The sequence below is a fragment of the Pseudomonadales bacterium genome, from assembly GCA_041395665.1.
In the GTDB taxonomy this organism is placed as follows: Bacteria; Pseudomonadota; Gammaproteobacteria; order Pseudomonadales; family UBA7239; genus UBA7239.
Genome location: JAWLAB010000008.1, coordinates 1 through 57,671, shown reverse-complemented (window position 1 = coordinate 57,671; position 57,671 = coordinate 1). Strand labels below are relative to the sequence as shown.

Sequence of the window (57,671 nt, the reverse complement as noted above, 5' to 3'; positions counted from 1 at the left end):
GATTTCCAAGATTTAGGCGATATTTTGGAAAGCATCCGTACGGATATCGATAAACAGTACGGCGGCAAGTACCGCGTTTATATCATCGGTGAACCTAAAATGATCGGTGATTTCATTACAGGTTCCAGTCAAATTGTATTCTTTGGTGCGATAGCCATCGTGCTAACCATTGTGCTTTTGTATTTATATGCTCGCTGCTGGCGCGCAGCATTGATGCCGTTGCTAACTTCGGTTATCGCAGTTGTTTGGATGTTGGGCATTTTGAGCGTGATGTCAGAATTTAGTGTCCCTTACGGCAATGTGCCTGTAAAAGTAAATGGCGTGCTTGAAAATGTGGAGGTCTTTTCTGGGATAGGGCTGTTCTCAATGCTGGTGCCGTTTTTGCTGGTGGCTATCGGTGTTAGCCACAGTGTGCAGTATGTGAACGCAATGGCTGTCGAGATGGCGAATGGACACAACAAGTTACAAGCCAGCCGTCGTGCTTTCCGAACCAACTACTTGCCTGGCATCACTGCGTTGCTGACTAACGCATTCAGCTTTTTAACGATGGTGTTGATTCCTATTTCAGCCATCAAAGAATTGGCCTATACAGCTTGTATCGGCACCGCAGTGCTGATCGTATTAAAATTAATGTTGTTGCCTATTCTCTTGTCTTACTCGGGCATTGCTCCATCCGGTGTAAAACATATGCAGTTGAGCCAAGAAAATGATTCTTTTATCTGGTTATTTTTGGCGAAGTTTACGGAATCAAAATGGGCCATTATTTCGCTAATTTTTGCGGGAACATTGGCTGTATATAGCGTTTACGAAAGACAATTTCTAAAAATTGGTGATATTGCGGAAGGTGCACCAGAGTTGCGACCTGACTCCACCTATAACAAAGATGTCAAATTTATCACTTCAAATTATGCAACCAGTTCTGATTTATTTGTCACTATGGTGACAACGGCGCCGAACGATTGCTTTAAGCAAAAAAACATGGAAGCCATGGATGATTTGGAGTGGGTGCTTAATAATACTGAAGGTGTGCAAGCTACCGCATCCGCTGCGTTTGTCGCCAAAAACTTTATTGCGGGTTTGACTGAAGGTCATATCAAATGGATGGCTTTGGGGCGCAACCAAGAAGCCATTGATGGCTCTTTTAGCATAACTTCGGATATGGGGCTGGTTAACGAAAAATGTAGCTTTGCTCCCGTTGTGGCTTTTTTGAAAGATCACAAAGCTGAAACATTGGATCGCGTTGCTAAAGTCGTTAAAGACTTTGCTGATCAACACAATACAGCAGAAGTACAGTTCAGATTGGCTACAGGCAATGCGGGTATTGCTGCTGCAGTTAACCAAGAAATTCATTCGGCACAAAATAAAATGCTGTGGTTGGTTTATGCCGTGGTCGCTGCGCTGGTGTTCTTCACCTTCCCATCCATTAAAGCGATGCTTTGTATCTTAGGCCCGTTGGCATTGACCTCAATTTTATGTGAAGCATTGATGGCAAAACTGGGTATCGGTGTAAAAGTTGCCACGCTGCCGGTTATCACTTTAGGCGTTGGTGTTGGTGTGGATTACGGTATTTATATCTACAGCCGTATGGAAGGCTATTTTAAAGAAGGCAAATCATTGCGTGATGCGTATTTGCTGACATTAAAAACGACTGGCAAAGCCGTCAGTTTTACCGGCTTAACTTTGGCGTTGGGTGTGGCCACTTGGTATTGGTCTGCAATTCAATTCCAAAAAGATATGGGTATTTTGTTGGTGTTCATGTTCCTTTGGAACATGGTGGGTGCACTGACGCTGCTTCCTGCCTTGGCGCATTTTTTGCTGCCTAAAGGCGGCAAAGCAGCGACCTGATGTTGTTTTAATGTTTTGATAAAAATGACTAAAGCCCGTGGTCTGCACGGGCTTTTTATTTGTAACGATTACCCAAATTGATTAAAGAAAAGGAGTCATCATGTTTGATTACATCGTCATTGGTGCAGGGTCGGCAGGTTGTGTATTAGCTGCGCGATTGTCTGAAAACACACAACATAAAGTGCTGCTGTTAGAGGCGGGTCCAAAAGACAATAATCCTATGGTGCATATGCCAGGCGGTGCTGCGGAAGTATTAAAAAGCAACAAAATGAATTGGCAGATGTACACCGTGCCACAGCCTGCATTGAATAATCGCAAAATTTATGTGCCGCGTGGAAAATTGTTGGGCGGGTCGAGCAGCTTGAATGGCATGGTTTACATTCGCGGCAATCAATGGGATTACGACCATTGGAGCGAGTTGGGCAATGCCGGTTGGTCTTATAACGAAGTGCTGCCGTACTTCAAGCGCTCCGAAGACAATGTGCGCGGCGAGTCGCGCTACCACGGTGTGGGTGGTGGCTTAAAAGTTTCTGACGCACCTTGCGATAATATTTTGTACGACAAATTTATTGCAGCGGGTTTAGAGTTGGGCTACTCAGCAACGGATGATTTTAATGGCGCGCAGCAAGAAGGCTTTGCACGCTATCAAGCCACTTTGCGTAACGGAAAACGCTCCAGTTCTGCAGTAGCTTTTCTTACGCCGGAAGTGCGTAAGCGTCCTAATTTGACGATTGTGACTGGCGCACATGTCACGCGAATTTTGTTGGACGGCAATCGCGCAACGGGCGTGGAGTATCAGCAGGGTCGCAAGTCCTGTTTAGTAGAAGCGAAACGCGAAGTGGTGTTGTCGGCAGGTGCTATCAAGTCGCCACATATTCTGCAAACTTCAGGTATTGGTCGTAAAGAAGATTTAGAACGCGCCGGTATCAAAGTACTAAAAGATCTGCCAGGTGTCGGTCATAATTTGCAAGAGCATTTGGATATTTTGGTCAACTACACTTGCACCAAGCCAATCACAATGAATGCTGCAGCAACGCAAATTCCACTGCAAATTAAAACAGCCTTTGAATATTTTGTGCTCGGCAAAGGCATTGCTGCTTGCAACATGATTGAAGCGGGCGGTTTTGTGAAATCATCGTCTGATTTAGCGATTCCTGATATTCAGCTGCACTTTATTCCGATTCTGATGCACGGTTTGATTGATCCAATCCCTAAGCAACACGGCATGTCAATTCACGCTTGTCAGCTGCGCCCGCAGAGTCGTGGCTCTGTCACACCGGCGAGTGCGGATCCGTTTGCATCACCCTTGGTGGATTTTAATTTTCTCGACAATGAGCACGATTGGAAAGTGATACAACGCAGCTATGAAATTGTGCGCGATATTGCACAAGCCAAAGCGTGGGATGGTTTGATGGGCGAGCCATCGCGCCCAGATAAACATTTAACGGATGAAGGTAGAATCCGTGAGTTTTTGCGCCAAGTGTGCGAAACGGTTTATCACCCTGTTGGCACCTGCAAAATGGGATCGGATGAACAAGCCGTTGTTGATAATGAATTGCGTGTACACGGGATTGAAGGATTGCGCGTTGCAGATGCTTCCATCATGCCAACATTAATTGGCGGCAATACCAACGCGCCTTGCATGATGATCGGTGAAAAATGTTCCGATCTCATTCTCGGTCGTAAGTTGCCTGCTGAGGCTTGATGCTAGGTATTGTTTGTGGATGCCCCTGAAGTCAAACCGCTGGTTTTACTCAAAGAGTTAATCGAGTTTGCTCAGGGGTTTATGCCGCCTGATGAAGCGACAATAAAATTTCAACAAGCTTACGCTGCACAAGGTAAAGCGTTTAGCGGAGAGTTAGTTGTTTCTACTTTTGATATTGATGTCGCTGAAGAGATTATTTGTCAGTCTGTCGGTAATACGGAATCTGTGGCTATTGGCAATATGGTGCGTGCGTTTGTTGTGCGCGGCGCCGTTCAAATTGCCGATGTGCTTAGTATCATCAGTGGTGCACGATTCTTTTTTGAATTCATGCAGGAGTTGGTTCAATCATCGATTGAACACATCTCACAAGGTATCAGTGTTGTTGATCAACAGATGCGCATGGTGGCATGGAATAAACGCTATTTAGAGTTTTTTGAGTATCCCGATGATTATGTAAGAACCGGTAGACCAGTTGCAGATTTGATTCGATTTAATCTCGAAAAAATTGGCTGCCAGCCAGAAGAATTGGATGCTGAGGTTGAAAAGCGTATTCGTTATTTGAAGGAAGGTAATCCGCATAACTTTGAACGCTATCGACCAGAAGGGCGTGTGTTGGAGGTGAGCGGTAATCCAATGCCTGGCGGTGGTTTTGTCACGAGCTATACCGATATTACCGCGCACAAAGAGTTAGAACGACAATTGCGTGCATCCAATGAAACATTGGAATTACGTGTACAGCAGCGTACGCAAGAATTGGAGTTGGCAAAGTCAGAAGCCGAACAGGCCAATTTATCGAAGACGCGATTTCTTGCTGCGGCGAGCCATGACTTGATGCAGCCACTGAATGCCGCCTCTTTGTTTGCATCCGCTTTGGCGCAAAAAACACACGAGAGCGAGTTGCAAACTTTTTCAGAAAATATTGTGTTATCGCTGCAAGCGGCAGATGCGTTGATCAACAGTATGCTTGAAGCGTCTCGCTTGGACGCTGGTGTAGTCGAACCAAAGCGAGAAGTTTTTTATTTAAAAGATTTATTTGATCGTTTAGGGCGAGATTTCACTGCCTTGGCACAGGCGCGCAATATCGACTTTCGTATGGTGCAAACGCACCAAGCTGTGTGGAGTGATCCGCATTTATTGCGCCGCATTTTGCAGAACTTTTTGTCGAACGCGGTTCGTTACACCAGTAGCGGTCGAGTGCTGTTGGGTTGTCGGCGTTTAGGAAATATGTTGCGTATAGAGGTGTGGGATACAGGGCCCGGCATTCCACAAGATAAATGCAGTGAAATTTTTCTAGAGTTTCACCGCCTAAAAACGCCTGAGCATGATAAAGGCGAGCGAGGTTTAGGTTTGGGGCTTGCAATTGCTGATCGCATCTCGCGGCTGCTTGATCATCCCATTAACTTACGCTCTTGGCCGCAACACGGTTCAGTGTTTTCAGTCGATGTTCCTATCGCTCATGCTCAGCCTTCTATGCTGATGCCTGCACAAACAACTGCCATCCATGCAGGAGGTAATCTTGCACTCACCGTTTTGTGCGTTGATAACGAACCTAGCGTGCTAGCAGGTATGAGGGCGTTGCTGGAAGGCTGGGGTTGCGCTGTGGCGACGGCACATGATGCTGCGTCATCCATGCAGGCATTGCAGCAAAACTTACCGGATCTTGTGATCGCCGATTATCAGTTAGATGACGGCGCGACAGGCTTGGATGTGGCGGGTCATTTGATCAGCGCGGCAAAACGCGATTTGTCTGTTTTAGTGATCACTGCCAACAACACGGAAGATATTCGGCGCTTGGTGGAAGATCGTGGCTATCTGTTTATGGCAAAACCCGTGAAGCCCGCCAAGTTGCGCGCGTTGATGTCGTCGCTGCAAAATCGATAGCAATTAGCTGGGTTCTTCGATATTTAAGTAGCCGGCCGCCAATACCGCTTGCGTGCGATTCCTTACGCCCAGCTTGCGGAAAATAGCGGTCATGTGCGTGCGAACAGTGGCTTCTGAAACATTCACTTCGCCAGCAATTTGTTTGTTGAGCAAGCCTTTCGTCAACATCATAAACACGCGCAGTTGTTGGGGTGTCAGCGTCTTGAGGCGCTGAGCAAACTCGCGCTCGGCGTTGTCAGCAGGTTGTGGTAGTTGGCTAGGCAGCCAAAGTGATCCATCCAAAATACTCTGCAGTGCAGCGGCAATTTGGCTGAGATCCGATGCCTTGGGAATAAAGCCAGAGATGCCGTACTCAATAGCACGCTGCACGATGACATGGTCATCGCTGGCTGAAATCACGACAACGGGAATGTCTGGGTATTGTCCGCGGATAAGCACTAAACCAGAAAAGCCATTCGCCCCTGGCATGCGTAAATCCAGCAAAATTAAATCGATTTCGCTTTGTTGAGACAGCAGGCTTTCAAGCGAGTCGATGCTGTCGCATTCCAGTATTTGAGCATCTTTTACTACTTGCTTTACCGCCTGACACAGTGCGTTGCGGAAAAGTGGATGGTCATCGGCAATAACGATTTTGGTGCTCATGGTGCGGAGTACTGATTTGCAAGGAGCTGCCATCATAACAAAAAAGCCGTGAACGCCCTTGCTCTAAAGGTATACAGACTCATCGCGCAGGGTAATTCCTACAATTCCCTAATCAATTTGTAACCATCGGTAACAGTTTTTCTTGTATTAACGCAAAAGGAGAGGAAAGTTGGCTGAGTTATTAAAAAATAAGGAAATTTTACTTTGCACTTTACAGTTTTTTCTGGCTTAATCCCGCACCGTGAGTCTTTCTATGTGCCATGGAATTTTTGTGGCGCGCGGTATAACAAAAAAACATCAACATGGGTGGAGAAAAGATGAAAATAAAAAATCGATTCAGCGGGTTGGCAAAAGCAATAGTTGTTGCTGGGTTGCTGCCTCTATCGGTGCAAACTCATGCACTTGAGTTTGAAGTATCAGACGAACTAAAAGTCAACTTGGATACAACCATTACTTACGGTCGTCAATGGCGAGTAGAGGGTCGCGATAAAAACCTGTTGGGTGGACACATTGATCGAAAGTTTGCCATGGCAAACCCTGACTCAAAGGCTTTTAAAGAATATGTACAACGCATGAACTCTGATGATGGCACGCGTAACTACGATAAATGGGACACTGTTTCTAATCGTGTAGGTATTCTTTCTGATATCAATATTTCTTATAAAAATGTAGGGCTCTTTTTGCGTCCGCAGATTTTTTATGATTCTGTACCGTTTGATCGCCCTAGCTGGTCCGACAAATATTTGGCACCCTATGTTGGAGCAGCTGGAAGCAACAACCAGCTTGCCGCAGATAAGATCAACAATGTCGATCATTGGTGGGATGAAGAATACAAGCACACCATGGGCTACAAAGCGCGTTTCTTAGATGCCTACCTCTATGGTTCATTTGATATTGCTGGCCGCAGCTTAGATGTTCGTGTTGGTCGCCAAGTAGTAACTTGGGGTGAGGCGCTGATGCTGCAGGGTGGCATTGCCTTTGCCCAAAACCGCGTGGATTCTGCCGCAGCAACCGTGCCTGGTGTTGAGTTAAAAGAAGTATTTTTGCCGACAGGCGCCGTTTACGGATCGTTTTCAGCAACGGATTCAACAACCATTGAGGCGTATTGGCAGTATGAATGGATTAAGTCGACCTTGTTTCCAACGGGTTCGTTCTTCTCTATGCAAGACTTTATTGACGGCGATAGATTTATTGCGCTACCACAAGTTGGAGGGGCAGGCTTTGAACGCGTCGAGCATCACCCTAATAACAATAAACAATTTGGTTTGGCGGTAAGACAGGCTCTTGCTGATGGCACGGAACTTGGTTTTTACATAGTCAATTATAGTGATAAATATCCAATGTTCTGGGCGGGGAACGGCTCTGCTTCCATACTTTCTCCTAAAGAGTTAGCTACTTTGCCTGAAAATAATTTACCGAGTGGTAACGCTCCTTACGGCATTAACTATTTTGACAACATTCGTATGTACGGCCTTTCTATGAACACGGTCATTGGTGGTGTGCAGGTTGGGGCTGAATATGCTTATCGCGCCAATGCGCCTCTCGTACCAGCGTGTGAGGCGAAAGATTTAATGCGCGCTCACTGTAAAGACCCAAGCTACTATGCCGCTAACGGCTTTGGTGTATGGCCCAAAGGTTATCCTGCTGCCAATGTTGTAGCAAATACGGCTGCATTTAGTTGGCCTCGCCGCGCTGAAATTCACAGTTTCAATATCGGTGGTACATATATGCTGCAGCCTAGTGCGCTGTGGGATACCGCAACGCTGGTAGGCGAATTGGGGGGCTGGGTTGTTGGTGGGTATGAGGATGACGATCTGCAGTTTGCGCATTTGGGTGCATTTACTAAATCTGGCTACGGCATGAGTATGCAGTTTATGCCTGAGTACAAGAATGTATTCGAAGGTGCTGATTTGGTTATCCCTTTCTTCGTAAACTACGGTATCGAAGGGAGCTTCTCTACATTTGCCTACAACGAACAGAATTTGTGGTGGAGCGTTGGTGCAGAGCTGACTTACTTAGAGAACTGGAAATTTTCTGCTTATTACAGTGACTACTCAGGTCCGAACAATTTGTGGGTAGATCGTGACTATATCTCACTCAATGTGAAATACACTTTCTAAGTGTGTTGCTTGAGTTGAATAAAAAGGAGGTTTAACCTCCTTTTTTATTGCCTTGAATTTACTCGCGAAGTTATTGTTGTAACCTCCTCAGTGCGGGCAGTTATTCCCACTCAATAGTGGCGGGGTTTGGAGGAAACATCATAAGTGACACGCGAAATGCCGCTGATTTCGTTGATGATTCTGCCTGAGACTTTTTCCAGTAATTCATAGGGCAGGTGTGCCCAACGCGCTGTCATAAAATCGATGGTTTCAACTGCGCGCAGTGCAATGACATATTCATAGCGACGGCCGTCACCAACCACGCCAACGGACTTAACTGGCAGGAAAACAGCAAAGGCTTGGCTGACTTTGTGATACCAATTTGCTTTATGTAGTTCTTCGATAAAAATAGCATCGGCATCTCGTAGGATATCGGCGTATTCTTTTTTAACTTCACCGAGTATGCGCACACCTAAGCCTGGGCCGGGGAAGGGATGGCGATACACCATGTCGTAAGGCAAGCCGAGTTCTAAGCCAATTTTGCGTACTTCGTCTTTGAACAATTCACGCAGTGGCTCAATCAAAGAAAATTGCATGTCTTCCGGCAGCCCGCCGACATTGTGGTGTGATTTGATGACATGCGCTTTGCCGTGTTTGCTGGCAGCAGATTCGATAACATCGGGATAGATAGTGCCTTGTGCCAACCACTTTACGCCGTCCAGTTTTGTGGCTTCAGCATCAAAAATTTCGATAAAGGTGTTGCCGATAATTTTTCGTTTTTGTTCTGGGTCATTAATACCAGACAGCTTACTGAGAAAAATATTTTCTGCGTTGGCGCGAATTACTTTGATGCCCATGTGTTGAGCAAACATCGCCATCACTTGATCGCCTTCGCTCTTGCGCAGCAAACCGTTGTCCACGAAAACGCAAGTTAATTGATCGCCAATGGCGCGATGCAGCAATGCCGCGACAACAGAAGAGTCAACGCCACCAGACAACCCCAATAAAACTTTGTCTTTGCCAACTTGTTGGCGAACAGTTTCAATGGCGTCGTTAACAATGTTGCTGGCGTTCCACAGTGGTTCGCACTGGCAAATTTCTAAAGCAAAATTTGAAAAAATATGTTGTCCTTGCTTTGTGTGCGTGACTTCTGGGTGAAATTGCAGCGCGTAAAAACGCTTTTCGTTGGAGTATATACCGGCGACAGGGCAGCTCGGCGTTGATGCCATGAGTTGAAATCCGTCTGGTATTGCTGTCACTTTGTCACCGTGACTCATCCAAACATCGAGAAAGCGGCCTTGTTCATTTTCGATATCAGCAATATTGCGCAGTAACAAAGAATCGCCATGTACTTGAACTTGCGCGTAACCGAACTCGCGCAATGAAGAGCTTTCCACTTTGCCGCCAAATTGCTCGGCCATGGTTTGCATGCCGTAACAGATACCGAGTACAGGAACACCTAATTCAAAAATAATCGACGCAGCTCTCGGGCCTTGATTGTCAGTAACCGATTCAGGGCCGCCAGACAAAATAATGCCGCGCGGTGTAAATTCTTTGATAGCGTCGGGAGGGCAATCCCATGCGTAGATTTCGCAGTAAACGCCAGCTTCACGAATGCGTCGCGCAATTAATTGTGTGTATTGCGAGCCAAAATCCAAAATTAGAATTTTATGGGCGTGAATGTTTTTCATGTGGCAAAAATCTGATTAGCGAACGGGATAGTTGGGCGCTTCTTTGGTGATGGATACGTCGTGCACATGTGATTCATTCATACCGGCACTCGTCACGCGCACAAAACGCGTTTTTGTGCGCATGGCTGGGATGTTGATGCTGCCGGTGTAACCCATGGCAGAGCGCAAGCCGCCCATCATTTGATGGATGATGGCTGAAACTGTGCCCTTATATGGCACGCGTCCCTCAATGCCTTCTGGCACGAGTTTTTCCGCGCCTTGACTGGCATCTTGGAAATAGCGATCAGAAGAGCCTTGTGACTGGGCCATCGCACCGAGTGAACCCATGCCGCGATAAGACTTGTAGGAGCGCCCTTGGTACAACTCAATTTCACCGGGTGCTTCTTCGGTGCCAGCAAACATGCTGCCCATCATGATGGAGTGCGCGCCCGCAGCGACAGCCTTGGCGACATCGCCTGAAAAACGAATACCGCCGTCAGCGATAAGAGGAACGTCAGTCTCTTTCAGCGCGGCAGCGACATTGGCGATAGCGCTAATTTGTGGCACGCCGATACCGGTGACGATGCGCGTGGTACAGATGGAGCCAGGGCCGATGCCAACTTTCACACCGTCTGCGCCTGCTTTCACCAGCGCTAGTGCCGCCTCGCCAGTGGCGATGTTGCCACCGATCACTTGCACCTGTGGGTAGTGCTGCTTGATCCACTGTACGCGACCCAGCACATTTTTGGAGTGGCCGTGCGCAGTGTCGACAACTAAAACATCTACACCTGCCGCAATTAGCGCATCAACGCGTTGATCGGTATCGCCGCCTACGCCGACAGATGCGCCTACGCGCAGGCGACCTTGGTCGTCTTTGCAGGCGTAGGGGAAGGTTTCCGATTTGTTGAAGTCTTTTACCGTGATCATGCCGCGTAGATCAAAGGCATCATTGACTACAAGAATTTTTTCAATGCGATGGCGGTGCAACAGTTCTTTCACCGTCTCAGCGGAAGCGCCTTCTTTGACAGTCACGAGGCGTTCTTTGGGCGTCATGATGCTGGAAACGGATGCATCTAACTGGGGTTCAAATCGCACATCGCGACTGGTGACGATGCCGACCAGTTTGCCATCCTGCATGACAGGCACGCCGGAGATACGGTTTTCTTTTGTTAGCGCGACCAATTCGCGCACACTTGCTGTTGACTCAATGGTGATAGGGTCTTTGACGACGCCGCTTTCAAAGCGCTTGACTTGCAACACTTGCGCAGCCTGTTCTGCTGCAGTCATGTTTTTGTGAATGATGCCTATGCCGCCTTGTTGCGCCATAGCGATGGCTAAACGAGCCTCGGTGACAGTGTCCATTGCGGCAGAGACTAGTGGAATGTTTAGGCTGATAGAGCGCGTTAGCGCCGTTTTGAGGCAGACATCCTTGGAGACGACTTCAGAGTAGTCTGGTATCAATAGCACATCGTCAAATGTCAAAGCTTCGTGATCAATTCGCAGCATAAAAACTCGGCATAAGAAGAAGTGGGAGGGCGCGAATTATAAGGCTGCCCCTCCGGTGGGTAAACCAAAGGGGCAAAGGAGTGAGAAAAGAGGGGGAGTTACTGTGGTTTGCTACAGTCGTTCTTGCACTGCTGGGCATCGTCTTCACAAGCTTGTTTGCTGTCGCGGTCTGCCACGGTTTTACATTCTTGGTATTCGCTGTCGCAGGTAGTGCTGCATTCATCGGCAAAAGCTTGCTGATGCAAAGAGTGAAAGAAGTGCAATAGCAATTAATTGATGGATTTTCACAATGGAGCCCTCGGTTATGGTGGGAAGACGATTATTGCATAGGGATCGCGTTACTCTGTGCACGATCTTGTTTTAGTTTGTTGAGGTCGCTGTTCACGCTACGCGGCGAAAACTATCGATGCTACGCAACGCTTCTTCTTGGTCAGCAATGCGCTTGTTCAGGCTATCCTAATTTCTTTTGTAACTGATCGTTTTGCTCCAGTGCCATCGTGGCTTGTCTTCCAGCATCGCGCGCAGCGGGATCGCCCTGTGCCACGCGTTGTTGTAAGGCTGTTACGGCGCTGTTTAATGCAGTGAGTGAGGCCGTGGCACGGTCAGCGGTTTGCTTGCTATCGCTCGCGAGTTTTGCAACTTCTCCATTCTGTTTATCGGTCTGCGCGAGGGATTTTTTCAGTTCTGCTAGATTGGCCTGTAAAGTGTTGAGCGATTTTTCTTGAGTATCTAATGCTTTCTTGGTTTTGTCGTTGAGCGTCGCTGTTAGTTGGTTGATCTCTTTGTTGGCAGAGTTCAAACGCGCATCTAATTTATTGATCTTATCTCCCATGGTGTCGCCAGTTTTCTTGTTATCGGTGATGCTGATACCGAGCTGTGATTCCAAGGTTTCAAGGCGTGTTTGTAGCTTATTGCTGGCATCTGTTTGTTGAGTGATGCGGTAGTGTAGAAAGCCACTGATCAGCAGCATAACTCCTAAAATAATCAGCAAAAGGAAATGCGTAAAACGGCTGTTCGGCGCAGTGTTTGCTGTGATTTTTTTCTTTTCTGCCGTGCGCATGGCAGCAGCTGGTTTGGCAGATGAATTTCTCGCTAAGCGATCTTCGGTATCAGGAATAATCGCGTGGCTATCAAAAATATCGTCTTCGTTTCTGGGCATGGGGAGTGGGAGCTGCTATATATGGGAGTAGAGGCTCCTGATTGTAAATGTCTAGCGTGAGCGATCAACCCATATGCCGATAGGAGTGGTAATTTTTTGTAGTAGCCAGCCAAGCCCAATAAATGCAGTAATGTAGGTGGTGGTGGTTTTATTCTAATAATTTTATTGAATTGTTAGAGCACAAACCCGATACCAACAGCAACGCCGATCATGATGACGGCAATCGCCACGATCATGCCGATAACTTTAGTGGCAGAGGATTTGTCATCAGCTTGCCAATATGAATTGGGGTTTTCCATGTTGTTCTCCTACCAATAAAAATACAGACGAGATGCTATACAACAAAGAGCAGGGAATTATTGATGGCGGTCAATGCTTTTGCGGTGGATGCTTCGCACCGTGGCTTGCAGCGCCCCTCCCTGCAATTGTAAATCAAAAGCCATATTGGCGTGTACTTGGTCGATATGTGTCAGCACTTGCCCGTCATTTGTAGTAGCAATGGTATAGCCGCGTTTAAGAGTGTTGAGTGGGCTGAGGTTGTCTAGTGCTGTGGCGCATCGTGCTAGTGCTTGTTGCTGTTGCATGAGGTGTGAGCGCGTAGCATTGAGCAAGCGCGTTTGCAAACGCTCTAATTGAAAATGAGAGGCTTGTACCTGTTGTGCAGGGTTATGTTGTTGTAGCGTTTGTGCAGCTTGGTGAAGTCGCTGTGTAAGTTTGATGTGTTGGGAAATAGGTGCTTGTAGCAACCGCCACTCTAAGTGATCCAGCTTTTGCTGCTGCTCGCGCAGAATTTGCCCCGGATGACGCAGGCGTTTAATGAGATGTAGCAGTTGTTGACGCTGTTGAGCAATCGTCTGCTGCAACTGTTTTTGAAACAGGGAAGTGTAGTGCGATAGCAGTGCAAAAAAATCGTTGATGTCGGGCGACAGCATTTCTGCCGCAGCAGAGGGTGTCGGTGCACGAGCATCGGCAACAAAATCACCAATCGTGAAATCGGTTTCGTGTCCTACAGCGCTGATGATAGGAATTTCACTGGAAAAAATAGCGCGCGCGACTATTTCTTCGTTGAATGCCCATAAATCTTCCAGTGAGCCACCACCTCTAGCGATAATAATTACGTCAATATCGTGCTGCGTGTTGGCGAGTTGTATTGCTTTCACAATTGCCGGCGCAGCATCAGCACCTTGCACAGGCACAGGAAAAATACTCAGCAGCGCAGCAGGAAAACGGCGCTTAAAAACAGAAACGATGTCTTGAATCGCTGCGCCCGTTGGTGAAGTGATGATGGCAATATGCTGCGGGATGTCAGGCAGTGCTTGTTTAAAATCTTCATCGAACAAGCCTTCTGCTTCTAACTTGCTTTTGAGTTGTTCAAACGCCAACTGCAAATTTCCTGCGCCTTCCAGCTGTAAACCTTCGACGACTAATTGGTAGTCGCCGCGGCCTTCGTACAACCCGACGCGTCCGCGCGCAATTACTTGCATGCCGTGTTCGGGTTTAAAGCGCAGTAAAGCGTTTTGACCGCGAAACATCGCGCAGCGCACTTGCGCTTTGTCATCTTTGAGCGTGAAGTACCAGTGACCGGAAGAAGGTATGGCGAGGTTGGAAATTTCACCGCGCACCCATACAGTGGCTAAATGTGTTTCCAATAATTGACGCGCGCGGCGGTTCAGCTCGGTGACGCTGAAAATGTGCTCAGTGCTCGTCATTTAAGCTTCGTGCACAAATGCAAAACGCGGCACAGATTTTCCATCGACCACAACTGCTTCGCAGAACATATTGAGTGGACGAACCCACACGCTGTAGTCGTCGTACAAACAACGGTAAACCACCAGTGCTTCGCGTGTTTCTGAATGGTGAGCAATTTCCATCACGAGATAGTCTTTGCCTTTGTAATGTCGATAGATACCGCGCTTAATCATGAGTGTTTGTAGTAGAAGTTGAATTGGGTAATTGCGGTGCTAATTTCTCATCGATTAATACAGCGGCTAATTGAAAGCCTCTGTAGCCCCAATGAGTGTCATTCGGCAAATAGATATCTTGGTCACCCGCTGCAATCAATGTGCGGATAGCCGGCAACATATCAACGCCATGCGTGGTTGCTGCATTCATATTAATGCTCTCAGCCAGTGATGTTTTCTGACGCAGTTTTTCATCAGCAAGATAGGGTTGGTATGCGGTAGTTTTATCGGGCAGTGTAAGAATCACAAAAGGAATCTGAGTGGCGGCCAAAGCTTGTGCTGTGGCTCGGATGGTGCAGTGCAGCATATTGAGGTCAACTTCGTTAATGTTGTTATACAGTAAAAAATCTCGGCTTAATGAAAGGAGTTGATCGCTGCGTGTATTGCTAAATAGATTGCTCGATGTCAATGCTAATATTTTCGCTTTGCGTTTGCGAGGTTTAAAAAAGGCTTCGCTGTTTAACTTAAATGTATGAAAACCTTCTGAAATATTATTGCCAGAAATGGGTTTTGTTATCCGACTTCTATCGGGAAAGAGGGGTAGCTCTGCGATGTGCGTATACAGTTTACTGGCATCGGGTGGTGCCTCTCTTTCAATCAGAGGTAGCTGACAATCGCTCAAGGGTTTTGTAAAAGTTGTTGCGCTACCGTACATGCTATACATAGAACGCTCTACGGTTTCTATAACTACGGCATCAATTTTTTCTTGTGCTATACGCGCTATAACGGCATTTAAATTTGTTTTTCCGCTGTGAATAAAAGAGAAAGTATATTTTTCTTTAAGAAAGGACTGCCAATAGCCGGCTTCAGAAAAAGAGTCGCCAACCACAAGAATATGAGAGGCGCCCTCTTTGCGGGGCGTATTGGTAGTAGGAGTGATGTTTTGTTGTGGTGTATTCCAGCCGAACCAGCGCTCAGGGTATCCGCTGATGCGTGTGAGATCCCCTGTAATAGGCTGCGACCAAAGCATAATGGCAGCACAGGAGCACACCACGAAAAAAACTAAAGATAAAAAAATAGTGTTATAAATTTTCATCATTAAAATTGAAAATAAAGAAACTCGCTGACTTGTCCGATATTGACAATGCTGATGGCTAGTGCGAGACCACCAGTGACGGCCAATAGCGGGCTAGGGCGCCACTGCCATCGTGTTTGGTGATTAACTTTGTCAGATGTCGGTCTAAAGTTATTCATAATTTCTTGTGTGTTGGGTGCAAACAAAGCCAAGCATGAAGTCCATACAACAAGATTCCATCCGTCATCCGCATGGCTCACGATGCTGGGCGATTGCTCTGGATCAAGCGTGAATATTCCTGCCATTGCTTTTAATAGCAAGAGGGCGTCGGAAATTGATTCGGCACGAAATATGACAAACGCAATGACGACACCCAGTATGGTGAGGAGCCATCCTGCGAGTGCGCGTGCACGCGCTGTGATTGTAGTTGTGTCAGTTGGTGCTGGAAAAAATTCACGAAATACGTGGTTAATTGTGAGGTAAATGCCGTGTAGAGCACCCCAAATTATAAAAGTCCAACCTGCCCCGTGCCAAAAACCACCCAGTAGCATGGTAATCATCAAGTTGAGGTAGCGGCGTGATTTTCCTAAACGATTACCGCCTAAAGCAATATAGAGATAGTCGCGTAAAAATTGAGACAAAGTCATATGCCATCGCCGCCAAAAATCGATGATGCTGGTTGCTTTGTAGGGCGAGTTAAAGTTGAGTGGTAGTTTGATGCCAAAAAGTCGCGATAAACCAATGGCCATGTCAGAGTAGCCAGAAAAATCAAAATACAGTTGCAGGCAGTAGGCTAACGCACCAAGCCACGCTTCACTTGTTGATAGGGTGGTTGTGTGGTGACTCACAGAAAAAATAGGATTGACATATTCTGGGAATGAATCAGCAATGATGACTTTCTTGAACATGCCGATAGCAAAAATAGTAAGCCCAACGGCGATATTTTCTTGGCTGATGCTGTAAGTATCTTTGCGAGCAAACTGCGGCATCATCTGTTTGTGATGCAAGATAGGCCCCGCAATTAAATGCGGGAAGTAAGTGATAAATAATAAATAGTGAATAGGATTGCGTTCTTTGACGATACCTTTGTGGCAGTCAGCTAAGTAAGCAATTTGTGTGAAGGTAAAGAAAGAAATGCCAAGAGGCAAAATAATATCTGGAAATGAAAGATTGGAGCCAGTTAGCGCAATCCAATTATCTAAAAAGAAATTGGTGTACTTATAATGAGCGAGTAGAACGAGGTCAAAAACTAAGCCAGCAATAAACCATAGTTTTGCGCGGTGTAAGGTCTGTTGTTCTATGGCGCTACTGATTTGCTTGCCAATCTGGTAATTGGCTGTGATTGATATCAACAGCAGTGGTACATAATTTATATCCCAGTAGCCATAAAAGAATAAAGAGGCCAACGCTAGCCAGAGTGCTGCCGCCTCATGACGAAAACGGGCAGCAATAAAAAAACCCGCAAAAACAATGGGTAAAAATAGAAAAATGAACGAATAAGAGTTAAACAACATCAGAGACGGTTCCTAGGCCATTGAGGTTGAAAGGCAGCCTCAATTTGTTGTGCGGCTAATTCAAAGCCGTGATACCCCCAATGCGTATCATTCGGTAGATAAAAATCTACAGTATTGTTCGCCAGTGCGTCTCTAATGTTAGGGAGCATATCAATAGTGTGAGGTATGCGGATTTGATGCAGCAGGCGTGTTATTACTGGTGGTTTGTCGCGTAGCGCTGACGAGTTGATGTACGGTTGGTAGGCAGTAGTTTTATCAGGAACAATCACAAAAACAAAAGGCTTGTTGAGCTGTGTCAGCGCGTGTGCCAGCGTGCGCATAGAGCACTGCATGGTAGATATGGCTGCATCATTGAACGAGGGTAATAGCAGCAGATCACTTTTTAGCGTGAGAATTTCTTTATTGCGTGCCGAGCTAAATAGTGTTGGCGTTGTGAGATCGAATATCCTAGCGAGTTGTTTCCTAGGTTTTATTGCAAAAAAGATATGCTGCTTAGCAAGATAGAAACCTTGAGAGATTTCTTTTGCAGTGCGAGGAAAAGTTTCTCTTGCATACGGAGGGTAGGAAACAGAAAGAAGAGCTTTTTCTACGCTGAGTGTTGAGGTTGATGGAGTAATTGGGTCGCAATTTTTTGGTGTGCTACCCATAAACTCAGATTCATCGCCAAACATGGCGTAAGTAAATCGCTCTACGCTTTCAATCACAACGCCGTCTGGGTTTTCTGTGCGGATCTTTTCGATGATTTTGTGAAAGCTGGTGTTTCTTGTTGGAACTAGCGTAAAGCTGTAACGATCATTGAGGTACGCCTGCCAGTGCCCTATTTCTGAGAACGAATCACCGAGCACTAAAATATGTTTTTTTGAGGTGGTTCGTTCTGTGTTTGTGTTGTCAGGAATTTTTTGCTGTGGGACATTCCATCCATACCAGCGTTCTGGATAGGCGCCAATACGCGTTAAATCGCCACTCAGGGGTTGCGCCCAGATAATTAAGCAGGCGCAAAAGCCTACCAAAATGCAGGTGAGAATAATCACGATGTTGTTATAAGTTTTCATCATCGTCAAAACTGAAAGTAAAGAAATTCACTGACTTGGCCGATGTTCACAATGCTATAACTCAGAACAAGAGCGGTGAGTAGAGCCAATAGTGGGTATGGTCGCCACTGCCAGCGAGTGTTGCTAGGTGTGGCGTCGGATGCGGGTTGAAAACGGCTCATAATTTCTTGTGTGTTGGGCGCAAACAGAGCGATTAAGCCGGCTAGCAAAACATAGTCACGCCCGTCATCTGCATGTTTCAAAATGGAGATAACTTGTTCTCCATCCGCCGCTGAAGACAGTCCAGCCATTGCTTGCAATATGGTGAGTGCATCATGCATTGATGCTGCACGGAAAATCACAAAAGCAACTACAACGCCCAGCATGGTAAGCGCCAGCCGATGGTGGCGCGTGCACGAGTAGAGAAGAGTGATGCGTTTTGTGACTCTGGGAAAAACTCACGGAACATATGGTTGATGGTGAGGTAAATGCCGTGCAATGCACCCCACACAATAAAAGTCCACCCCGCCCCGTGCCAAAAACCACCGAGCAACATGGTGATCATCAGATTGATGTAACGGCGCGATTTACCTAAGCGATTGCCGCCCAGTGTGATGTAGAGGTAGTCGCGCAAAAACTGCGACAGCGTCATGTGCCAACGCCGCCAAAAATCAATGATGTTGGTGGATTTATACGGCGAATTAAAATTGAGCGGTAATTTGATGCCGAACAGACGCGATAGACCAATCGCCATATCGGAGTAGCCGGAAAAATCAAAATACAGTTGCAAGCAGTAAGCCAATGCGCCGAGCCATGCTTCACTGGTGGCGAGCAGTCCTGGATGTTTGCTGACGGCAAAGACTGGCCCTGCAAAGTTAGCCAATGGATCAGCGATCGCCATTTTTTTGAACATGCCAATAGCGAAAATGGTGAGGCCAACGGCAATATTTTCTTGGCTAATTCGATAAGTATCAGCGCGCGCAAACTGCGGCATCATTTGTTTGTGATGCAGAATGGGGCCAGCGATTAAATGTGGGAAGTAGGTGATAAACAGCAAATAGTGCACGGGATTGCGCTCTTTCACGATGCCTTTGTGGCAGTCCGCCAAGTAGGCAATTTGTGTGAAGGTAAAAAATGAAATACCGAGAGGCAGAATGATATTGGGTAACGAAAGATTGGAGCCTGTGAGTGCAATCCAATTATCGAGAAAAAAATTGGTGTATTTGTAATGAGCCAGTAAGCCCAAATCAAACGCTAAGCCGAGAATTAACCAAGTTTTAGCGCGGCGTGCGGCTTGTTGTTCAATTGCGCCGCTGATTTGTTTGCCAATTTGGTAATTTGCTGCGATGGATATCAGTAGCAACGGCACATAAGAAATATCCCAATAGCCGTAAAAAAATAGCGAACTCAGCGCCAACCACAGTGCCGCAGCTTCTTGCCGGTACCTTGCGGTAATAAAAAAACCTGCTAGTACCACTGGCAGGAACAACCAAATAAATTGATACGAATTGAACAGCATGCAGCGTTAAACAACCTGCAGATGTTCAGTACGTATTTTTTGTTCCCAAATTTGTGGGCCGGTGGTGTGCACAGAAATGCCGTTGATATCGACAGCAACCGTCACGGGCATGTCTTTCACTTCAAATTCGTAAATCGCTTCCATACCTAATTCAGGAAACGCCAATACTTTGGCGGCCGTGATCGCTTTGGAAACGAGATACGCTGCACCGCCCACTGCCATCAAATACACGGCTTTGTTGTCTTTGATGGCTTCGATGGCGACAGGGCCGCGCTCGGATTTGCCAATCATGCCGATCAACCCCGTTTTCTCCAGCATGGTGCGTGTGAATTTATCCATGCGCGTTGCGGTGGTGGGGCCAGCGGGACCGACCACTTCGTCGCGCACTGGGTCAACGGGGCCTACATAGTAGATAAAGCGATTGGTGAGATCGACGGGCAGCTCTTCGCCTTTTGCCATCATGTCGATCATTTTTTTGTGTGCAGCATCGCGACCAGTGAGCATTTTTCCAGAAAGCAATAGTGTTTCACCGGATTTCCATTCAGCCAGATCAGCTTTGGTGAGATTGTCGAGATTGACGCGGCGCGAGTTGCCTGTCTCCCAAGTGATTTCTGGCCACTCTTCGAGCGAAGGCGGTGTTTGCAGCGATGGGCCGGAGCCATCCAGCACAAAATGCGCGTGGCGTGTGGCAGCGCAGTTGGGAATCATGCACACGGGCAGTGAGGCAGCGTGCGTGGGGTAGTCTTTAATTTTGACATCCAGCACGGTGGTCAAACCGCCGAGCCCCTGCGCGCCAATGCCGAGTTGATTCACTTTTTCAAACAATTCCAAACGCAATTCTTCGATGCGATTTTGCGGGCCGCGCGCCATCAAATCATAAATATCAATTTCATCCATCAGCACTTCTTTCGCCAGCACAGCAGCTTTTTCTGCAGTGCCACCGATGCCAATGCCGAGCATCCCTGGCGGACACCAACCCGCGCCCATGGTAGGCAGCGTTTTCAGCACCCAATCCACGATGGAGTCGGAGGGGTTCAGCATCGCCATTTTGGATTTGTTTTCTGAGCCGCCACCTTTGGCTGCCAAATCCACTTCAACTTTGTTACCGGGGACGATTTGGTAGTGAATCACAGCTGGCGTGTTGTCCTTGGTGTTTTGGCGTTTGCCTGCTGGGTCAACCAAGATAGAGGCGCGCAGGATGTTGTCAGGCTGCAAATAAGCGCGGCGCACGCCTTCGTTAATCATGTCGTCCACGCTCATGGTCGCGCCGTCCCAGCGCACATCCATGCCTACTTTGATGAATACGGTCACGATACCGGTGTCTTGGCAGATTGGGCGGTGCCCCATGGCACACATACGCGAGTTGATCAGAATTTGTGCGATAGCGTCTTTGGCTGCGGGATTTTGCTCGCGGTCGTAGGCTTTGTGCATCGCCTGAATGAAATCCACGGGGTGATAGTAGGAGATGAATTGCAGGGCATCGGCGACGCTGGCGATCAGGTCGTCTTGGCGAATAACAGTCATGGCAAACTCCGTGGATGGTGCTAAAACGAGGCACTTATTCTAGCAGTAGGCGCGTATATAATGCCGACCTTTCGTTTTCGATCGATAGAGAAGGCTGCATGATCATCCAACCAAAAGTTCGCGGTTTTATTTGTACCAATGCGCACCCCAAAGGCTGTGCCGCTAATGTGCGCCAGCAAATTGATTATGTGCGTCAGCAGGGCGCCATCGCCAATGGTCCTAAAAATGTTTTAGTGATTGGTGCGTCTACAGGTTACGGTTTGGCATCGCGCATCACCGCCGCATTCGGTTGCGGTGCAAAAACGCTGGGCGTTTTTTTCGAAAAAAAGCCGGATGAAAAACGCACCGGCACGGCGGGTTGGTACAACTCAGCGGCTTTTCATCAAGCGGCAAAAGAAGCAGGTTTGTACGCCAAACACATCAACGGTGATGCGTTTTCGGATGAAATAAAACAAAAAACTATCGACACCATTAAAGCCGATATGGGCAAAGTGGATTTGGTGATTTACAGCTTGGCTTCACCGCGTCGCCAACATCCTAAAACCGGTGTCGTGCACGGCTCAGTGTTGAAACCTATCGGTCAAGCTGTGACACAACGCGGTGTAAACACCGATAAACAAATCGTTGAAGAAGTCACGCTACCTGCGGCAAGCGAAGAAGAAATTGCCAACACAGTTGCGGTGATGGGTGGTGAAGATTGGCAGATGTGGATTGATGCGCTGCTCGCTGCCGGCGTGTTGGCTGATGGCGCACAAACCACGGCCTACACTTATCTCGGTGAAAAATTAACTTGGGATATTTATTGGAACGGTACTATCGGCGCGGCGAAAAAAGATTTGGATCGCACGCGCGTTGCCATTGATAGCCAATTGGTAAAAGTGCAGGGAAAATCCTATGTTTCCGTGCTGAAAGCGCTGGTGACGCAGGCGAGCGCCGCTATCCCCATCATGCCTTTGTATTTGTCATTGCTGTACAAAGTGATGAAAGAAAAAGGTGGGCATGAAGGTTGTATCGAACAAATTTATCGTTTGTTTCACGATTGTCTTTACAGCAGCGCGCGCAGCTTGGATGCAGAAGGGCGTTTGCGTGTGGATGACAAAGAATTACAGCCAAATATTCACGCTGCAGTGGCAGCGTTGTGGCCGACAGTGACGACAGAAAACCTGTATCAGTTGACTGATTTCCAAGGCTACAAAGACGAGTTTTTGAAGTTGTTTGGCTTTGGTTTTGCTGAAGTGAATTACGACGAAGACTTAAGCCCGATCGTGGAGTTGCCGCTGGTTTAATTGTTGTGGCGCGCGTGAATTCGGGCGAGTTGGTGCAGTTGTCGCCCTTGGTGAGGCGGCTGACTGCCAACAACCCCAGCATGCTCGCGGGCGCGGGCACCAATTGCTATTTGATTGGCGATAAGGAACTTGCCATTTTGGATCCAGGGCCAGCGGATTCGTCACATATCCAAGCAATTCTGAATGCCGTCGGCGATACAGCGGTGCGCTGGATTGTTGTCACGCACACGCACCCTGATCATTCTCCCGCAGCGAAAATTTTGGCGGAGCGCACCGGTGCTGCTTTGGTAGGTGCTGTGTTGCCCAATGATGAGCAGCAAGACGCCAGCTTTGTAGCTGATCGCGATATCCATCACGGTGATTTAATCGAAGGCGAGGGCTTCACATTAGAAGCGATGGCCACGCCAGGACATGTCTCCAACCATTTCTGCTATTTATTGCGAGAAGAGGGTGCGGTTTTTACTGGTGATCACATTATGGAAGGCTCCACCGTAGTGATCGTGCCACCTGCGGGTGATATGGCGGATTACCTGCAATCTTTGTCTATTCTTAAAAACTATTCCCTGCAATCTTTACTGCCTGGGCATGGTGATGCGATGTTGAATCCTATCGAGGTGATTGATGGCTTAATTGCTCATCGCTTGCAACGCGAAGGGAAAGTGGTGGATGCGCTGCGTTCGATGGGGGCGGCTTCTACTATTGATGCCTTGGTATCGGTGGTTTACAGCGATGTTGATCCGAGCCTGCACCCGATTGCTAAAGTGTCTTTGTGGGCGCACCTGCTCAAGCTGGAAAAAGACGGTAGAGCAAGGAAAGAGGGTGAGGTAGGCGGCTGGGATTTCAGTCGACAGTATTGGTTTTGGAAAGAATCTCTCTGAAATAAACACCTAAGAAAAGATAATTTATTGCTTGAAATGCGAAGGGGTGGTCACTACAATTCGCCCCCCAAATCCAGCCACTGACCAAGAGCAGGACAGAAATGAAGACGATCAGCGCCAATGCGCAGACAGCACAACACGACTGGTATGTAGTAGATGCCGATAATTTGGTTCTGGGCCGTTTGGCGGCAGAGCTAGCTCGTCGTCTGCGCGGCAAGCACAAGCCTGAATTTACCCCGCATTGCGATACCGGCGACTTTATTGTTGTGGTTAATGCAGAAAAAGTGCGTGTAACTGGCGCCAAGAACAAAGACAAGGTTTACTACAGCCACAGTAACTTCCCCGGCGGTTTGAAAGAAATCACTTTTGAAAAGTTGATTGATCGTGCGCCAGAGCGCGTCATTGAATTGGCAGTAAAAGGTATGTTGCCACGCGGCCCATTGGGTCGTGCAATGTTCAAAAAACTCAAAGTCTATGCTGGCCAAGAGCACCCACACAGTGCCCAACAGCCACAAGTTCTTTCACTGTAAGAGGCAGATATGGCTGTTCAGCAAGCAGTAAAGCAAAATTATGGAACAGGTCGCCGTAAAACTGCGACCGCTCGCGTCTTTATCAAAGCGGGCAACGGTAACATCACTATCAACGATCGCGCACTGGAAAATTATTTCGGTCGTGAAGTGGCGCGCATGATCGTGCGTCAGCCTTTGGTGCTGACGGGCTTGGATCAGAAGCTGGATCTGAAAATCACAGTCGCTGGCGGTGGCAGCTTTGGCCAAGCGGGTGCTATTCGTCACGGCATTACTCGTGCCTTGATGGAATACGACGAAAGCTTGCGCGGCGCATTGCGTGCGGCGGGTTATGTGACGCGCGATTCGCGTGAAGTGGAGCGTAAGAAAGTTGGCTTGCGCAAAGCGCGTAAGCGTCCACAGTACTCCAAGCGTTAATTTTTTTCTTGTTTTGTCATTGCGCCCGAATCTCGTCAGTGGTTCGGGCGTTTTTGTTTCCAAGCAATACAACGGGTTGCGATTGATTGGGCGATGCTTTCTTGCCTTGAGCGGTCAGTCTGGCATAATACCGCTCGAATTTTTCGGGTCATTTTTAAACCTCAGAGGCTCTGTGATTTACAGAGATGCGTCTAGCAGTGATGGGAGAAAAGCGTCATGAGTAATGACGGTGTAAACCACGCGCGGCGCCGCTTCCTTACCGTTGCCACCACTGGTGTCGGCGTTGCTGGAGCGGGTTTTGTCGCTACCCCTTTTGTCGGATCTTGGAATCCTAGTGCGAAAGCCAAATCGGCGGGCGCACCAGTTAAGGCCAATATCAGCAAATTAGAAGAAGGGCAGATGGCCTCTTTTGAGTGGCAAGGAAAGCCTGTCTATGTTGTGCGCCGAACGCAGACCATGGTGGCTGATTTGGCAAAGCTAAATAGCCAGTTGAAGGATCCTGAGTCCTTGAAGTCAGAGCAGCCGGCGTACTGCAAAAACGAACACCGCTCCATTAAAGACACCGTGTTTGTGGTGGTAGGCCTCTGCACGCACTTGGGTTGTGCACCAAAATTTCGCCCAGAGTTAGCTCCAGAAGATTTGGGTAAAGATTGGGTGGGTGGCTTTTTCTGCCCTTGCCACGGCTCTAAATTTGATTTGGCTGGTCGAGTGCTGGCCAATGTGCCTGCGCCAACCAATTTGTCCATCCCCGCCTATCGTTTCGATAGCGACAACATCATTGTGATTGGCGAAGACCAGAAGGAGGCCGCATGACTTCTTGGCTGATTGGTTTGCGAGATTGGGTAGATGCGCGTCTACCTATCATGCGTGCATGGAACACCCACATGGGTCAGTACTACGCGCCTAAGAATTTTAACTTTTGGTATTTCTTTGGTGTGCTGTCGCTGTTGGTGCTGGTCAACCAGTTGCTGACCGGTATTTGGTTGACGATGTCGTACACGCCTACTGCAGAAGGTGCATTTGCTTCTGTTGAATACATCATGCGCGATGTGGACTACGGTTGGATCATCCGTTACATGCACTCGACCGGCGCTTCTGCATTTTTTGCTGTGGTTTATCTGCATATGTTCCGTGGCTTGTTGTACGGATCGTACAAAAAACCGCGCGAATTGGTGTGGTTGTTCGGTATGTTGATCTACCTCTGCCTGATGGCTGAAGGCTTCATGGGCTATGTGTTGCCATGGGGTCAGATGTCTTATTGGGGCGCGCAGGTAATCGTTTCATTGTTCGGCGCGATTCCTGTGGTTGGTGACAGCATCGTGCAGTGGGTGCGCGGTGATTTCTTGATTTCCGGCATCACGCTCAACCGTTTCTTTGCGCTGCATGTTGTTGCGATTCCATTGATTTTGGTGATGTTGGTCGTGCTGCACTTATTGGCATTGCACGAAGTGGGTTCTAACAACCCAGACGGCATTGAAATCAAGAAAAAGAAAGGTGCAAACGGCAAGCCGCTGGATGGCATTCCTTTTCATCCGTACTACACCGTGCATGACTTGGTGGGCATTGCTGTATTTTTGTTTGTGTTCTGCTTCATTCTCTTTTTTATGCCGGAGATGGGTGGATATTTTCTCGAATACGCTAACTTTGAAATCGCCAACAATTTGAAAACTCCTGCGCATATCGCACCTGTGTGGTACTACACGCCGTTCTACGCCATGTTGCGTGCTACTACGCTAGAGTGGTTCGGTTTGTCGTCAAAATTCTGGGGTTTTGTGGTGATGGCTGCGGCGATTGCCATCATGTTTGTTCTGCCTTGGTTGGATCGCAGTAAAGTGAAATCTTGGCGTTACAAAGGTTGTTTGACCAAAATTGCCCTCTACTCATTGGCTATTTCATTTGTAACTTTGGGCTACTTGGGTGCTATTCCTGCAGGTGGCTATTTCTTGGGTAATTTGTTGCACCACAAAATTTCGTGGTTGGAAAACAATGATATGTCCCAGTATCTGACGGTGGTTTATTTTGCTTTCTTCGTATTGATGCCGATTTATACATCAATCGAGAAAACAAAACCTGAGCCAGACCGCGTTACGATGAAATAAGGAGTGATGCGATGAAAAAATTACTTATTTTGTTAACGCTGGGGGTGCTGCCATTGTTCGCTTTCGCGAGCGAAGGTGAAAAATCATGCGGTACGATTGAATGCGACAAATTTGAACCGGCATTGCACGACAAGGCGGCTTTGCAACGCGGCGCAAAAGATTTCGTGAACTATTGCATGGGCTGTCACTCGTTAACCTATATGCGTTACGAGCGTATGGCGGATGATTTAGGTATCCCGCATGAGATTGCCCAGCAAAATCTCAATTTTTCCGAAAGCAATATCGGTGATTTGATGGCCATTGCTGCGCCTGCTAAGGAGCAGAAAAAATGGTTTGGTGCCGCGCCGCCGGATTTAACACTCGTGGCTCGCGCTAGGGGTGTCGATTGGTTGTACACCTACCTGCGTAACTTTTATCAAGATGACAAGCGCCCTTACGGTGTGAATAACCGTGTATTCAAAGATGTCGGTATGCCCCACGCCATGTTGGAATTACAAGGTATGCCTAAGTGTGCGCCAGGCCCTGTACATGCAGAAAACGGTGGCATCAAGCGCGACCCGCTGACGCGTGCAGAAATCTTGGTCGACGCTAAAACAGGTGCTGCATTGAACCCTTGTGGCCGCCTAACTGTTGAGAAAGAAGGTAAACTGAAACCCGCTGAGTTTGATCAAGCGGTTGGCGATTTAGTGAGCTTTTTGGCTTATGCGGGCGAGCCTTCTGCGTTGAAGCGTCAACGCATGGGTGTTTATGCGTTGTTCTTCGTATCCTTATTCTTCGTATTCGCATGGCTGCTCAATAGAGAATACTGGAAGGATGTTCACTGAGTACTCAAAGTATTGAGTAGAGAAACTCAGTTTAGTAACACGGAAAGCCATAATCGAGGGGCGGCGCGAGTCGCCCTTGTTTATTTATCTCGGAGTGTTTTTTATGTCAGTCATTACTCGCCGTTCAACAATGGCTTTGTTTTCAGACGGTGCTAGCCATCTTAGCCACTGCGTACGCATTGTGTTGGCCGAAAAAGACATCACCGTAGAAATTATTGATACGCGTCCATCGGATATTCCAGAGGAAGTATCTGAGCATAACCCGTACAACAGCCTGCCCACATTGGTTGATCGCGAATTGGCGCTGTATGACGCTTGGGTGATGATGGAATATTTGGATGAGCGTTTTCCTCATCCACCGTTGTTGCCCGTTTATCCAGTAACGCGCGCTCAGACGCGTTTGCTGCATAAGCGCATGGATAAAGATTGGGGTGCGTTGATTGAAACCATTGAAAAAGGTGATAAGGCGTCCGCGACTAAAGCAGCAAAAGAGTTGAAAGACACTCTGGTTGCGATTGCGCCAATTTTTAACGAAAAACCTTATTTTATGAATGATGAATTGACGCTCGCGGATTGCTGTTTAGTGCCTATTTTGTGGCGCTTGCCTTCATTGGGAATAGACCTGCCCAATAATAAGCAAACAAAACCGATGCATGATTATATGGATCGTATGTTCAAGCGCCGCGCTTTCCGTGCCAGCTTGTCTGAACAGGAAAAGGAAATGCGTCCAGAGCGCGCTGTAGAGCAGAAATAAGAGCTCCCATGTTGTCCAGTAAACCGTATCTTTTACGGGCGCTCCATGAATGGATTCTGGATAATCATTGCACACCGCATCTTGTTGTGGATGCGTTGCTGCAGGGCGTGATGGTGCCGCAAGAACATATCAAGGATGGTCAAATTGTGTTGAATATTTCTCCTTCGGCCGTGGTGGGTTTGGCTATGGGGCAGGATGCCGTTACCTTTAGCGCTCGCTTTGGTGGTGTGGCAAGAAATATCCATGTGCCCATTTATGCCATTCAAGGCATTTACGCCCGTGAAAATGGTCAGGGCATGATGTTCCCTTCGGAAAGTATTCCTGATCCAGATCCATCAGACGGTGGCGGCCAAGATACACCTAAGCCAGTACCTAGCCGCCCTGCTCTTCGCGTAGTGAAGTGATTCATGACCAGCCCAGTGACGCGAGATACTGATGAGCAGTTGGTCGCTAGGGTGCAAAAAGGCGACAAACGCAGCTTCGATTTACTGGTACTCAAGTATCAACACAAGGTGTTGTCCTTGGTGCGGCGCTATGTCAAAGATCACGCAGAAGCGGAAGATGTGGCGCAAGAAGCTTTCGTTAAAGCTTATCGCGCTATTGGAAACTTTCGAGGTGATAGCGCGTTTTACACATGGCTGTATCGCATTGCGGTGAATACCGCTAAAAACTTTTTGGATGCACGCAAGCGTCGACCCGCTTCTGATGTAGATATCGACGAAGTAGGAGATTTTGCTTTCAGCGAATTTTTGCGTGTGGAAGAAACACCAGAAAGCCTGCTGGCTACACAGGATCTTCATCGTGTTGTCGAAGAAGCCCTAGCGGCATTGCCAGAAGAACTGCGCAAAGCGCTGCTGCTGCGAGAGTTTGATGGTTTGTCCTATGAGGAGATTGCAGAGACTATGGATTGCCCGATAGGAACGGTGCGCTCTCGTATTTTTCGTGCACGCGAAGCGGTGGATATTGCTATTCGGCCTTTGTTGGAAACTTAATCGCAAGAAAATTAAGCCTTCTATGGAACTAATGGCGGCAGCAAAAGTCCCAACAATAGTTGATATGACTAACTGCCTAAGAAGAAATTACGCTACTGATTGAGGTGCCGTATGCCTGCTGATCGCCAACCTCCTTTTGACACTCAAGAATCCTTGTCCGCTGCAATGGATGGCGAAAGCCATGAATTGGAATTGCGTCGTTTGCTGAGCGAATGTGCGGACAGTGCAGAGCTGCGTCAGCGTTGGGCGCGCTATCACTTGGCCTCGGCAGTGATTCAAAAACAACCAGTTTCTTTTGGTAGTTCTCTCGCCTTCGCGGATGCCGTGCGCCACGCAATTGATGAGGACAATACGCAGAAGAATCAGGGAAATAAAAAAATCTTTTCTCGTATCGCGGTGGCAGCATCAGTGGCCTTGGTTGTTGTCGTCGGCGCGCAGTGGCAACAGAATCATCAGGCCGGTGATGCGCAGCAATTGGCAAGGAATGTGCCAGTTATTGATCACCATGATTCATTTTCAGAGCAAAAGTTGTTGGCTAGTATGCCTAGCGCTTTGGGTGTTGATAACATTTTCACGCAGTCTGATGAAGCGCGAAATTCACATCTAGCGATAAAGGCACAATTCAAAAATGTGTCGATGAATGTGGAGTCTGCTAGAGCTCCACTGATCAAAGCATCTAGACAAAATTTTTCAAGTCAGTAATTTTCCCACTCTGTAGTTCTCTGTAGCCTAGTGTTGTATTGGAGGCTTTATGCTGAGTAAAAAAAGCAACCACTGTGTAAGTGTTTGCAATATGAGGTTGTTAATTTATTTTTGGATAATGTCTTTGTTTTCAGTGGTTAGCTTTGCAGTAGAGCTTCCTGATTTTACTGCGTTGGTTGAAAAAGCATCGCCGGCGGTTGTTAAAATTCAAATTGAAACTTCACAAAATAGACCGCAGGCGTTTATGGGAGCGCCTAGAGCAAAAGGTATCCCAGAACCGATGGCATTAGGCTCGGGTTTTATTGTGGAAGCAGATGGTTATATTCTCACTAACCATCATGTGATTAGAGATGCTGATAGAATTATTGTTCGTCTAAATGATCGTCGGGAGTTTGATGCAGAAGTAATAGGTAGCGATGAGCGTTCGGATATTGCGCTATTAAAAATTGATGCCAGTAATTTGCCGACATTGGATTTGGCTGCAAACGATACGCTAAAAGTTGGCGAGTGGGTGTTGGCGATTGGATCGCCATTTGGACTGGATTATTCCGTTTCGCAAGGCATAGTCAGCGCCATTGGGCGCAGTTTGCCGAATGGTGAAAATGAAAATTATGTGCCGTTTATTCAAACTGATGTGGCAATTAATCCTGGAAACTCAGGCGGCCCTTTGTTTAATTTGGCTGGCGATGTTGTGGGAATTAACTCACAAATTTTTACGCGCTCCGGCGGCTCGATGGGGCTGTCATTTGCTATTCCAGCCAGCGTTGTGCGCAGCGTAGTCAAACAATTAAAAGAGTCAGGTTATGTATCGAGAGGTTGGCTGGGTGTTGCAATTCAGGAGGTTGATCGACAGTTGGCTCAGTCTTTTGGTCTCAGTAAACCGGAGGGAGCGCTCGTTGCTCAAGTAAACCCCGCAGGGCCAGCGGCACAAGCAGGTGTTATGGAAGGTGATGTGATTACGCGGTTCGCTGGTAAGCCCATCTTGTACTCAGGAGATCTCCCCCATTTGGTGGGGCTGGTGACGCCTAATAGCAAGGTGGACATGACGGTAATGCGGCATGGGCACCCGCAGGTAATTAGCGTTGTTGTCGGTGAGCTGGCCGATAAGCAAGCCCGTGTGACGAATCGTTATGCACGCAAAGCGCAACGCAGTAGCGTTAAAGGAGTTTTAGGCATGCAGCTTGATACTCTGGATAGACTGCAGATAACACAGCTGCATATTGCGGGCGGTGTTCGGATTCGCGCTATTCAGCAGGGAGGGGCTGCAGAAAAAGCTGGGTTGCGTGTGGGCGATATTGTTGTACAGCTGGGGTTTACCGATGTCACAAGCCCAGAGAGCTTTCAGCAAATTGTTAAGGACATGGAGGTTGGGAGTATTCAACCTATTCGCTTTTTCCGTGATGGCCAACCAATCTTTCGTTCTATCGTGATTCAGCCATAGATCAACTAAGGCACGGGGCAGGGGTGAATCAGGTAGAATGCAGCACTTTTTTTCTGCGCCGGAAATACCTGTGTCCGACCTGAGTCATATTCGTAACTTCTCCATCATCGCCCACATTGATCACGGTAAATCCACGCTGGCAGATCGCTTTATTCAGGTGTGTGGTGGCCTGTCTGCACGCGAAATGGAAGCGCAAGTTTTGGATTCAATGGATATTGAGCGTGAGCGCGGTATTACTATCAAAGCGCAGAGTGTGACGCTTAATTATCAAGCGCAGGACGGAAAAACTTATCAGTTAAATTTTATTGATACGCCGGGGCATGTGGACTTCAGTTATGAAGTGTCTCGCTCGTTGGCGGCGTGTGAAGGCGCTCTGTTGGTGGTCGATGCCGCACAAGGTGTGGAAGCGCAATCGGTGGCGAATTGTTATACAGCGATTGAACAGGGATTAGAGGTTTTGCCCATCCTCAATAAAATGGATTTGCCACAGGTTGAGCCTGAACGCGTACAAAAAGAAATTGAAGAAATTATCGGTATTGATGCCAGTGAAGCCTGTCGTTGCAGCGCAAAATCCGGTTTGGGTATTGAAGATGTGTTGGAGCAATTGGTTGCCAAAATTCCATCACCAGAGGGCGATATTAATGCACCGCTGCAAGCACTGATTATCGATTCATGGTTTGATAATTATCTCGGTGTGGTTTCTTTGGTGCGTGTTAAACACGGTACGCTACGCAAGAAAGATAAAATTGTGGCGAAAAGTATCGGCAAGGCGCATCTGGTTGATGCAGTGGGTATTTTTACACCGAAGCGCAAAGAAACTGATGAATTAAAAGCAGGTGAAGTCGGTTTTGTTGTCGCCGGTATTAAAGATATTCACGGCGCGCCTGTGGGTGATACGCTGATTCATGCCGCATTTCCTGAAACAACTTCATTGCCAGGTTTTCAGAAAGTTAAACCGCAAGTGTATGCAGGTGTGTTTCCTGTTAATGCTGATGACTATGAAGATTTTCGTGAAGCATTGGCAAAGCTGACACTGAATGATGCCGCATTATTTTATGAACCTGAAACATCGGATGCATTGGGTTTTGGTTTTCGTTGTGGTTTTCTCGGTATGTTGCACATGGAAATTGTGCAGGAGCGCTTAGAGCGCGAATACGATCTCGATTTGATTACCACTGCCCCCACCGTTGTGTATGAAGTGGTGATAAATGGTGGTGAAGTCATCTCGGTCGATAACCCTTCAAAGCTACCCGATGCAGGAAAAATTCAGGAGATGCGCGAGCCCATCGCCGAGGCCAGTATTTTGGTGCCGCAGGCCTATTTGGGTAATGTCATCAGCTTGTGTGTAGAAAAACGCGGTGTACAGAAAGATATGCTGTTTATCGGCAATCAAGTGTCTTTGCGCTATGAATTGCCGATGAGTGAAGTGGTGATGGATTTCTTCGACCGCCTGAAATCAGTCAGTCGTGGTTTTGCTTCGCTGGACTACTCCTTTGTGCGTTTTGAAGCAGCACGCTTGGCAAAGCTGGATGTGATGATTAACGGTGATAAGGTTGATGCATTAGCAATTATTGTGCATCGTGATAATGCACAATCTCGTGGCCGTGTGTTGTGTGAAAAGATGCAAGAGTTGATTCCACGACAGATGTACGATGTGGCCATTCAAGCGGCTTTAGGTGGGCAAATCATTGCGCGCACTACAGTGAAAGCAATGAGAAAAAATGTGTTGGCAAAATGTTACGGCGGCGATGCGTCGCGTAAGAAAAAGTTGTTAGAAAAACAAAAAGCAGGCAAAAAACGCATGAAACAAATTGGTCATGTTGAGATTCCGCAGGAAGCATTCCTGGCGGTATTAAAGGCGGATTGAGAATGTTTGTTGTGATTTTGATAAGCGCCTTGGTGCTGAGTGTAGTGTTGTGGTTAGTGCAAGAGCATTTTGGTCGACCTCTTCGTATTGCAAAAATTGCGCAACAGCAAGGCTATAACACGCAATTATCAGCAACGGATGAGATGCCTGTATGGTTTCGCTTGCTGTCAGGCATGATTGTTTTGATTTGGCTTGGTGTGGCTATAGTGCTGGTTGGTGCTATGAACAAAGCAGGCGATGTTGGTGATTTTTCACTGATACTGGTATTGCTGGTAACGGCTGCCGGCATTGTTGTTGGAGCGGATCGATTTGTTTTTATGGTGCGTCGCGTTCGCTTGCTGGGAGCTGCGAATGTGCAGCGTGTACTGTCGCAAATGAAAGTGCCGGTTGATCGTCAGAAAACGGTTGACTGGGCTGAAAAAGATTTTGTTGTGGCGGAATACGCTAAATCATTTTTTCCCGTACTGGTTGTAGTGTTGGTATTGCGCTCTTTTTTGTTTGAACCGTTCAAAATTCCTTCAGCATCCATGGTGCCAACATTGTTGGTGCACGATTTTATTCTGGTGAATAAGTTTGCTTACGGTATTCGTTTGCCGGTTATTGGTACCAAAGTTTTCTCGGTGGGTGATCCAGAGAGGGGCGATGTCATGGTTTTCTATCCGCCCAATGACAAACGCTATTTTATTAAACGCGTTATTGGTCTTCCCGGTGACCACATTCAAGTGAAAGAAAATGTTGTCTTTATCAATGGTGTACGAATGCAGCAGGAGCAGCTGCGTATTGATGACTCGTCGTTCCCGTACATGATGGTTATGCAAGAGAACCTACAACCGAAAGAACACTTGATGCAGCGAGTGTCTTTGGTAACACCGCAAAGTAATTACGAAACAGTGGTGCCGGATGGTTCGTACTTCATGATGGGCGACAACCGTGACAACAGCAGTGATAGCCGTTTTTGGGGCGCTGTACCAGAGGCCAATATTGTCGGTAAAGCCGAGTATATTTGGATGCACTGGGAAGGCGTGACAGGCTTGCCCTCATTCTCACGCAGTGGTGTAATCCAATGACAAAAACAGCCAATAGAAGGAAACACAGATGAAGCAGCTTAAAGCACAGCGCGGTGCCACCATGTGGGAAATGTGTTTGTACCTCTTTGTTTTTTTGACGGTAGTAACAACGGCCTTAAAGCTGGGGCCGCTGTACATTCAAGATAGGAATATTCATTCAGCTTTGACTGCTTTAAATGACTCTTTGAAGGGTACTGACGCGACGAATGCGTTAATCAAAGATCGTTTATCAAAAACTTTTCAAGTTAGTATGATTGATGACAAAATTCTGAGTGACTTGGCTATTGATCGAACAGGTTCTGTGCCTGTTGTGACGCTGGATTATGATGTGCAGGCTCCCTTTGTTGGTAATGTTGAAGTACTGATTCATTTCAAACATTCCGTTGAACTGACATCTGTGCGCTAGTGAACGACGCTGTTATTTTTTTGCAGGAAAAGCTGTCGTATGTTTTTTCTAATCCTCAATTGTGCAGACAGGCACTAACACATAGAAGCTACGGTAGTCATCACAACGAGCGTTTAGAGTTTTTAGGTGACGCTATCCTTGATTTCATCGTCACTGAAATTATCTATCGCAAGCACCCTTCTGCAACAGAAGGAGAGCTATCCAATATGCGCGCCCACATTGTGCGTGGTGAGCAGTTAGCAAGAATTGGTGATGCTTTGTGCATAGGCGAATTGTTGCTGTTGGGAGCGGGAGAGCAGCAGGCGGGCGGGAGGCAGCGAGTATCACTCATTGCCAATGCGGTGGAAGCTATTATCGCAGCTGTCTATCTTGACGGTGGATTGCAGGTTTGTAGTGAGGTGGTGCAACAATTATTTGCGCCAATACTGGAAACACTAACACCAACTGTGGGTAAAGATGCTAAAACGACATTGCAAGAATATTTGCAGTCGAAACATTTATCGCTGCCGGTGTACGAGCTCGTTGATCGTAGCGGCAGCGATCATAATGCTACCTTTACCATGGCGTGTACCGTATCAGCATTGGACAAAAAGGAAACAGGTGTGGCATCGAGTCGAAAACAAGCGGAGCAACTGGCAGCTAAAAAAGTATTAGCGCATTTGGGCTTGTGAGCTGAGGTTATACGGTGGAAAAAGTAGAGCAATCGCCAACATCAATGAAACGCTGTGGCATGGTGGCCGTTGTTGGTAGACCCAATGTTGGGAAATCAACACTGCTTAACCACTTGGTTGGGCAGAAGTTGTGTATTACTTCGCGCAAGCCGCAGACTACGCGTCATTTAATTCTTGGTATTAAATCCACAGAAAACTGCCAGATGATTTTTGTGGATACGCCTGGTATGCACAAGCATGGCAAGCACGCTATGAATCAGCGCATGAATAAGGCGGCGAGTTCTGTGCTGCACGATGTGGACCTTGTGATTTGGGTTGTCGACCGCGCTGTGTGGACGGAAGAAGATGATCAGGTACTCAAACGCTTGGAGTCCACGGAAAGTCCTATCATCGTGGCAATCAACAAATCAGACAAAATTGAAGATAAGGCTGCTTTATTGCCGGTAATCGCGCGCTACTCGGCTTTGCGAAACTTCTTGGCTGTTGTGCCTGTTTCAGCATTGCACGGAGCTGGATTGTCTGTGTTAGAGGAAGTGATTTCTGAGCACCTGCCTGCTTCTGAATTTATTTATCCAGAAGATCAGTTGACAGATAAAAGTGAGCGTTTTTTTGCAGCGGAAATTGTGCGAGAAAAAATTATTCGCCAGTTGGGTGAGGAATTACCGTATCAAACAGCAGTTGAAATTGAACAGTTTGAAGATGACAACGGTTTGTTGCGTATTGCTGCTTTGATTCTTGTTGAGAAAGAAGGGCAAAAGAAAATCGTTATTGGCGATGGCGGTGAGCGACTCAAAAAAATTGGCCAGCAAGCGCGTTTGGATATGCAGCAAATGTTTGGTGCCAAAGTGATGCTGAAGTTGTGGGTCAAGGTGAGACGCGGTTGGGCCGATAATGAACGCGCACTCAATAGTTTAGGTATTGAATAAGTACGATGGCTGTGAAGAAATGACACACGCTTTTCTTCTACACAGTAAGCCATTTAAAGAATCCTCTGTTATTGCTTCTTTCGTGACAGATACCGATGGTCGTGTGGACTGCATTGCGCGTTCAGTGCGTGGCAAAGTCGGAAAAAAAAATAAGCCCATTATTCCTTTCTGTCTGTATGAGTTGTCATGGGCAGGCAAGGGTGAGCTGAAAACACTGCAGCATTTCGAATCAGTCAATTTCCCTATTTCCTTGTCTGGCACGCAGTTATTTTGTGGGTTGTATCTCAATGAGTTGCTGTATCACTTGTTACCCGTAATGGATGCGGATCATCAATGGATGTATTTGTATTCTGCCGCAGTGACACAGCTTGCGGAGCAAGAAAATCCAGAGCCAACCTTGAGAATGTTTGAGATGACTTTGTTAGAAATGCTGGGCTACGGCATTGATTTTTGTTGTGATGCATCGGGCGCGGCGCTGGAGCTGGATGCTTATTATCAATTCCTACCGGAACAAGGTTTGGTGCGAGTTGCGAACAGTACCGCTGCCTATGTAGGCAATGGGGAAGCTTTTATTGCAATGGGAAATCGAGATTTTTCGACAATGGAAGTGCGTAAGCTGGCAAAACTAACAATGCGCTCTGCGTTGTCTGTGTGTCTTGGCCGTAAAAAGCTGCATAGCCGAGAATTATTTCTTTAGTGTTAAAAAATTATTTAGTTATTAAGTGTTTGAGACGCTTTAATCGTGCGCGTGCGGATTTATCGCCACCTTCTGCTGCTCTTTCCAGCCAATACTGGTATTGATCCATGTTCTTGCTCACACCATTCCCCGCGTAGTACATGCGGGCAATCAACATTTGTGCGTGAGTGTCACCTGCATTTGCGCAGGGTAGCAATAGTGTAAAAGCCTGTGTGAAGTCGCTTTTGAAAAAGGCGCGCATTCCCGCATCGCGTGGGTCGGTGGTTTTATCGTCAGTCATCTGCTTCTGTGAAATGGATGGGAGAGCTGTTGTACCCACGAGTAATGTAGCAGGTTGCTGGTACTTTGGTCTGCGCAATCGCTACAATCCACGCATAACAGCACATTACCAGTGGCACGGGAGTTCATGCCTACACAATATGAGGAGTTTTTCCTGCGGCATCCTTCGCAGGACAATTATCGTCTACTGCGCGTCTACGCATGGTATCGCGCACTATTGTCGTGTGTGTTGTTGGCGCTGTTTGTGGTGGATGTCACATCCAATGTCTTAGGGCGTACCCACCCAGAACTTTACGGTTACGCCATTTCTATTTATTCATTGATCAGTGCGTTGATGTTGGGCGCTGTTTTGTTAATACGCAGAGAGCCGGTGTCAGGACAGATTTTTTCTATCTGTCTTGTGGATGTGATATTTCTAACCATCATCATGTATTGCAGTGGTGGGATTTCTACCGGTCTTGGTTCGCTTATTTTTATTACGGTCGCTGCCAGTAGTATTTTTTTACAAGGGCAGATTGCTACTTTACTTGCCGCGCTGGCGTGTATTGCTATCTTTATAGAAAGCCTTGCTTCTGGGTATTGGGGGCAAATTAAAATCAATCCCGTTGCTGTGGCTTTATTGGGTGGATTGTTGTTTGTTACTTCTATTCTTTTCCAATATTTAGCACGTCGCATACAGGCTTCACAGCAGTCAGCTATAGAGCAGGCGGAGCAGGCGGCAATTTTGCAACAGCTGAACGAGATGATTGTTCAGCGTATGAATACAGGAATTGTTGCCATAGATAAAGATGGATCTATTCTTTTATACAACGAATCTGCCGCGCGCTTATTAAACTTCCCTTTACGATTTGATCTCCGTGATCGAATGCATTTCAGTAGAAATCCTTCCGCACAAGTGTTGTTAGAGCAATGGGTGGAAAATCCATTAAAGCGCCCACCTGTATTAACCATGGAAGATGGTGGACTTGAAATTCAATTGAATTTTGCACGCATGGATAATGGTGATAATGACTTAGTGCTTGTGTTTGCGGAAGATACGAGAAAAGTCTCCCAGCAAGCACAGCAAATGAAATTGGCGTCATTGGGACATTTAACGGCCAGTATTGCGCATGAAGTGCGCAATCCCTTGGGGGCAATTAGTCATGCTGCGCAGTTATTGGCGGAATCAGAAAATTTATCAGATGCGGATAAAAGGCTTTCTACCATTATCCAAAATCACTCTCTGCGCGTTAATGGCATCATTGAAAATGTTCTTCGCCTCTCACGGCGTGAGGCATCCAACCCTGAAAAATGTGATCTATGTGAGTGGGTGAAATATTTTTCTAAACAGCATGTCCAAACTTATGATCAAGCTGTGGACATTATTTTGGAGCTTCCTAATCATCCTCTGCCAATTTACTTTGACCTCAGTCAGCTGGAACAAATATTGGCCAATCTCTGCTCCAATGGACTGCGCTATAGCAAAAAAAATACTGGCGAGATGAAAATTAGATTGCATGCTTATATGCATGAAGCGCTGGGAACGCCTTATTTAGAGGTCATTGATTTTGGTGTTGGTCTTTCCCAAGAGCAATATCAGCAAGTTTTTGAGCCGTTTTTCACAACAGAAACGAAAGGTACGGGGCTTGGTTTATATATCGCTAGAGAGTTGTGTTTAGCGAATCAAGCAAGCTTAGAATATCGTCGTACAAATGAAGGGTTAAGCTGTTTTCAAATTGGATTTTCACATTCCAACCGAGTGATTGCGTGAGTATGAGTACAAATATTACAGCGTTGATTGTTGATGATGAGCCAGATATTAGAGAGCTGTTGGAGATTACTTTAGGTAGGATGAATTTGCGCACAGTGAGCGCAGGTGATTTAACAACTGCCAAGCAATTACTGAGAGAAGAAAAAATATCCCTGTGCTTAACCGATATGCAGCTTCCTGATGGTAATGGGTTGCAACTGGTTCAACATATCCAAAACAGTTACCCGCATATACCCGTGGCGGTGATTACAGCATTTGGCAGTATGGATACTGCTATCAATGCGCTGAAAGCAGGTGCCTTTGATTTTGTTTCTAAACCCGTCAATTTGGAGCAATTGCGCGGTTTAGTGGATGCAGCATTAAAGCTGCAAAAACCAGAAGCAGCTGGCGAGACGAGTAATGAATTATTGTTGGGTGATAGTGAGGCGATGCAACGCCTTCGCACACAAATTATTAAACTCGCACGCAGCCAAGCGCCTATTTATATTCATGGCGAGTCGGGTAGTGGAAAAGAATTGGTGGCGCGTTCTATTCATGCAAAAGGCTCGCGCACGAGCCAAGCTTTTGTGGCGGTGAACTGCGGTGCTATCCCTTCTGAATTGATGGAAAGTGAATTTTTTGGCCACAAAAAAGGTAGCTTTACAGGTGCGACAGCCGATAAAGCGGGGCTTTTTCAAGCAGCGCACGGCGGTACATTGTTTTTGGATGAAGTGGCTGATTTGCCTTTGGATATGCAGGTGAAATTGCTGCGTGCGATTCAAGAAAAAAGTGTGCGCGCCGTCGGTGCAGAAAAAGAAGTAGCAGTGGATGTGCGCGTGTTGAGTGCCACGCATAAAAACTTGGCAGAAGAAGTGAAAGCTGGGCGGTTTCGCCAAGATTTGTTTTACCGTATCAATGTGATTGAGTTGGCCGTACCTCCGTTGCGTGATCGTGGTGGAGATATTGCACTGCTATCGCAGCGTTTTCTTGATCAATTTGCCAAAGAAATGCAGCTGCCACCGGCGCGTTTATCGGAAGATGCACAGCAGGCACTGCAGCACTACACCTTCCCTGGCAATGTGCGTGAGTTAGAAAATATTCTTGAGCGTGCATTTACTTTGTGTGAAGGCGATGTCATTCATGCCGCTGATTTGCATTTGGGTTCGGCGGTCAGTGAGAGCATGTTGTTGCCAGAAGTAGAACAGATGGAGATTCCAGAGGGTATTGCAGAGCTGGATACTTATTTGGAATCGATTGAGCGTGGTGTTATTACACGCGCATTAGAAGCCAATCGTTGGAATAAAACGGCGACAGCGCAAAAGCTCGGTATTTCATTCCGTCAGTTGCGCTATCGCCTTAAAAAATTAGGCATGGATGATTGATTGGTCACTATAAAACAAATGGAAAAATTGCTTTGCGTGCAGCTGGATAATCTGAAAACTTTTCGCGATACCAGCGGTGTGAGGAAATGGCTTTCGGCACCAAGTTGGCCGCTGTAAAACAGACAAAAGCAAAAGCGGGCAGGGACCATCCCGCCAACGCAAACCCTGTCCATTGCAGAATCTCTCCCAAATAGTTGGGGCAAGAAACCCAGCGATACGCACCACCTTGCGGAATTTTGTAGCCGGTTTCGCCTGGCTTACGCAAATTGCGCAAGATGGCATCCGATTGCTTAGCCAAGGCAAAACCTGCACAAAACAAAATAATGCCTGCAATAAAACGAGGATCGCTCAACCAAGCGTTGCTGTGTAAATGTTCCGCCAGTGTGGAGAGAAACCAACCGTTGAGTGCACCATTTACCGCATTAAAAGCCATGCCGAAAGAGAGCAAAATGATTTTGTAACGCGCATCTGGTTTTACACGCAGGGTAAAAGGATAGATAAAGGTGCGATGAAAATAGTGAATTTGAAAAAGTGCAAACAAAATGAGTGGCGCCGTACTGAATGCATGTTCACCAATCCAGTAGAAATACAGCATGCCGGCAAAGGCGGGCAATTCCAGCACAAACCATCCCAAGCGCATATTGAGCCCAGGTCCCCAGCCCTCGCGTTCCTGTTTGCCGTAGGGTGCAGAAATAAACATTAAGATAAGAAAGGTAACGGCTGATGCGGCAAACACACACAGCAGTAAAAAGTGGTAGGTACTGAGTTCCATTTCCTTGTCCTTGTTATGTCAGAATGCGCGAAATCATAGCGCAAGTATTAGAGGAATGCTGATGTCGGATAGTGTTGATTTTGCGTTGCATCCACAATTACAAAAGGATTGTCAAGTGGTCGGCAATTTGCCTTTGTGTGCGCTGCTTTTGATGCGTGATGCTAATTACCCTTGGTTGGTTTTAGTGCCGCGTCGCGCTGCTGTGCGAGAGTGGTATGAATTATCTGAGACGGATCAGCAGCAGTTGCTACAAGAAACCAATCGTTTAGCAAAGTTTTTACAGCAGCATACGCAAGCAAAAAAAATGAATATTGGTGCCTTGGGCAATATGGTGCCGCAGCTGCATGTACATGTGATTGCGCGTTTTGAACAAGATGCCGCGTGGCCAGCGCCGGTGTGGGGCAAAGTGGCTGCTCAGCCTTACGACGATGCAGCGTTGCAAAATCGATTGACGCTGGTACGGCAATTTCTTGCCGACTTTTAATCGGTCATGGTTTTGTGTTGGCGTAATGATTGACGACTAAACTTCCCGCCATATCCCCTTCGACATTTACTGAAGTGCGCACGGTATCCAACACGCGATCGATTGGCAGCAGAATGGCGATGGCTTCAACCGGTAAGCCAACCGATTGCAACACCATAATCATGGTAACCATGCCCGCACTAGGAATGCCGGGTGCACCGACGGACACTAGCATTGCTGTCAAACAGACAATAATTTGTTGCAACAAATCCAATTGAATACCGCACAACTGCGCGATGAATAAAGCAGCACCTGCTTCATACAAGGCTGTGCCATCCATATTCAAATGCGCGCCCAACGGTGCGACAAAGTTGGCGATTTCTTTTGGCACCTTCATCTCACGCTCTAGGCAATTTAGCGTGATTGGCAGGGTGGCGGCGCTGGAGCTAGTGGCAAAAGCGGTGAATAGGGCGGGGCGTGCTTGCCGTAAAAAAGTGAAGGGAGAGATGCGTGTGAGTAACCACAGCAGTAACGGTAAGACCACAATGCCGTGAAATAGCGTGGTGCCGGTAATCACCAACATAAATTTGCCCAAGCTGGCAAACATGGCGGCATTTTGTGTGGCAACCAATTTGGCGAGTAACGCACAAATACCAAAAGGTGCGAGCTGCACAATCCAATCGATCAAACGCATCATCAAATCAAACAGCTCTGACATCAGGTGCTTGGTATGTGTGTAGCGCTCACCACCAGCCACTAGTGCCACGCCCATGAGTAAGGCGAATAGTAAAACGCCCATCAGATTGCCTTCTGCCATGGCCTGCACGGGGTTCATAAATAGGCCGGCGACGAAGTGATTGAGAAATTCGGTGGGCGTGAGGCTGGCACTTGCGGGCCTTGCTGCGATGACCTCTTGAAACATATCCAGCTGTAGGCCGGCGCCAGGGGCAAACCCGTTGATGACTGTAATACCCAGCGTGACAGCTAGCGTCGTGGTGAGCGTGAAAAAGCACAGCGTGGTTAGCCAGACACGGCGCATACGCTGATGTACTTGCAGCTGTGCTACGCCAACCACAATAGAAGTGAACACCAGCGGAATCATCACCATCTTGAGCAGCCCGACAAACACAGTACTGATGATGCCAAGCACTGAAAGACCGTAGTGGCTCGTCGGTGAATCTAGCCCCAGTGAACTGAAAGACAGGCCGAGCAGGATGCCAACAATGGTGCCCAGCAGGATGCGGGTGTTCAGGGACATGAAAAGGGTATCCGTTGGTCTTGACTGTGTGCCAGAATAGCGCATTATGCCGCGCCTTAGAGGTCGCCCACTCCCCCGGAGGTTGCCATGGCACAGAAGATCAAGTTGCAAGGTTTCAATAACCTGACCAAATCACTGAGTTTCTGCATTTACGATATTTGCTATGCCGAAACGCCTGAGCAAAAGGCGGAGTACATCGACTACATCGATGAGAAGTACAACGCCGAGCGCTTCACCGAAATTCTCACCGAAGTGTGCCAAATCATCGGTGCGAATATTCTGAATATCGCACGACAGGATTACGATCCACAGGGCGCTTCAGTCACGATGTTGGTGGCAGAAGAGCCGGTGAAAGAAGCGGTGGATACATCGGAATCGCCGGGGCCGGTAGAAATTATCGCGGCGCACCTCGACAAGAGTCACATCTGCGTACACACCTACCCTGAAACGCATCCGAATGACGGTATTTGCACTTTCCGTGCGGATATCGAAGTATCTACTTGCGGCATTATTTCGCCGCTAAAAGCGCTGAATTATCTGATCCACCAATTGGATTCTGACATCGTGACGGTGGATTACCGCGTGCGTGGTTTTACACGCGATGTCAGTGGTAAGAAACACTTTATCGATCACGAAATCACTTCGATCCAAAACTACTTCACGGACGACACCGAGAAACTGTATAAGATGATTGATGTGAATGTGTATCAAGAACACATATTCCACACCAAAATGATGCTGAATGATTTTGATTTAAACCATTATTTATTTGGCACGACGACCGATAATTTAACGGGCAATGATATTCGCCGTATTACCGATATGCTCGATAGAGAAATGCACGAAATTTTCTACGGCAGAAACTTGCCGGATATGTGATTAACTGAGCATCAGTAGTGTGGGAATGGCGTCATTGCCACACCACACAATCGCATTTTGTTCAAAACGCTCGCCTAATTCGCGGGCGTTTTTTTTATCGATGCCTAATGCGAGCAGGCTTTCTTCTTGCCAAGTTTTTTCTGTGTTGCAGCCCATACCTTGTAGCCATGCAATGCCTAATGTGTCGAGCGCCTGTTGTAAGACTTGTTGGTGTTGTTGATTGGCTTGCAGAGATAAGAGTTGGCTGCGTGGATTCCATGCGGTGATAAATGCAGCGCTGTGAATTTGGTGTTGGTGATAAAGCGCTTGTAGCTCAGCGGAAACAGCATCAATGCGCAAAATGAATGATAGTGTATGGTTTACATAGTATTCCGCAGCTTTGTATTGCTGGATTAGATGATTGAGATTAGGTTCTAGCATAGCGCTCTCCTGATCGCAGCCAACGGCGAATCAGCGGTGCAACATGCGTGGGATATTCGCGCAACAGTATTTCCGCGCAATTTTTTACTTGTGGCAACCAATGTGCATCGCGTGCGAGATTGGCGATACGAAAGTTGATATCGCCGGTTTGTTTGGTGCCGAGTAATTCGCCAGGACCGCGCAGCTCTAAATCTTTTTCGGCAATCACAAAGCCGTCATCGCTGTCGCGCAACACAGCAAGGCGTTGTTTGGCGTGCTGTGACAACGGTGTGCCGTACAGCAAAACACAGTGGCTAGCGACGCTGCCGCGTCCCACACGACCGCGCAGCTGATGCAGTTGCGCCAGCCCCAAGCGTTCTGGATTTTCGATAATCATCAAGCTGGCGTTGGGTACATCAACCCCGACTTCTATCACCGTGGTGGCGACCAAAATATCGAATTCACCCACTTTGAATGCCGCCATCACCGCATTTTTTTCTGCTGGCTTTAGCCGCCCGTGTACTAAACCAATCTTTAACTCAGGTAGCGCTTCGCGCAGTGTTGTAGTCGTAGTTTCTGCCGCCTGGCATTGCAGTGCGTCCGATTCTTCTATCAGAGTACAAACCCAGTACGCTTGTTTTTTTTCAGCGCAGGCAGAGCGTAGTCGTTTGATGATGTCGTCACGGCGCTGTTGGTCTATCGCCACTGTTTGAATGGGTGTGCGCCCCGGTGGTCGCTCGTCAATGATGGAGTAATCTAAGTCGGCGTAAGCGCTCATCGCCAGCGTGCGCGGAATCGGTGTGGCTGTCATCACCAATTGATGCGGCAATGCGTGCTGTTGTCCTTTTTGTTGCAAAGCCAATCGTTCTCGTACACCAAAGCGATGTTGCTCATCGGTGATAACAACGGCCAATTCTTGAAAAACAACATCGTCCTGAAAAATCGCGTGTGTGCCGATGATGATGTGCGCTGTGCCGTCAGCGATTTGTGAAAGAATTTCACGGCGCGCTTTGGTTTTTGTGCTGCCGGTTAATAAAACACATTGAATGCCGAGTGCAGAAAACCAGTGCGATAAATGTGTGGCATGTTGCGTGGCAAGAATTTCTGTCGGTGCCATCAATGCAGCTTGTTTGCCATTGCTGGCAGCTTGTAAACAGGCGAGTGCGGCAATCACTGTTTTTCCCGATCCAACATCACCTTGCACCAAACGCAACATCGGTTCATTTTTTTGTAAATCATCACCAACTTCCTTTGCAACGCGCTGCTGCGCTTGCGTCAGCGTGAAGGGTAGTGCTGATAAAAAACGATTGGCTGCAGCCTCATCTTTTTTTAGTGCGACACCTTGTTCTTTTTTCTGTTGCTGGCGCAAACGCAATAAACTCAAATGGTGCGCAACCATTTCTTCAAATGCTAACCGTTGCTGTGCAGGATGTTTGCCTTCCAATAATTGTGCGACGGGCGCATCGGCAGGTGGTTGATGCAAATACTGTAATGCTGAAAACAGCGGCATGGATAAACGCGCAGGTAGCAAGGACGGCGGCAGCCAGTCCTGTAAAAGATTGTGTTGTGTGTTTTGCAAAACACGCTCAACCAATTTGCGAATACTGGTTTGTTGCACGCCTTCGGTGGTGGGATAAATCGGCGTGAGTTTGTCGGATAGCGGCAGTTGTTCGCTGTTGGTGAATAGGCGATATTCAGGGTGATAGATTTCAAAGCCGCTGGTGCCGCGCCGCACCTCGCCCCACGCACGAATTGTGCTGCCAATTTTCAGTTGCTCCTGCTGCGCTTTGGAAAAATGATAGAAGCGCAGAGCGAGTGTGCCAGTGCCGTCTTGTATCAAGCACAGTAGGCTGCGGCGCTTGCCAAACACTACGCTGCACGCGCGCACTGTGCCTTCTACCAATGCCTCGCCGTGTAGTGTCAGCGCGCCGATGGGCGTGATGCGCGTGAGATCGCGGTAGCGCAGTGGGAGATGCCACAGTACATCGTCTTGCTGCTGAATATCCAATCGCAGCAATTTTTCTGCCAGCTTAGTGCCGACGCCGTGAATATTGGTGATGGAAGTCGTTGTTGTCACGCGTTGAAAACAGGTTGCCAGCAAACGCGGTGAGAATAGCGCTGAATGTTGTGCTACAGCAAACAAAATACTTCATAAATTCTTGCTAAATAGCTGATGTCGTTGTATTTTTCCACTATGACTTCATGACGAAGGGGTGGTTCATGATGATCAAAAAAATCATGATAAAAATTGCAGCGTTAGCAGTGAGCATTAGTTTTGCTGGTTTCGCTGTGGCCGGTAAGCCGGTTACGCATACCGTAAAAAAAGGTGAAACGCTGTACCGCATTGCTGCAGATAACAATATGTCTGTGGAGCAGCTGCGTGCGATCAATAAGCTGAGTAGCACTTCACAAATCAAACAGGGGCAAGTGTTGCTGCTGTATACGCGTGTGACAGCAGCATCCGAGCAGAAAAGTAGCCGTTCTGAACAAAAAAACTCAAGCCCGAAAGTTATTGCAAAGGTTCGTAATAAACCAAGCACTCAAGCTCGTCGTGTAGTGTCGCGAGAAAAACCTTCCACAGTGAGCGGTGGCTACCCACAATTAGCGTCCGGCAGTGCGTTAGTGATGGACGCAGCAACAGGTCAAACACTGTTTGCTAAAAATGCTGAGCAAGTGCGCTCTATTGCTTCTATCACGAAACTGATGACGGCAATTGTGGTGTTGGATGCCAACCTCTCGATGCAAGAAGTGATTTCTATCGGCAGCGATGATGTGGATTATCTCAAGCACACCAATTCGCGCTTGCCTGTGGGCGCGCGTTTGTCGCGCTATGACATGCTGCGTTTGGCGTTGATGTCGTCTGAAAATCGCGCAGCAGCCAGTTTGTCGCGGCATTATCCTGGCGGTCGTCCAGCGTTTCTGCGCGCCATGAACAGCAAAGCGGCGAGCTTGGGTATGTCAAAAACGCGCTTTTATGACTCAACTGGTCTAACACCTAGCAATATCTCTACGGCAGAAGATTTGGCGAAAATGGTGCGTGCATCCAGCCAATACAGTTTGATTCATGAATTTACTACTACGCGGGAACGCGAAGTTTCTTTATCGTCGCGCGCCGCGCCGCTGCAATATCGCAATACCAATGCCTTGGTGCGCGACCCGTCCAGCAGTTGGAATATTCAAGTCAGCAAAACGGGCTACACCCGAGAAGCGGGGCGCTGCCTCGTGATGATGGCCTCCGTTGCCAACCGTAACGCAGTGATGGTGATGCTGGATTCTGACGGTAAGCTGTCACCGGTTGGCGATGCCAATCGCTTAAAAGATTGGCTGGAATCCGGTCACGCATCTGCGCGCTTGGCTACGCGTTGACGAACGATTGTTCTCCTTCCGTTCTACTCGTCGGCTGCGGCGATATTGCGCAGCGATTAGCCGCTCTGTTGCGCCGCGATTTCCGTTTAATCGGCTTGCGTCGCAACACTGCAAGCCTGCCCGATTTTATCGAATCTATCCCCACTGATATTTGCGATCCAGCTTCTTTGTTGGAGGCTTTGCATCTGCGCCGCTTTGATTATGTGGTGGTGACACTGACACCAGGTGAGCGCAGTGCCGCCCGCTACCAGCAGGTGTATGTGGAGGGGCTGCGTAATTTGCTTGCTGCGTTGCAGGGCGCTCCGCGCGTGCTACTTATCTCCAGCACTTCGGCCTATGAGCAGGACGGCGGCGAAGTGGTCGATGAAAGCACGCCAGCGCATGGCAGAGGTTTTTCAGGGCAGTGCCTGTTAGAAGCAGAGACATTGTTGGCGAACAGCGGCCTGCCGTCTACGGTGGTGCGCTTTTCCGGTATTTACGGCGCAGGGCGCAGGCGTTTGCTCACGCAAGTGCGAGAAGGACGCGTCGATACCGCTCAAGCTGCGCAGTGGACTAACCGCATTCATGCCGATGATTGCGCACGCGTCTTGGAGCATCTCATTCGCCGCTGGCGAAGTGAACAATTACCTGCGCCGTGCTATATCGCCAGTGATTGCTTGCCTGTGCAGGCCGGTGAAGTATGGCAGTGGTTAGCCGCGCAGATGGCCGTCACAAATCCGTTGCTTGGTGTGGATTGGCAAGCGCAAGCAACGACAGGCAAGCAGTGCAGTAATGTGCTATTACTGCAAACTGGATTTCAGTTTTTGTATTCGGATTTTCGAGTGGGTTATGCTGAGTGCTTTTCTAACACGGTGAAGCTGTAAGCGTACGGATTTTTCTCACACGGCGCATGTGTCTCGCGCGCCGTTTCTCGCCACTCGCCTTCTAAGTCAGGAAAAAATGCGTCTCCTACAATTTCAGCATCAATTTCTGTGATGTAGGCGCGCTGCACCAATGGCAGTGCTTCGCGATAGATTTGTGCGCCGCCAATAATCATTACTTCATCAATATTTTTTTCTTCAGCAATGTGGCAGGCGTACTGCAGTGCGCTGGAGAGATCGTGTGCAACATAAGCGCCATCAGCATGATAATCAGTGTTGCGCGTGATAACAATGTTGTCGCGACCAGGCAGCGGTTTGCCGAGAGATTCCCAAGTGTTGCGTCCCATGATGACAGGTTTGCCAAGCGTGACGCGTTTGAAATAGCGCAAGTCTTCTGGCAAATACCAAGGCATTTGGTTTTCGCGACCAATCACGCCATTGCGTGTGCGCGCGACGATGAGTGCAATAACTGGCATCACACGGCTACCGGTGCAGCGATGTGCGACTGCGCTTCGTAATCTAATAATTCAAAATCGTTGTATTTGAAATCGAAAATATTTTTGATGGCAGGATTGATGCGCATCGTGGGCAATTTACTCGGCTTGCGTTGCAATTGTTGCTCTACTTGTTCGAGGTGGTTGCTGTACAAATGCGCATCGCCAAAGGTGTGAACAAAATCGCCAACATCGAGTTCGCACACCTGCGCAATCATCATGGTGAGCAGTGCGTAGGAGGCGATATTGAACGGCACACCGAGAAAAATATCGGCGCTGCGTTGATACAACTGGCAAGATAATTTTCCATCAGCCACATAAAACTGAAACAGCGTGTGGCAGGGCGGCAGCGCCATATTGTTCACTTCGGCGACATTCCACGCGCTGACCAATAAACGGCGCGAGTCGGGATTTTTTTTGATCATATCAATCAACTGTGTGATTTGATCAATTGTGCCGCCGCTGCCATTCGGCCAAGAGCGCCATTGATGGCCGTACACGGGGCCGAGGTTGCCATTGGCATCAGCCCACTCGTCCCAAATTTTCACGCCGTTATCGTTCAAGTATTTGATATTGGTGTCGCCAGCGAGAAACCACAGCAATTCGTGAATGATGGATTTGGTGTGCAATTTTTTGGTGGTCAGCAGCGGAAAACCGTCAGCGAGATTGAAGCGCATTTGGTAACCAAAAACACTCACGGTGCCGGTGCCAGTGCGATCTGTTTTTACCGTGCCGTGGTCGCGCACATGGCGCATCAAATCGAGATATTGTTGCATCTGCATTTATCCTTTTTGATTGCGGCGGATACTCCACACGCAAATGATGATGCCAGCTATAAACATGGGGATGCACAATTCTTGTCCGCGCGTCATCCAACCGAGCGCATCAAGACCGAGGAAGGCATCCGGCTCGCGGAAAAATTCTACGGTGAAACGGAATAGCGCATACAGCGTCAAAAATAATCCTGAGATCAAACCTTGCGCGCGCGGTTTGCGTGAGAACCAATACAGCAACACAAACAGCAACACACCTTCCAGCGCGAATTGATAGAGCTGCGAAGGGTGACGCGGCAGTTGCAGTGGGTCAGCGGGAAAAACCATCGCCCATGGCACATCGGTGGCGCGTCCCCACAATTCTTGGTTGATGTAATTGCCGAGCCTGCCCAAACCTAAACCGATGGGCGTGAGTGGCGCGACGATATCCATTACCGCAAAAAATGGCTGCTGAATTTTTCGTGCAAATAATGCCAGCGCGACGAGTACGCCGATTAAACCGCCGTGAAAAGACATGCCGCCTTGTGTGATTTTGAACAAGAACAGTGGGTTGTGTAGAAACTCACCCAGTTGGTAAAACAATACATAGCCTATGCGCCCACCCAAGATCACACCGAGCGCGCCGTAGAAAATCATGTCTTCCGCTTCTTGGCGTGTTTTGATGGCGATTAAGCCGCTGCTAGAGCGTTTGACGGTGAGCCACCACACAGCCGCAAAACTGAGTAAATACATCACACCGTACCAGCGCACAGCTAAGGGGCCGAGGTGGACAATAACGGGGTCAATGGTGTGGTAAGTGAGCATTGAAACAGTGGCCGGTGTGAAAAAATGATCCGCAAGCTTAACGGTTGCAGACAAGCTAGACTAGTTCGCAGGAGCAATGAGAACGCACGGTATGAATATCGCGAAACTATTTGAGACAGATTGGGGTATCGCTTGGATGGGCGCGTCGCTGTTCGCGGCTTTTCTGCAGTTGTTGTTACTGCGTTTTGTGGAGCAGGATCGCTACAAACTATTGATGCAGCATGCTGTGTTATCGGCATTGATTGCTATCAGCGGCGGGCTGGGATTGTTGCTGCCGCGATGGGGCTTTCACGGTGGTGCAAGTTGGTGCACAGCGGTGGCAGAGCTATTGATGGGTGTGCTGCTGATTCGCCTGAGTGTTTTGACGCTATTTCGTGCGGTATTACCGCGTTTGGGTGGAGAGCCTCCTAGAATCGTTGAAGATGTTCTTGTTGTTTTATTGTATTGCGGTTGGGGGTTGGTGCGTTTGCGTGCGACAGGGATTGATCCTGCCAGCCTGTTTACAACATCGGCCATCATCACCGGCATCATCGCTTTTTCTATGCAAGATACGCTGGGCAATATTCTCGGCGGTATTGCGCTGCAACTTGATAATTCCGTACAAATTGGTGATTGGATTAAAGTCGACACCACGAAAGGAAAAGTAATAGAAGTACATTGGCGACATACAGCAATACGCACCAATGATGGCAATGTGGTGGTGATTCCCAATAGTATGTTGGTGAAATCCAAAGTGGATGTTTTCAGCGCACCAGCACACCCGAATTTTCGGCGTTGGGTGTATTTCCCCGTGCAATTTCAAATTCCGCCACAGTCTGTTATTCCGGTTATTGAAAAAACTATTCGTGAAGCTGATATCCCCTGTGTGGCATCGTGGCCAGCACCGCAATGTGTGGTGATGGATTACAGAGAAGGCATGGCGCAATACGCTTTGCGGTATTGGTTAACAGATCCGCTGCACGATGATTCAACGGACTCTACAGTACGAGTGCATATTTATTCGGCGTTATTGCGTAATAACATGCAATTGGCGCGACCTTATTTAGATACACATTTCACCGCCGAAAGCACAGAGCGCCAAACGGCATTGCATGAACAAGAAATACAACAACGCTTACAGTTACTGGCCAGTCTTGAAGCGTTTGCTAGTTTGAATCAAACAGAACTTCGTGAATTGGCGGAGTCTTTGCATGAAGCGCCTTTTATCAAAGGTGATGTCATTACGCGGCAAGGTGCAGTAGCGCATTGGCTGTACTTTTTAGTGCAAGGTGAAGCAGATGTTTGGCTTGAGGTTGGAACGACAAGGCATTTCTTAAATACGCTACAAGAAGGCGCGGTGTTTGGTGAAATGGGTTTGTTGACAGGTGAGCCGCGCAGAACAACCGTGACAGCGCGTACAGACGCGTTATGTTATCGACTGGATAAAATAGGTTTTCAAAAAATTATTAAAGCGCGCCCAGAAATTGCAGAAGAGTGCGCGCGCACGATTGCAGAAAGAGAACGCCAGATAGCATTGGCCAGTGAATTTAAAGCCGATGCCTCACCTGAGCATGAGGCGCATATTCTGGCCGGCATTAAACGGTTCTTTGGTTTGGGTTAATTGCGCAGAAATTGCGTGGCAATTTTTGTAGTACTTAGAGTTGTGTCGGCGGCGTGCTGCCCTCGGGCCAAGTGATGGTTGCTACGGCGCGTTCCACTTTTTTTTGTGGCCACACTTTGACTGCTAGCGGTGATTGGCTCGATTTCAGTGTCACGCCTTGGCCGGGTTTTTCTAACATGACTTTGCCGGTGGCGTTGGTCACTTCCACGGCGTGTTTGCCGTCAATCAGCAATACATCGACATTATTGCCGTCGAGATAACCACCCCAAAAATCGGTACCGCGAATACCGATTGTTCCCACGGGTGTATTAACGACAAAAGTTGAGCCGTGCGCGTCTAAAATTTTTCCTGTGACGGTGCGAAAAGCACCCGTGAGCAGTGTGAATGCCGCGTTGTTAGGTTTGTCGCCTTGTGCGTTGAATTGATATTGGCGAATCAGAAAAGAGGTATTGCCACCCAGCGTAGTGACTGTGCCATCGGCAAAGCGCAGTTGTGCGCGAGCGTCTTTGCCGATGGTGCGCACTTCATCTTGTGCTTGCAGTTCAGCTTTGCGCACGGCAGGAATAGCTTGGCCGTTGCGTAAAATATTTACTTGCCCTATCGCTGCGAGCACCACGCCCGCTGATTCAGCTGCGGCGGTCGTGCAGTAAATCATGGCAAAGAAAAAACTCAGCAGGCTGACAAAGAATTGTTTTTTCATAATGCACTTCCCTGTGTGATGTGGATTGACGAAACTAGTCGAAGGAATGCCGCAAAATAATCGTTTCCACACGGTCGGGACCGGTAGAAATAATGTCGATGGGCGCGCCGCTCAACACTTCCAAACGCTTGATGTAATTGCGCGCCGCTTGCGGCAATGCATCGATGGATTGAGCGCCAACAGTGGATTCTGTCCAGCCCGGCATTTCTTCATACACCGGCACGATGCCTTCGTAGTCATCGCTGTGATACGGAGAAACAGGGTTGCCGTTTTTATCTTGATACGCGGTGCAAATTTTTACTGTTTGCAAACCGTCGAGCACATCCAGTTTGGTTAAACATAAACCAGAAATACTGTTGATTTGCACGGCTTTGCGCACAGCAACCGCGTCAAACCAACCGCAGCGGCGTTGACGGCCCGTCGTAGCGCCGAACTCGTGGCCGACCGTGCCGAGGTGTTTGCCGATGGTGTCGCCTTTGTCGTTGGCAGCATCGTAAGCCAGCTCGGTGGGGAAAGGGCCGGATCCCACGCGCGTGGTGTAAGCCTTAGTAATGCCCAAGACATAGTTCAAATACAGAGGGCCAAAACCAGAGCCCGTGGCGGTACCGCCTGCGGTGGTGTTGGACGAAGTCACAAACGGATAAGTGCCGTGGTCGATGTCGAGCAGCGAGCCCTGCGCGCCTTCAAACAAAATGTTCGCACCGCGTTCACGCGCTTCGTGCAGCAGTGAGGTGACATCTGCCATCATCGGCAAAATTTGACGACCTTGCTCCAACACGGCGTCGAGTGTTTTTTGGAAGTCCACCGCAGCCACTTTGAAATAATTTTGCAAAATGAAGTTGTGATACTCCATCACTTCACGCAATTTTTCCGCGAATTGTTTTTCGTTGTGCAAATCGCCTAAACGCAAACCGCGTCGTGCAATTTTGTCTTCGTAAGCAGGGCCGATGCCACGACCAGTCGTACCAATTTTCGCGCTGCCTTTCGCTGCTTCACGCGCCTGATCCAGTGCGACATGGTGCGGCAGAATCAACGGACAAGCGGGCGACAAACGCAAACGCTCGCGCACAGGCACGCCGTTGGTTTCTAGGTTGTGCATTTCTTTCAGCAATGCATCGGGTGCGAGCACCACGCCGTTGCCGATCAAGCACAGTACGCCATCGCGCAACACGCCCGACGGCACTAAATGCAAAACAGTTTTTTTGCCGTCGATGACCAGTGTGTGACCAGCGTTGTGACCGCCTTGAAAGCGCACAACCAGTTCGGCTTGATCCGTTAGCAAATCGACGATTTTTCCTTTGCCTTCATCACCCCATTGGGTTCCCAACACGACAATACTTTTGCTGGCTTGCGAGTTGCTCACGGCTTTATTAACTCCAAAATCAAAAAATAAAGGTAACGGTTAGCGGTTTTTTACGGCGTACTGTGTACCGTTGTTTACTAATTCACGCGTGTACTGCTGGTCTTGCAATTCATTTGCACTGGTTGCAATCACGCATTCACCTTGCGCACGCAAATCGCAAATGGCTTGCCATTGTGCGGCTGAGCCATCGAGCACGGCGAGAATAGTGTTGGTTGCTGGCACAGAAACATTGCCTAACTGCATCAGGTATTTGAGATCAGCGCTGAAGCCGCTAGCAGGGCGTGCGCGGCCAAATGCCGCGCCAAAATTATCGTAGCGACCGCCGTTGGCAATGGCTTCGCCCGCACCGGCGACATAGAGCGCGAACACCACGCCAGTGTGATAGTGATAGCCGCGCAATTCGGACAAATCAAAATACAGCGCGGCATCGGGTGTGCGTTGGCGAATGCAGGCGGCGATCGCTTGCAGCTCGCTGATGGCGGCGCGCACGGCGGCAGGCGCATCAGCCGTGGCAGCGGCAGCTTGTGTCAGTACGCCTTCATCACCTTTCCAATCAGGCAGCGCTAACAGCAATTTGGCTGCATCAGCGTGCGTGACTTGCTCAGCGACAAACGCGCGCAATTCAGTGTTGGCTTTGCGCTGCAGAATATCGAACAGCGTTTGTTCTTGCTCGCTGTTTAAGTCGGCGAGTTCAGCGAGACCGCGAAAAATAGCGACATGACCGAGATCGAGCGTCACCGCGGAAACGCCCGCCACGCGCGCGGTTTCCAGCATCAAGCTAATCACTTCACAGTCGGCATCCACGCCGGTCACGCCGTACAGCTCGCAACCAATTTGAATGGGCGAGCGCGAAGCCAGCGCAGTTTTAGGGCGAGCGTGCAGGGTGCTGCCGGCGTAGCAGAGGCGCGTAGTGCCCGCTTGGGCGATGCCGTGGGCATCGATACGCGCTGTTTGCGGCGTGATATCAGCGCGCACGCCCATCAAGCGACCGGACAGTTGGTCGATGACTTTGCAGGTCTGCAATTCGAGATCGTGATTGCCGTTGATCAGCAGGGATTCGGTGAATTCCACCAAGGGCGGCACAACCAAGTCATAGCCCCAGCGTTGGTAGAGGTCTAAAAGTTGGCGGCGTAATAGTTCGGCGCGCGCTGCCTGTGTGGGCAGCAGCTCTTCGATGCCATCCGGCAGTAGCCAGCGATCAGCGGTGCTCATGTCAAACCTGCGTTGCTATTCGGTGGAGTGAGTAGGGTTGCCAAGCTGGCCGCAGCCAGACGCAAAAAAACCGGGTTGCCCCGGTTATTGGCGAGTAATGATACACCATCACTCGCCGTGGTTTGCAAAAACTCAGCTGGGATAAAGCGTCAAAAGCTGGCTTGTACCCTGCCCATTAACACGCGTTCGTTGTCGCGGTCATCCGGTGCTGTTGCTGTGCCGCCACCGCCCCACTTGAAGTTGGTGTCGCTGTAGTCCAGTGAAACGCGCAGGATGTTGTTGGGGTACCAGTTCAAGCCAACCGCATAGTTCTGGGCTTGCTTGGCAGCGCTGGTGGCTTGAGCAAAGTTGTCATTGCCTGCCAGTGTGCCGCTGCTGTCGAGGAAGATGTTCTTGTCGAGATCCATTTCCCCGACTCCTGCCACCACTTCCCACGCGCCCCAGTTGCCCTTCGCAGGATCAAACGGTTTGGCAGGTTTGATGCTTTTCCCGCCGGCCGCTTTTTCGCCAGTGAGGACATACGACGCGGTGATATCCCAGCCGCTGTTGTCCAAACCTGCGGTGCGTTGGTCGTTAGGTGCGGCACCGAAAACGCGCGTGACATCTTGCTCCTCGAACACATATTCACCCGTTAAACCAAATGGGCCGTTGTAGTAAGAGAACTGCGGCACGAGGCGTGTGCGTTCGCCATCGGCAAATACGGTATTGCTGCTGCTGGTGTCTTTGCGATAGCTGAAGAAGGTTTCCTGACCAAAAGTCTTGTAACCAGCCAGTGAAGTGGCGCCGGTTTTTCCGCTGGCATCGGTGGTGCTCATCCCTACACCAAAACCCAATCCTTGCAGTGCGCCTGATGTGTTGGCGAAAGGTGTGGCAAAAAGACGCGCGTTGATTTCTTTATCGGTGTTGCTGTCTTCGCTGCCATTCGCACTGTCGTTTGCGCCGTTAAACAAACCGATGCTGTAGTTGAGTCTTTTGTCAAAAAGATCGCCAGACAATTGCACGCCTTGATCGCGCGAAGGCAAGAAATTGCTGCTCAATCCCAATTCATTGAGTTTGGTGTCGCTACTGCTTTGCAAACGATACAAACTCAGCCCAGGGGTAAATTTACCCACGCGGACTTTGTAAGCAGGATCGTAGTTGGCATCAATGTAAGCATCCGTGAGATGGCTGGAACCGCTGATGCCGTTACCGAAGTCCGTAGTCAATTTGAAACCGTAGGTATCGTTAAATTTACCTTCAATCGTTGGGCGAACACGGCGCATCAGGAAGTTGTCATTAATGCTGTCAGTGCTGTCAAAGCTACGCGCGTCAGCTTGTATCAAACCGCGAAAGCGTAGCTCAAAATCACCATCGGCAGATTGCAGACCAAAACCTTTTTCACCGCCGGCTAGAATGACAGGCGCTTTCTTTTTCTCATACGCCATCATCTCTTGCTTGCGTTCCATAATGAGCAAACGCTGTTCCAGCGCCTGTGTGTCAGCGTTTTGCGCCACGGCAAGGTTGTGCTGTGCTGCGTTGTGCTGCAGCCAGTTGCTGGTCTTGTTCTACCACGCGTTTTTCCAACTGTTGTACGCGTTGGGCGAGTGTGGTTAGTTGCTGTAAGAGTTCTGGCGGAACCATTACCTGTTCTGCAAATGTGTGCGTGGAAAAAACCACAGCCAGAAGCGTAACGGATAGTCTTCTAATAAAAAGCGAGTTTTGCATGGATTTATATCTCTCCAATCAGATGGTTTGATAAGCGTAGGTGATATGTGTTACAGCTTTATGACAGTCGTCGCGCTGCTGAAATTAAAATAAGTTTTATGCCAATCTGCTGACAGGGAAGTGCGCGACAAAACAACTGCCTTTACCCAATTCGCTCTTGATATGTAGCTGTCCTTGGTGGCGAGTGATGGCGTGTTTGGCGATGGCCAAACCCAATCCTGTGCCACCTATGTCACGCGAGCGGCCTCGATCAGCGCGGTAAAAACGCTCAGTTAAACGCGGCAAATGTTCAGGGGCGATGCCGGCGCCTGTGTCGCACACAGAAAACTCTGCGCCTTGGCTGGAAGTTTTCCAGGCGAGCGTGATGGTGCCACCCGCCGGTGTGTAGCGCACGGCATTGGAGAGGAAGTTACCAAATGCGCTGCTCAATTCTTTCTCTGAGCCGCGTAAATTGTGTTGTGTAGTGTGATGTTCTTTGTGAAGAAGAATCGTATGCGATCCATTCGAAAGTAGTTCAGCATCGCGTTGTAGATGTTGAATTAACCGTTCCATATCGATGACATCATTTTCCGGCAGTGGCGCTGACTCCAGCGAGGACAGCGTCAATAAATCTTGCACAATATTTTGCATGCGTTGTGACTGCGTCAACATTAAAGCCAGTGCATTTTTCTGCTCATCGGCATTTAAATCCAGCTCTTGTAGTGTTTCTAAAAATCCAGTGATAACAGTCAGTGGTGTGCGCAACTCGTGCGAGACATTGGCGACAAAATCGCGCCGCGTTTGATCAATGCGTTCTGCTTGCGTCACATCCTTAATCTGCATCAGACGGCGACTGCCCGCGTAGGGAATGATGTGGATGGTGTAGATGCGATCGCGGTAACGCTCTGGGCGCAGTGTGAGTGGCTGTGCAAAATCAGCATGCTCTAAATAGTCAACAAATTCTGGCTGGCGCACCAAGTGCAAGATGGATTGCCCGCGATCTGCTGAGAGTTGCAAACCCAGTTGCATT

55 protein-coding genes and 1 pseudogene (1 of these 56 running past the window's edge) are annotated in these 57,671 nt (G+C 48.3%); 29 read left to right on the top strand and 27 right to left on the bottom strand.

Going from position 1 to position 57,671, the window contains the following annotated elements:
• The 3 genes from R3E63_10135 to R3E63_10125 all read left to right on the top strand — a co-directional run.
• Window positions 1-1,845, top strand: partial view of an MMPL family transporter gene (locus R3E63_10135; protein ID MEZ5540281.1) — the 3' portion only. The gene continues 618 nt to the left of window position 1, outside the view; 1,845 of the gene's 2,463 nt are visible here — the last part of the coding sequence; its start codon lies beyond the left edge, outside the window; its stop codon occupies window positions 1,843-1,845.
• 100 nt (window positions 1,846-1,945) lie between these two features.
• Complete coding sequence (locus R3E63_10130) at window positions 1,946-3,550, top strand: choline dehydrogenase (GenBank protein ID MEZ5540280.1); 1,605 nt, start codon at window positions 1,946-1,948, stop codon at window positions 3,548-3,550.
• A 15-nt stretch (window positions 3,551-3,565) separates the two neighbouring features.
• Complete coding sequence (locus R3E63_10125) at window positions 3,566-5,431, top strand: NahK/ErcS family hybrid sensor histidine kinase/response regulator (GenBank protein MEZ5540279.1); 1,866 nt, start codon at window positions 3,566-3,568, stop codon at window positions 5,429-5,431.
• 3 nt (window positions 5,432-5,434) lie between these two features.
• On the opposite strand, the gene R3E63_10120 is transcribed toward R3E63_10125, so the two are convergent.
• On the bottom strand, window positions 5,435-6,073 hold the full coding sequence (locus tag R3E63_10120) for a response regulator transcription factor (protein MEZ5540278.1): 639 nt from the start codon (window positions 6,071-6,073) through the stop codon (window positions 5,435-5,437).
• 317 nt (window positions 6,074-6,390) lie between these two features.
• On the opposite strand from R3E63_10120, the gene R3E63_10115 reads away from it, so the two are divergent.
• Window positions 6,391-8,193, top strand: a complete 1,803-nt coding sequence (locus tag R3E63_10115; protein ID MEZ5540277.1) for a DUF1302 family protein — start codon at window positions 6,391-6,393, stop codon at window positions 8,191-8,193.
• Window positions 8,194-8,293: 100 nt separating this feature from the next.
• On the opposite strand, the pseudogene guaA reads toward R3E63_10115, so the two are convergent.
• From guaA to R3E63_10055, 12 genes and pseudogenes are all read right to left on the bottom strand, one after another.
• Window positions 8,294-9,863 (bottom strand): annotated as a pseudogene (gene guaA, locus R3E63_10110) (glutamine-hydrolyzing GMP synthase).
• Window positions 9,864-9,878: 15 nt separating this feature from the next.
• Window positions 9,879-11,348 carry an IMP dehydrogenase gene (gene guaB, locus R3E63_10105; GenBank protein ID MEZ5540276.1) on the bottom strand — a complete coding sequence of 490 codons (1,470 nt, stop codon included), beginning with the start codon at window positions 11,346-11,348 and terminating at the stop codon, window positions 9,879-9,881.
• Between the two features lie 451 nt (window positions 11,349-11,799).
• Window positions 11,800-12,507 (bottom strand): hypothetical protein, encoded by a 708-nt coding sequence (locus R3E63_10100; GenBank protein ID MEZ5540275.1) that lies wholly within the window; start codon window positions 12,505-12,507, stop codon window positions 11,800-11,802.
• A 173-nt stretch (window positions 12,508-12,680) separates the two neighbouring features.
• Complete coding sequence (locus tag R3E63_10095) at window positions 12,681-12,806, bottom strand: hypothetical protein (GenBank protein MEZ5540274.1); 126 nt, start codon at window positions 12,804-12,806, stop codon at window positions 12,681-12,683.
• Between the two features lie 57 nt (window positions 12,807-12,863).
• Window positions 12,864-14,216 (bottom strand): exodeoxyribonuclease VII large subunit, encoded by a 1,353-nt coding sequence (gene xseA, locus R3E63_10090; protein ID MEZ5540273.1) that lies wholly within the window; start codon window positions 14,214-14,216, stop codon window positions 12,864-12,866.
• Entirely contained in the window at window positions 14,217-14,429 is a 213-nt protein-coding gene (locus tag R3E63_10085; protein ID MEZ5540272.1) for a DUF1653 domain-containing protein, read from the bottom strand.
• Complete coding sequence (locus R3E63_10080; protein ID MEZ5540271.1) at window positions 14,422-15,507, bottom strand: hypothetical protein; 1,086 nt, start codon at window positions 15,505-15,507, stop codon at window positions 14,422-14,424. Before R3E63_10080 ends, R3E63_10085 begins: the two co-directional genes overlap by 8 nt.
• Entirely contained in the window at window positions 15,507-16,997 is a 1,491-nt protein-coding gene (locus tag R3E63_10075; protein ID MEZ5540270.1) for an MBOAT family protein, read from the bottom strand. The genes R3E63_10080 and R3E63_10075 overlap by 1 nt, the downstream gene beginning before the upstream one ends.
• A complete protein-coding gene (locus R3E63_10070; GenBank protein MEZ5540269.1) occupies window positions 16,997-18,052 on the bottom strand; it encodes a hypothetical protein in 1,056 nt (351 codons plus the stop codon). Before R3E63_10070 ends, R3E63_10075 begins: the two co-directional genes overlap by 1 nt.
• 2 nt (window positions 18,053-18,054) lie before the next feature.
• A complete protein-coding gene (locus R3E63_10065; protein MEZ5540268.1) occupies window positions 18,055-18,414 on the bottom strand; it encodes a hypothetical protein in 360 nt (119 codons plus the stop codon).
• Window positions 18,399-19,547 carry an MBOAT family O-acyltransferase gene (locus tag R3E63_10060; protein ID MEZ5540267.1) on the bottom strand — a complete coding sequence of 383 codons (1,149 nt, stop codon included), beginning with the start codon at window positions 19,545-19,547 and terminating at the stop codon, window positions 18,399-18,401. Before R3E63_10060 ends, R3E63_10065 begins: the two co-directional genes overlap by 16 nt.
• A 6-nt stretch (window positions 19,548-19,553) precedes the next feature.
• Window positions 19,554-21,071: a fumarate hydratase gene (locus R3E63_10055; protein ID MEZ5540266.1), complete on the bottom strand. Its 1,518-nt coding sequence runs from the start codon at window positions 21,069-21,071 to the stop codon at window positions 19,554-19,556.
• Between the two features lie 98 nt (window positions 21,072-21,169).
• Between R3E63_10055 and R3E63_10050 the strand changes: the two genes are divergently transcribed.
• The 18 genes from R3E63_10050 (at window position 21,170) to recO (ending at window position 36,625) form a co-directional block, all read left to right on the top strand.
• The gene (locus R3E63_10050; GenBank protein ID MEZ5540265.1) at window positions 21,170-22,357 is read left to right on the top strand and encodes a trans-2-enoyl-CoA reductase family protein; all 1,188 of its coding nucleotides are present in this window, start codon (window positions 21,170-21,172) and stop codon (window positions 22,355-22,357) included.
• Between the two features lie 5 nt (window positions 22,358-22,362).
• Window positions 22,363-23,235 (top strand): MBL fold metallo-hydrolase, encoded by an 873-nt coding sequence (locus tag R3E63_10045; GenBank protein MEZ5540264.1) that lies wholly within the window; start codon window positions 22,363-22,365, stop codon window positions 23,233-23,235.
• Between the two features lie 101 nt (window positions 23,236-23,336).
• Window positions 23,337-23,765, top strand: coding sequence for a 50S ribosomal protein L13 (rplM, locus tag R3E63_10040; GenBank protein ID MEZ5540263.1), 429 nt, complete (start codon window positions 23,337-23,339; stop codon window positions 23,763-23,765).
• A gap of 9 nt (window positions 23,766-23,774) precedes the next feature.
• Complete coding sequence (rpsI, locus tag R3E63_10035) at window positions 23,775-24,179, top strand: 30S ribosomal protein S9 (GenBank protein ID MEZ5540262.1); 405 nt, start codon at window positions 23,775-23,777, stop codon at window positions 24,177-24,179.
• Window positions 24,180-24,395: 216 nt separating this feature from the next.
• A complete protein-coding gene (gene petA / locus R3E63_10030; GenBank protein ID MEZ5540261.1) occupies window positions 24,396-24,992 on the top strand; it encodes a ubiquinol-cytochrome c reductase iron-sulfur subunit in 597 nt (198 codons plus the stop codon).
• Entirely contained in the window at window positions 24,989-26,278 is a 1,290-nt protein-coding gene (locus tag R3E63_10025; GenBank protein ID MEZ5540260.1) for a cytochrome bc complex cytochrome b subunit, read from the top strand. The genes petA and R3E63_10025 overlap by 4 nt, the downstream gene beginning before the upstream one ends.
• Before the next feature lie 11 nt (window positions 26,279-26,289).
• A complete protein-coding gene (locus R3E63_10020; protein ID MEZ5540259.1) occupies window positions 26,290-27,102 on the top strand; it encodes a cytochrome c1 in 813 nt (270 codons plus the stop codon).
• Window positions 27,103-27,205: 103 nt separating this feature from the next.
• Window positions 27,206-27,856, top strand: a complete 651-nt coding sequence (locus tag R3E63_10015) for a glutathione S-transferase N-terminal domain-containing protein (GenBank protein MEZ5540258.1) — start codon at window positions 27,206-27,208, stop codon at window positions 27,854-27,856.
• Between the two features lie 8 nt (window positions 27,857-27,864).
• On the top strand, window positions 27,865-28,260 hold the full coding sequence (locus tag R3E63_10010; GenBank protein MEZ5540257.1) for a ClpXP protease specificity-enhancing factor: 396 nt from the start codon (window positions 27,865-27,867) through the stop codon (window positions 28,258-28,260).
• A 3-nt stretch (window positions 28,261-28,263) separates the two neighbouring features.
• Window positions 28,264-28,848 carry an RNA polymerase sigma factor RpoE gene (rpoE, locus tag R3E63_10005; GenBank protein ID MEZ5540256.1) on the top strand — a complete coding sequence of 195 codons (585 nt, stop codon included), beginning with the start codon at window positions 28,264-28,266 and terminating at the stop codon, window positions 28,846-28,848.
• A 111-nt stretch (window positions 28,849-28,959) separates the two neighbouring features.
• Complete coding sequence (locus R3E63_10000) at window positions 28,960-29,550, top strand: sigma-E factor negative regulatory protein (protein MEZ5540255.1); 591 nt, start codon at window positions 28,960-28,962, stop codon at window positions 29,548-29,550.
• A gap of 118 nt (window positions 29,551-29,668) precedes the next feature.
• Window positions 29,669-30,991: a trypsin-like peptidase domain-containing protein gene (locus tag R3E63_09995; protein ID MEZ5540254.1), complete on the top strand. Its 1,323-nt coding sequence runs from the start codon at window positions 29,669-29,671 to the stop codon at window positions 30,989-30,991.
• 70 nt (window positions 30,992-31,061) lie between these two features.
• Complete coding sequence (gene lepA, locus R3E63_09990; protein ID MEZ5540253.1) at window positions 31,062-32,858, top strand: translation elongation factor 4; 1,797 nt, start codon at window positions 31,062-31,064, stop codon at window positions 32,856-32,858.
• Between the two features lie 2 nt (window positions 32,859-32,860).
• Window positions 32,861-33,925 carry a signal peptidase I gene (gene lepB, locus R3E63_09985; GenBank protein ID MEZ5540252.1) on the top strand — a complete coding sequence of 355 codons (1,065 nt, stop codon included), beginning with the start codon at window positions 32,861-32,863 and terminating at the stop codon, window positions 33,923-33,925.
• Between the two features lie 28 nt (window positions 33,926-33,953).
• On the top strand, window positions 33,954-34,331 hold the full coding sequence (locus R3E63_09980; GenBank protein ID MEZ5540251.1) for a DUF4845 domain-containing protein: 378 nt from the start codon (window positions 33,954-33,956) through the stop codon (window positions 34,329-34,331).
• Window positions 34,331-35,002, top strand: coding sequence for a ribonuclease III (gene rnc, locus R3E63_09975; GenBank protein MEZ5540250.1), 672 nt, complete (start codon window positions 34,331-34,333; stop codon window positions 35,000-35,002). The genes R3E63_09980 and rnc overlap by 1 nt, the downstream gene beginning before the upstream one ends.
• A 44-nt stretch (window positions 35,003-35,046) precedes the next feature.
• On the top strand, window positions 35,047-35,928 hold the full coding sequence (gene era / locus R3E63_09970) for a GTPase Era (GenBank protein ID MEZ5540249.1): 882 nt from the start codon (window positions 35,047-35,049) through the stop codon (window positions 35,926-35,928).
• Window positions 35,921-36,625, top strand: a complete 705-nt coding sequence (recO, locus tag R3E63_09965) for a DNA repair protein RecO (GenBank protein ID MEZ5540248.1) — start codon at window positions 35,921-35,923, stop codon at window positions 36,623-36,625. Before era ends, recO begins: the two co-directional genes overlap by 8 nt.
• Window positions 36,626-36,635: 10 nt before the next feature.
• On the opposite strand, the gene R3E63_09960 is transcribed toward recO, so the two are convergent.
• Complete coding sequence (locus R3E63_09960) at window positions 36,636-36,905, bottom strand: hypothetical protein (GenBank protein MEZ5540247.1); 270 nt, start codon at window positions 36,903-36,905, stop codon at window positions 36,636-36,638.
• A 243-nt stretch (window positions 36,906-37,148) separates the two neighbouring features.
• Between R3E63_09960 and R3E63_09955 the strand changes: the two genes are divergently transcribed.
• Window positions 37,149-38,654, top strand: a complete 1,506-nt coding sequence (locus tag R3E63_09955) for an ATP-binding protein (protein MEZ5540246.1) — start codon at window positions 37,149-37,151, stop codon at window positions 38,652-38,654.
• A gap of 2 nt (window positions 38,655-38,656) precedes the next feature.
• Complete coding sequence (locus R3E63_09950) at window positions 38,657-40,015, top strand: sigma-54 dependent transcriptional regulator (GenBank protein MEZ5540245.1); 1,359 nt, start codon at window positions 38,657-38,659, stop codon at window positions 40,013-40,015.
• A gap of 7 nt (window positions 40,016-40,022) precedes the next feature.
• Here R3E63_09950 and R3E63_09945 read toward each other — a convergent pair whose 3' ends face one another.
• On the bottom strand, window positions 40,023-40,787 hold the full coding sequence (locus R3E63_09945; GenBank protein MEZ5540244.1) for a DUF1295 domain-containing protein: 765 nt from the start codon (window positions 40,785-40,787) through the stop codon (window positions 40,023-40,025).
• Between the two features lie 61 nt (window positions 40,788-40,848).
• Between R3E63_09945 and R3E63_09940 the strand changes: the two genes are divergently transcribed.
• Window positions 40,849-41,271: an HIT family protein gene (locus R3E63_09940; GenBank protein MEZ5540243.1), complete on the top strand. Its 423-nt coding sequence runs from the start codon at window positions 40,849-40,851 to the stop codon at window positions 41,269-41,271.
• A gap of 4 nt (window positions 41,272-41,275) precedes the next feature.
• Here the strand turns inward: R3E63_09940 and R3E63_09935 are convergent, their stop codons facing one another.
• On the bottom strand, window positions 41,276-42,508 hold the full coding sequence (locus tag R3E63_09935; protein MEZ5540242.1) for a dicarboxylate/amino acid:cation symporter: 1,233 nt from the start codon (window positions 42,506-42,508) through the stop codon (window positions 41,276-41,278).
• Window positions 42,509-42,595: 87 nt separating this feature from the next.
• Between R3E63_09935 and speD the strand changes: the two genes are divergently transcribed.
• Complete coding sequence (gene speD, locus R3E63_09930) at window positions 42,596-43,387, top strand: adenosylmethionine decarboxylase (GenBank protein MEZ5540241.1); 792 nt, start codon at window positions 42,596-42,598, stop codon at window positions 43,385-43,387.
• Here the strand turns inward: speD and R3E63_09925 are convergent, their stop codons facing one another.
• Window positions 43,388-43,807, bottom strand: a complete 420-nt coding sequence (locus tag R3E63_09925; GenBank protein ID MEZ5540240.1) for a DUF3293 domain-containing protein — start codon at window positions 43,805-43,807, stop codon at window positions 43,388-43,390. It lies immediately after the preceding gene.
• Complete coding sequence (gene recG / locus R3E63_09920) at window positions 43,794-45,863, bottom strand: ATP-dependent DNA helicase RecG (protein ID MEZ5540239.1); 2,070 nt, start codon at window positions 45,861-45,863, stop codon at window positions 43,794-43,796. Before recG ends, R3E63_09925 begins: the two co-directional genes overlap by 14 nt.
• 143 nt (window positions 45,864-46,006) lie before the next feature.
• On the opposite strand from recG, the gene pbpG reads away from it, so the two are divergent.
• Window positions 46,007-47,152, top strand: coding sequence for a D-alanyl-D-alanine endopeptidase (gene pbpG / locus R3E63_09915; protein MEZ5540238.1), 1,146 nt, complete (start codon window positions 46,007-46,009; stop codon window positions 47,150-47,152).
• Window positions 47,149-48,015, top strand: coding sequence for an NAD(P)H-binding protein (locus tag R3E63_09910; protein MEZ5540237.1), 867 nt, complete (start codon window positions 47,149-47,151; stop codon window positions 48,013-48,015). The genes pbpG and R3E63_09910 overlap by 4 nt, the downstream gene beginning before the upstream one ends.
• Here the strand turns inward: R3E63_09910 and R3E63_09905 are convergent.
• Genes R3E63_09905 through lgt form a run of 3 tightly spaced genes read right to left on the bottom strand, consistent with a single transcriptional unit; the run spans window position 47,979 to window position 50,083 of the window.
• Entirely contained in the window at window positions 47,979-48,488 is a 510-nt protein-coding gene (locus R3E63_09905; GenBank protein MEZ5540236.1) for a dihydrofolate reductase, read from the bottom strand. The two genes, R3E63_09910 and R3E63_09905, sit on opposite strands and share 37 nt — an antisense overlap.
• Window positions 48,488-49,282, bottom strand: coding sequence for a thymidylate synthase (locus tag R3E63_09900; protein MEZ5540235.1), 795 nt, complete (start codon window positions 49,280-49,282; stop codon window positions 48,488-48,490). The genes R3E63_09905 and R3E63_09900 overlap by 1 nt, the downstream gene beginning before the upstream one ends.
• Window positions 49,283-49,288: 6 nt before the next feature.
• Window positions 49,289-50,083, bottom strand: coding sequence for a prolipoprotein diacylglyceryl transferase (gene lgt, locus R3E63_09895; protein MEZ5540234.1), 795 nt, complete (start codon window positions 50,081-50,083; stop codon window positions 49,289-49,291).
• Between the two features lie 91 nt (window positions 50,084-50,174).
• Here lgt and R3E63_09890 point away from each other — a divergent pair, with 91 nt between their 5' ends.
• On the top strand, window positions 50,175-51,683 hold the full coding sequence (locus R3E63_09890; GenBank protein ID MEZ5540233.1) for a mechanosensitive ion channel family protein: 1,509 nt from the start codon (window positions 50,175-50,177) through the stop codon (window positions 51,681-51,683).
• Between the two features lie 34 nt (window positions 51,684-51,717).
• On the opposite strand, the gene R3E63_09885 is transcribed toward R3E63_09890, so the two are convergent.
• The 6 genes from R3E63_09885 to phoR form a co-directional block, all read right to left on the bottom strand.
• Entirely contained in the window at window positions 51,718-52,383 is a 666-nt protein-coding gene (locus R3E63_09885) for a FecR family protein (GenBank protein ID MEZ5540232.1), read from the bottom strand.
• A 34-nt stretch (window positions 52,384-52,417) separates the two neighbouring features.
• Window positions 52,418-53,746 (bottom strand): adenylosuccinate synthase, encoded by a 1,329-nt coding sequence (locus R3E63_09880; GenBank protein ID MEZ5540231.1) that lies wholly within the window; start codon window positions 53,744-53,746, stop codon window positions 52,418-52,420.
• 39 nt (window positions 53,747-53,785) lie between these two features.
• Window positions 53,786-54,958 carry an ATP phosphoribosyltransferase regulatory subunit gene (locus R3E63_09875; GenBank protein MEZ5540230.1) on the bottom strand — a complete coding sequence of 391 codons (1,173 nt, stop codon included), beginning with the start codon at window positions 54,956-54,958 and terminating at the stop codon, window positions 53,786-53,788.
• 149 nt (window positions 54,959-55,107) lie between these two features.
• Window positions 55,108-56,451 (bottom strand): porin, encoded by a 1,344-nt coding sequence (locus R3E63_09870; protein MEZ5540229.1) that lies wholly within the window; start codon window positions 56,449-56,451, stop codon window positions 55,108-55,110.
• Window positions 56,435-56,578, bottom strand: a complete 144-nt coding sequence (locus R3E63_09865; protein ID MEZ5540228.1) for a hypothetical protein — start codon at window positions 56,576-56,578, stop codon at window positions 56,435-56,437. Before R3E63_09865 ends, R3E63_09870 begins: the two co-directional genes overlap by 17 nt.
• Window positions 56,579-56,758: 180 nt before the next feature.
• Window positions 56,759-57,671 (bottom strand): phosphate regulon sensor histidine kinase PhoR (gene phoR / locus R3E63_09860; protein ID MEZ5540227.1); only part of this gene is annotated, 913 nt, incomplete at its 5' end.

What these genes read in the sequence shown, in the direction of transcription:
- R3E63_10130 (MEZ5540280.1), top strand. Translation starts at nt 1,946, where the DNA reads ATGTTTGATTACATCGTCATTGGTGCAGGGTCGGCAGGTTGTGTATTA.
- R3E63_10120 (MEZ5540278.1), bottom strand. Translation starts at nt 6,073, where the DNA reads ATGAGCACCAAAATCGTTATTGCCGATGACCATCCACTTTTCCGCAAC.
- R3E63_10115 (MEZ5540277.1), top strand. Translation starts at nt 6,391, where the DNA reads ATGAAAATAAAAAATCGATTCAGCGGGTTGGCAAAAGCAATAGTTGTT.
- guaB (MEZ5540276.1), bottom strand. Translation starts at nt 11,348, where the DNA reads ATGCTGCGAATTGATCACGAAGCTTTGACATTTGACGATGTGCTATTG.
- R3E63_10100 (MEZ5540275.1), bottom strand. Translation starts at nt 12,507, where the DNA reads ATGCCCAGAAACGAAGACGATATTTTTGATAGCCACGCGATTATTCCT.
- R3E63_10095 (MEZ5540274.1), bottom strand. Translation starts at nt 12,806, where the DNA reads ATGGAAAACCCCAATTCATATTGGCAAGCTGATGACAAATCCTCTGCC.
- xseA (MEZ5540273.1), bottom strand. Translation starts at nt 14,216, where the DNA reads ATGACGAGCACTGAGCACATTTTCAGCGTCACCGAGCTGAACCGCCGC.
- R3E63_10085 (MEZ5540272.1), bottom strand. Translation starts at nt 14,429, where the DNA reads ATGATTAAGCGCGGTATCTATCGACATTACAAAGGCAAAGACTATCTC.
- R3E63_10080 (MEZ5540271.1), bottom strand. Translation starts at nt 15,507, where the DNA reads ATGATGAAAATTTATAACACTATTTTTTTATCTTTAGTTTTTTTCGTG.
- R3E63_10075 (MEZ5540270.1), bottom strand. Translation starts at nt 16,997, where the DNA reads ATGTTGTTTAACTCTTATTCGTTCATTTTTCTATTTTTACCCATTGTT.
- R3E63_10070 (MEZ5540269.1), bottom strand. Translation starts at nt 18,052, where the DNA reads ATGATGAAAACTTATAACAACATCGTGATTATTCTCACCTGCATTTTG.
- R3E63_10065 (MEZ5540268.1), bottom strand. Translation starts at nt 18,414, where the DNA reads ATGCTGGGCGTTGTAGTTGCTTTTGTGATTTTCCGTGCAGCATCAATG.
- R3E63_10060 (MEZ5540267.1), bottom strand. Translation starts at nt 19,547, where the DNA reads ATGCTGTTCAATTCGTATCAATTTATTTGGTTGTTCCTGCCAGTGGTA.
- R3E63_10055 (MEZ5540266.1), bottom strand. Translation starts at nt 21,071, where the DNA reads ATGACTGTTATTCGCCAAGACGACCTGATCGCCAGCGTCGCCGATGCC.
- R3E63_10050 (MEZ5540265.1), top strand. Translation starts at nt 21,170, where the DNA reads ATGATCATCCAACCAAAAGTTCGCGGTTTTATTTGTACCAATGCGCAC.
- rplM (MEZ5540263.1), top strand. Translation starts at nt 23,337, where the DNA reads ATGAAGACGATCAGCGCCAATGCGCAGACAGCACAACACGACTGGTAT.
- rpsI (MEZ5540262.1), top strand. Translation starts at nt 23,775, where the DNA reads ATGGCTGTTCAGCAAGCAGTAAAGCAAAATTATGGAACAGGTCGCCGT.
- petA (MEZ5540261.1), top strand. Translation starts at nt 24,396, where the DNA reads ATGAGTAATGACGGTGTAAACCACGCGCGGCGCCGCTTCCTTACCGTT.
- R3E63_10025 (MEZ5540260.1), top strand. Translation starts at nt 24,989, where the DNA reads ATGACTTCTTGGCTGATTGGTTTGCGAGATTGGGTAGATGCGCGTCTA.
- R3E63_10020 (MEZ5540259.1), top strand. Translation starts at nt 26,290, where the DNA reads ATGAAAAAATTACTTATTTTGTTAACGCTGGGGGTGCTGCCATTGTTC.
- R3E63_10015 (MEZ5540258.1), top strand. Translation starts at nt 27,206, where the DNA reads ATGTCAGTCATTACTCGCCGTTCAACAATGGCTTTGTTTTCAGACGGT.
- R3E63_10010 (MEZ5540257.1), top strand. Translation starts at nt 27,865, where the DNA reads ATGTTGTCCAGTAAACCGTATCTTTTACGGGCGCTCCATGAATGGATT.
- rpoE (MEZ5540256.1), top strand. Translation starts at nt 28,264, where the DNA reads ATGACCAGCCCAGTGACGCGAGATACTGATGAGCAGTTGGTCGCTAGG.
- R3E63_10000 (MEZ5540255.1), top strand. Translation starts at nt 28,960, where the DNA reads ATGCCTGCTGATCGCCAACCTCCTTTTGACACTCAAGAATCCTTGTCC.
- R3E63_09995 (MEZ5540254.1), top strand. Translation starts at nt 29,669, where the DNA reads ATGTCTTTGTTTTCAGTGGTTAGCTTTGCAGTAGAGCTTCCTGATTTT.
- lepB (MEZ5540252.1), top strand. Translation starts at nt 32,861, where the DNA reads ATGTTTGTTGTGATTTTGATAAGCGCCTTGGTGCTGAGTGTAGTGTTG.
- R3E63_09980 (MEZ5540251.1), top strand. Translation starts at nt 33,954, where the DNA reads ATGAAGCAGCTTAAAGCACAGCGCGGTGCCACCATGTGGGAAATGTGT.
- era (MEZ5540249.1), top strand. Translation starts at nt 35,047, where the DNA reads ATGAAACGCTGTGGCATGGTGGCCGTTGTTGGTAGACCCAATGTTGGG.
- R3E63_09960 (MEZ5540247.1), bottom strand. Translation starts at nt 36,905, where the DNA reads ATGACTGACGATAAAACCACCGACCCACGCGATGCGGGAATGCGCGCC.
- R3E63_09950 (MEZ5540245.1), top strand. Translation starts at nt 38,657, where the DNA reads ATGAGTACAAATATTACAGCGTTGATTGTTGATGATGAGCCAGATATT.
- R3E63_09945 (MEZ5540244.1), bottom strand. Translation starts at nt 40,787, where the DNA reads ATGGAACTCAGTACCTACCACTTTTTACTGCTGTGTGTGTTTGCCGCA.
- R3E63_09940 (MEZ5540243.1), top strand. Translation starts at nt 40,849, where the DNA reads ATGTCGGATAGTGTTGATTTTGCGTTGCATCCACAATTACAAAAGGAT.
- R3E63_09935 (MEZ5540242.1), bottom strand. Translation starts at nt 42,508, where the DNA reads ATGTCCCTGAACACCCGCATCCTGCTGGGCACCATTGTTGGCATCCTG.
- speD (MEZ5540241.1), top strand. Translation starts at nt 42,596, where the DNA reads ATGGCACAGAAGATCAAGTTGCAAGGTTTCAATAACCTGACCAAATCA.
- R3E63_09925 (MEZ5540240.1), bottom strand. Translation starts at nt 43,807, where the DNA reads ATGCTAGAACCTAATCTCAATCATCTAATCCAGCAATACAAAGCTGCG.
- pbpG (MEZ5540238.1), top strand. Translation starts at nt 46,007, where the DNA reads ATGATGATCAAAAAAATCATGATAAAAATTGCAGCGTTAGCAGTGAGC.
- R3E63_09905 (MEZ5540236.1), bottom strand. Translation starts at nt 48,488, where the DNA reads ATGCCAGTTATTGCACTCATCGTCGCGCGCACACGCAATGGCGTGATT.
- R3E63_09900 (MEZ5540235.1), bottom strand. Translation starts at nt 49,282, where the DNA reads ATGCAACAATATCTCGATTTGATGCGCCATGTGCGCGACCACGGCACG.
- lgt (MEZ5540234.1), bottom strand. Translation starts at nt 50,083, where the DNA reads ATGCTCACTTACCACACCATTGACCCCGTTATTGTCCACCTCGGCCCC.
- R3E63_09890 (MEZ5540233.1), top strand. Translation starts at nt 50,175, where the DNA reads ATGAATATCGCGAAACTATTTGAGACAGATTGGGGTATCGCTTGGATG.
- R3E63_09885 (MEZ5540232.1), bottom strand. Translation starts at nt 52,383, where the DNA reads ATGAAAAAACAATTCTTTGTCAGCCTGCTGAGTTTTTTCTTTGCCATG.
- R3E63_09875 (MEZ5540230.1), bottom strand. Translation starts at nt 54,958, where the DNA reads ATGAGCACCGCTGATCGCTGGCTACTGCCGGATGGCATCGAAGAGCTG.
- R3E63_09865 (MEZ5540228.1), bottom strand. Translation starts at nt 56,578, where the DNA reads ATGGTTCCGCCAGAACTCTTACAGCAACTAACCACACTCGCCCAACGC.